The following is a 55,746-nucleotide window of genomic DNA, read 5'->3' as shown; positions in this document are numbered from 1 at the left end:
GCGACCGACAGCACCCGCCTGAAGGTCGAGGTCGCGCAGTTCCTGGAATCGGTCCGCGCGGCGTAGAGGCACCCGCTCGATCGTTGTTGACCTCTCCCCGCTGGGGAGAGGTGGAGTGCCCGCCCGACGATCCAGTCTAGCTGCCCGTCTGCGGCGCAGCCGGCGGCGGTGCGATCTGCCGCCGGAACAGGATACGCTGGTAGAGCCAGCCGATCGCGACCAGCACGACGCCGAGGCACATGAACGAGAGCGCCCGATAGACGCCGGTCAGCGTCCACACGTCGACGGCGAAGGCCTTGAAGATCGTCAGCGCGATGACGGCGGCGGACGCCAGCCGCGCACGCTCCGAATTGACCAGGATGCCGACGCCGAGCAGCACCACGCCAAAAGCGAGCCAGCCGATCGAATAGGTATATTGCTCGGCGCTCGTGGTGCCGCCGTAGAGCAGGACCGGGCCGTGATAGAAGCGGCGGATCTCCAGCGTCACATAGGTGAGCGCGAACACCAGGGCACCACCCGCAATCGTGTTTGCATATGCGACACTGCGGTGTCCTGCCACCGCGTAGGAGAGCAGCAGCATCAGCACGGCCGGCAACGCATAGCCGAGCAGCAGCAGATTGAACACGAGGCTGCCGACATTGACGCTGGAGAGCAGCATCGGGTTCTCCAGGATCAGGAGGCCGAACACGCTGATAAAGCCGGCGATCGCCGTCAGCACGACCGCGCCGACATTGTGCACGATGCTGCGGCTGCGCAGCCGCAGGCGCTCCAGGCCGATTGCCATGGCAAGCGTGACACAGACTTGCAGCGCGAACTCGAGCAGCGAGGGCGGCGAGGTCATGCGGCCGCCGGTCGCAAAGTGCCGGATCTCCATGAAGGCGAGCAGCGCGGTGAACAGGATCGCCGCCGTCTCGACCACGCGCAGCGGCGGATCGTCGGCGCGGCGGCGCAGGAAGATGCTCGCGCCCCAGAACGAGGCGGCCGGCAGGCCATAGCCCCACAACAGCCAGTTGAAGATCGGCGTGGTCCCGACGGCATCGCCGACGATGCTCGGATCATAGACGATGCGCGCGGTGACGATCGCAGCGAAGACCGCAGCCAGCCGGCGCAGCACCGGAATCGGCCGCTGCAACGAGATCCAGGCGGTGCCGAGTGACATCAGCGCGAGCGCGATGGTGAGCCAGCCCTTCTCCAGGGCGAAGGTCAGCGCCAGCGCCAGCGCGCCGAGCGTACCGGTCGCGAACAGCGCGACCGAGGTTGCAACGCCGGGCCGTTCTTCGCGGCGCATCAGCGCTTCGGTCGCAGCGCCAAAGGCCGCAGCGAGCAGCACGGCGAGGATCGCAAACGGGATCGAGCGGTCGAGATGGGCAATGCGCGCATAGAGCGCAACCAGGATGCCGATCGGCGTCGCGACGCCCGCCGCCGACCACACCACGGGAATGATCACCGAGTTCGAGCGGCCTTGCGCGAAAAAGCCCGTGACGCCGAAACCGGCGGCGAAGATCGCGGCCGTCACCAGATGCAGCGTCACCGCGCTATCAATCGCGACCGGGCCGACGCCGGGCATCGGGCCGCCCGGCAGCACCAGCATATCGGGGTTGGCGCGCACCGCCCATTCGGCGAACACGATGAACACGGCCGCCGCGGCCGCGCCCAGCGCGCCGGTCGCCGCCGGTGCGCGCCAGGCGACGAACAGCGTGCCGCCGACGAGGAGCGTGAAGGCGATCAGCGCGAGATCCGCATGCGCGCTCGACAGCACGACCAGCATCGCGCCGAACAAATAGGCGCCAAGCGCGCCCGATGAGACCGGCTCGATCTCGCCGTCTTCCATGCTGGGCCCGAACATGAAGCCGCAGACGACGAGCAGTGCGGCGAGCACGAAGCCGGCGATGGCATGGAAGGCGTGCGGCGCGACCTGCACCTGTTCGGTATCGAGACCCGGGAAGATCCAGAGCACCGCGAAGGCAATGGTCGTGACCGCAAGCCAGCGCCATAGCCTGATGCGGGCGAGCCCGAAACTCGCGGCCGTCACGACCGCAAGATAGATGTAGAGCGCCCAATAATCCGGCTTGCCGGAGGAGACGAGGATCGGCGTCACGAAGGCGCCGACGACGCCGAGCCCGGCGAGCGCAGGGCCGTGCAGGAGCGCTGCGGCCAGCGTGCCCATCGCAACGATGCCGAGCAGCACGAAGGCCGTCGCAGGCACGAGGAAGTCGTAGAGTGCGTACGCCGCGTAGATGGTCGCGAACGCCACCGCCGTGCCGGCCGCGGTGAGGATCGCGGGAATGTTGGCGATAGGCAGCGCCGCGATGCTCGAGATGCTCTCCTTGCGCCGCGTCCATTCGCCGGCGCCAAGCAGCGCAGCGGCGAACAGGCCGCCGAGGAACACGCGCACGCCGGGGCCGAGCAGACCGGCCTCGATCGAATAGCGCACCATGAAGAAGCCGCCGAGCGCGAGCGCAAGCCCGCCGATCCACACCACCCAGCGGGTGCCGAGCCGCTCCTCGAAGCCGGGTGCGGCCTCCGGCACCGGAGGGGGCGCGGTGGCGCCCGTGCTCGGCTCAATCGGGGGCGGCGAAATCTCTTCCGTGACGAGCGGAGGCGGCGTCGTTTCGGTTGCCGGCGCCAGCGGCGGCGGCTCGGCGGCTGCAGTCGTGGCGGGGGCTTCGGCCTGCGCCGGCATCAGCGGGGGCGGCTGCACCGGCCGCTGCGCGTAAAGCATCTCTTCGAGCGAACTGATCCGGCGGCGCAACTCGGTCGCCTGGCTGGACGCCTTGATCGCGATCAGGAAGGCGATGATCGCAATGATCAGCGCAAAGACGTCAAACGGGCCGTCGAACATGAAGCCTCCAGGCAATCGGCGGGCAGGGGCCGATACCACTGATATCAGGATCTTAATTTCTTGAGCATGATCTTACCGGAAAACCGCAACGCACTTTTCCGGATCATGCTCTAGCGCCGGGAGCGAACGCGCAAGCCCGGCGCGGGCCGCTCCTGGAGCACCTCGCGGCGGAAGCGGTAGAGCGCTGCCGGCCGTCCGCCCGTCTGTGTCGACATCACCCCGGTCGGTTCGACCAGGGCTTCCATCTCGACCAGGCGGCGGAAATTCTGCTTGTGCAGGTGCCGGCCGGAGATCGCCTCCACCGTGTGCTGCAGTTCAGTGAGTGTGAATTCGGTCGGCAAAAGTTCAAAGACCACAGGACGATACTTCAGCTTTGCGCGCAGCCGCGCGATTGCCGTGGCGAGAATCCGGCGGTGGTCGAACCGCATCGAGGTCCCGAGCGGGGGAAGCGTCTTGCGCGCCAATGCCGCAGGACGGCCATCGCGGCGGGCTTCCTCGATCAGCCCGGCCTCGTAGAGCAACTCGTAGCGGTCGAGCACGCGCTCCTCGTCCCAGGGTGCGCCGTCGAGACCGAAATAGAACCGCACGCGATCCTTCCGCGGCAGTGCGCGAATCGTCTCCGCCGTCTCCTCCTCGGCCCATTCGGTCAGCGCAGGGATGATGTCGCGGGCGATGATCGCCGGCGGCTGGTCGCGCCAGTCTTCCCAGGGGAAGAAGCGATACCAGGGCGCGAAGCTCGCCGCGTTTGTCGCGAGCTCGCCGCCCGCCGGGCGCGTCAGCGCGAGATAGCCGATCGACACGATGTGGGCTCCGGTGTCGCCGGCCTCGGCATGACGGCCACGGTCGCCGAACGTGTAGAGCTGCTCGACATAGCCGAGCCGCAGCCCCGCCTGTTGCTCGACCCAGGCGCGCAGGCCGATCTCGAACGTGCGATGGCTCACCGCGTCGAACGGACCGAACGGCAGCCCGGCAAGCCGGTCAGCACCGGGTGCGGTCAGGATCAGCGGCTCGTGGTTCTCGATCGCGACGATGGCCGCGGTGAGGCCGATTTCGATTGGCGTCAGCAGCGTCTCGCTCATGCGGCTGCCGTGTCGTTGAATTGAACAGAATGCCGCTTGGTTAAGACGGCCCATCCGCGGACTCGGTGCACCTCTCCCGCTTGCGGGAGAGGTCGCGTCGCATCGACAGATGCGAGGCGGGAGAGGGCTCTATCCTCTGGGGGAGTCTTCGTCGCCGAGATACCCTCTCCCCAACCCTCTCCCGCAGGCGGGAGAGGGGGCGCACCTCCATCGTGACAACCAGCTGTCATTCGAGCTCGATCGCGAAGGGGCGGCCTTCCACCATCATCGCGCCGGGGCCCATTTCGTCGAGCGCGCGCAGCATGCGGCCGTTGCGTCCGAGTGCACGATCGGCGAGGCCGACGATGCGCCGATTGGGCGAGGCGATCGGCGAGGCCGCGCGAATCTTCCTGGCGATCTCGATCTCGTCGCGATTTGGATTAAGCGCGCAAACGGCCGCGAACGCGCTGGCGGTGGAGCGGCTGATCCCGGCGTAGCAATGCACCACCAGCGGGGCGCTGCGGTCCCAGCCGCGCACGAAGTTGAGCACCTGCTCGATATGCGTCTCCGACGGCGCGACGAAGCCGTCCATTTCCTCGGTGATGTCGTCCATCGACACTTTGAGATGGTTGGCCGGGAGCACCGACACCGGACGCGCCACCTGCTCGACATTGGCCATCACGGTTAGCACGTGACTGGCCTTGGTGAGGCGGACGGTCTCGGGAAGCGCGGCGAGGGAACAGACGTGGATCATGGCGAACCTTTTTGCGCCCGATTATAGCGAGCGCTCGTAGGTGGGCAAAGGCGCATCGCGCCGTGCCCACCATTTCGCAATTGCGCGCATGTCGCTTGGTTCGGTGGGCACGCTTCGCTTTGCCCACCCTACGAAGGAATAATGCTACGCAAACACGGCGCCAAACCGCTCCAGAAACTGCTTCTCGGCCCGCGCCGCGGTCCAGGGCGTCAGATAGTCGCGTCGGACGCTGTCGGAGAGACCCGGATCCTTGCCGAACAGGCGCCGCGCTTCGCTTGCGCTGAAGCCGGCGAGTTCGGTCGCCTCGAGATAGGCCGCGCCGCGATCGGCGGCCTTGATGGCCTGCGTGATGTCATCTGGCAATACCGGCGGCAAACCGAAGCGGATATGGATGGCACCGAGCAGCCGCTTCTCGACGGCCTTGTAATGACCGTCGAGCACGGCCTTGAACGGCGAGATCATGTCGCCGATCACATATTCCGGCGCATCATGCAGCAGGGCCGCGAGCCGCACGCGCTGGTCGACGCGGGGTATCTCATGCCGCAGCACGGTCTCTACCAGCAGCGTATGCTGCGCGACCGAAAAGATGTGCGCGCCGAGGGTCTGTCCGTTCCAGCGCGCCACCCGCGCCAGCCCGTGCGCGATGTCGCCGATTTCGATGTCGAGCGGGGAAGGATCGAGCAGGTCGAGCCGCCGGCCCGACAGCATGCGCTGCCAGGCGCGGACCTCTTCGTTGCGCGCTGCCTTCTTCGCCGTCATTTGGCCTTGAGGCGCAGCTTGCGCTGGGTCTTGCTGCAGGTCGCATGACAGTGGCAGTCGACCAGGTGGTCGTTGACCATGCCGGTCGCCTGCATGAAGGCATAGACGATGGTCGGGCCGACGAATTTGAAGCCGCGCGAGGACAGCTCCTTGGAGATCTGCACCGAGAGCGGCGTCGAAGCCGGCACGCTTCCCGTGGTCTTGAACTGGTTGACCTTGGGCCGTCCGTCCATGAAGTCCCACAGCAGCTTCGAGAAGCCCGGGCCCTTCTCCATGATGTCGAGATATGACTTTGCACTCAGGATCGCGCCTTCGATCTTGGCCTTGTTGCGCACGATACCCGCATCGTTCATCAGCGCGTGAACCTTCTTGGGCGTGTAACGCGCGATCTTCTCCGGCTGGAAATCGTCGAAGGCTTTGCGGAAATTGTCGCGCTTGCGCAGGATCGTGATCCAGGACAGGCCGGCCTGGAAGCCGTCCAGCATCAGCTTCTCGTACAGCGCGCGGTCGTCGTATTCCGGCACGCCCCATTCGGTGTCGTGATAGGCGACATAAAGCGGATCTTCGCCCGGCCAGGGGCAGCGGGTCAGACCATCGGGATGCAAGCGGGCAGCGCGGCTCATGCGGTCGGCTGCTTGGCTGGAATGCGAACGACGTCTGGTTCAGCGAGTGTCAAAGCCAGCCCCCCAGCGGTGAGCGGCTGGCCTGCATCGAGTGCATCGGCGACACGATCGATGCGCACCAGCGCGATGCCCTTGCCGCCGGCCGTCGAGCCGATGGTGCCGACCGGCTTGTCGCCGGCGAGAATGGTTGTGCCAGGCTCGGGCGAGGCGTCCTCGAGCAGCACCTTCACGCTGCGCGTGCGCGCGGTGCCGCGATGCTGCATGCGCGAGACGACCTCCTGGCCGACATAGCAGCCCTTGTCGAAATCGACGCCGGCGAGGCGGTCCATGTTGGTCTCATGCGGGAACGCATCGCTGTACATGAAATCGAGCCCGCCGCGCGGCACGCCGAGCGCAATGCGATGCGCCTCGTACTCGGCTGCATCGACCAGCTCGGCGCCAATGAGATCGGACAGTTTCTGCTTGAGATCTTCCTGGACCAGGATGCGGTAGCCGAGCCCCTCAGCCCGCGGATCGGCAAAGGCAAGGTCGGGCTGCGCCGCCGGCTCGCCGTCCCAGGCCGCGAGCACGCCGAGGTCGAGCTTGTCCACGGTGACCTTGGCGCGCAGCTTGTAGAATTTCAGCTTGGTGGCGAGGGTGTCCGCCAGCGCCTTGGGGCAGTCGATCAGGAACCCGCCGCCGTGGCCCGCGGACGCTTCCGTGATCAGGAAATCCACGATGATCTTGCCCTGCGGCGTCAGCAATGCGCCGAATCGCCCCAGACCAGGTTTCAGCCTGTCCAGGTCGGTGGTGATGAGGCCATTGAGGAAGTTGCGCGCATCCTCACCCGCGACTTTGATCACGCCCCGGTCGGGAAGAAACGCCGATTTCATGCGAAAATCTCTTGCGACATGTTGCTCCGGAACGTAAGCCCGCAACGCATAAACGACAAGACCTCGAGCCCTGCGCCCTGAGGATGAGAGAGGCCCAATGACCCAGCGTTTCGATGTGATCCTGAAGGGTGGCACCGTCTTCAACCAGGACGGCGAGGGCGTGCGGGATATCGGCATCACGGGCGGCCGCATCGCCGAGCTCGGTCCGCTGTCGCAAGGCTCGGCCGCCGAGGTGATCGACTGCAAGGGCCTGCACATCCTGCCCGGCGTGATGGACACGCAGGTGCATTTCCGCGAGCCCGGGCTGACGCACAAGGAAGACCTCGAGACCGGCTCGCGCAGCGCCGTGATGGGCGGCGTCACCGCCGTGTTCGAGATGCCGAACACCTCGCCGCTGACCGTGACGGAGGCCGAATTCACCGACAAGGTGAAGCGCGCCCATCACCGCATGCATTGCGATTTCGCCTTCTTCATCGGCGGCACCCGCGAGAACGTGCAGGACCTGCCTGTGCTGGAGCGCGCACCCGGCTGCGCCGGCGTCAAGGTGTTTATCGGCTCGTCCACCGGCGCGCTCTTGGTGGAGGACGACGAGAGCCTGCGCCGCATTTTCCAGGTGATCCGCCGCCGCGCCGCCTTCCACGCCGAGGACGAATACCGCCTCAACGAGCGCAAATCGCTGCGCATCGAGGGCGATGCGCGCTCGCATCCGGTCTGGCGCGACGAGACCGCGGCGCTGATGGCGACGCAGCGCCTCGTCAAGCTCGCGCACGAGACCGGCAAGCGTATTCACGTGCTGCACATCTCGACCAAGGAGGAGATCGAGTTCCTGCGCGACCACAAGGATGTCGCCTCCTGCGAGGCGACGCCGCACCATCTCACCCTGGTCGCGCCGGAATGCTACGAGCGGCTCGGCACGCTGGCGCAGATGAACCCGCCGGTGCGCGGCGCCGATCATCGTGCCGGCATTTGGCGCGGCATCGAACAGGGCATCATCGACGTGCTCGGCTCCGACCACGCCCCGCATACGCTGGAGGAGAAGCAGAAGACCTATCCCGCTTCGCCTTCCGGCATGACCGGCGTGCAGACGCTGGTGCCTGTGATGCTCGATCACGTCAATGCGGGCCGGCTCTCGCTGGCACGTTTCGTCGACCTCACTAGTGCCGGTCCCGCGCGCCTCTACAACATGGCCTGCAAGGGCCGGATCGCCGCCGGCTACGATGCCGACTTCACCATCGTGGATTTGAAGCGCAGCGAGACCATCACCAACAAATGGGTGGCGTCCAAGGCCGGCTGGACGCCCTATGATGGCGTTCGCGTCACCGGCTGGCCGGTCGGCACCTTTATCCGCGGCCGTCGCGTGATGTGGCAGGGCGAGCTGGTGACGGCCGCGCAGGGCGAGCCGGTGCGGTTCCTGGAGACGCTGAAGCAGTAGAGTGATGTGGGGGACGCACGGGGCTTCCACCGTCATTGCGAGCGCAGCGAAGCAATCCAGTCTGTCGCCGCGGAAAGACTCTGGATTGCTTCGCTGCGCTCGCAATGACGAGAGGAGCGGTCTACACTTCCTCTCGAACGGGAGTGCAGCCTGATGTCCCAACCCGCCGCCCTCATCACCACCGAGCAGCTCGCCGCCATGCTCGGCGATCCCAACCTTCGCCTCTACGACTGCACGACCTATCTTGAGCCCGCGCCGGAAGGCAGCGACGTGCCGTATCGCGCGGTGCCCGGCGACAAGACGTTCGCGGCCGGCCACATCCCCGGCGCCGATTTCCTCAACCTGCAAGGCGAGTTCTCCGACGCCTCGTCGCAACACTTCTTCATGATGCCCGATCTCGCCCAGCTGGAGGCCGCCTTCGGCCGCCACGGCCTCGATGCGGGCAAGACCATCGTGCTCTACAGCATAGGGACGATAATGTGGGCGACGCGGTTCTGGTGGATGTTGCGCGCGCTCGGCGTCGATGCCCACGTGCTCGACGGCGGCTTCGACAAATGGCAGCAGGAGGGACGGCCGACCGAGACGGGCGCACCGAAAGGCTATCCGGTGACGGCCTTCAAGGCGGCGCCGCGCCCAGGCTGCTTCGTCGACAAGGAAGCCGTGCTGGCGAAGATCGGCGATCCCGCAACCATCATCGTCAACGCGCTCGGGCCGCAGTTTCACCGCGGCCTCGAGCCGAGCCGCTATGGCCGGCCGGGCCGCGTTCCCGGCAGCGTCAACGTTCCCGCAGCCACACTCGTGAATGCCGACAAGACGCTGGCGGATCTTGCGGATGCGCAAGCGAAGTTCGCCTCCCAGGGCGTCACACGCGACAAGAATGTGATTCTTTATTGCGGCGGCGGCATCTCGGCGACGATCGACCTCCTGCTGCTGACGCAGCTTGGCTACGACAAGCTGACGCTCTACGACGCTTCGATGGGCGAATGGGCGAGGGATCCGGCGCTGCCGATCGAGACGGACTGAGGCGCGCGTTCCCGGGTCTGTCGGGAACATCTCCCGGTCATCGCGAGACTAATGCTTGTCCGCCGGCAACGCCTTCCGTGCGATAAGAGCGGCAGACTTCGCGACGCCTTTCGCAGAGTCATTCATCCGTCAACTGGCCCCGCCCGCGTGGCGGGGTCATTTTCAGGACGGCTTACTGCTTCAGGACGGCTTACTGCCTGCAGATGCCGACCGAGAATTCGCCGTTGCGAATGCGGCCGGGAAAGCCCTCGACGAACTTTGCCACTGCGTCCTCGCCATAGGTGCCGACGAGCTCGGCGAGGGCCGCGAACAGGCTCGCCTGCGCCAGGCAGTCGCCGTCGACGCCGTCATGACGCGCCTCGGCCCAGGCCTCGTTGAGATAGCTCAGTGCGGCCTGTTTCTGCTCGTGATCGGGCAGCGGCGCGCGGGCGGGGGCGTAGGAAATCGGCTGGCTCATGAAACTCGGTCAGGCTGGGGCGCGATCCACGGCGATGCGCTGTGCGAGAGGTGTAGCACGGGCGTTAACGACCGCTAGGCCACATCTTTAAGAACGGTTAACGGCTGTGAACAAAGTCGATGACAGGGTTCCAGGCCCGCACATGCGTCGACCGCGCCGTCATTCCGGGGCGCGCCTCGCGCGAGCCCGGAATCCATCGGGCATCAGAGACGGTGGATGAATGGATTCCGGGCTCTCGCGCGCGAGCCCCGGAATGACGGGGTAGCTAGTTCGCGTAGCGCGCCGTGAGATCGCGCGAGATCTTCGAGCCTTCCTCGATGTAGCGGCGGATCGCCACCATCGCGGCCGGCGTGCAGCTGCGATAGGTCTGCTGAAAACCGTTATAGCCGCGGTTGAAGCCGGCGATCATGCGGGTGCGGCGCTCGCCGGAGGGGGTCTCGGCATCGATCAGCGCCTGCATCTCATTGCGCCATTTGTTACCCTCGTTGGCCCCGCAGATGCCGCGCAGATAGTGCAGGCCGCCGAGGATCTCGGCCAGCCGCTGCAGTTCGCCGTCAAACGGCGCCGCCACGTCCTGGGCCCTCGCAGGCACGGAGGCGCAGGCGAGAATCAGGACAAAAATGGCCAGAAATCGCGACGACATCGGCGGCTGTATGCCCCCTCGGGACGGCTGGCGCAAGGCGGGCGGTCAGGCTCCAAGCAGCCGGTGAGCGGACAGGATGACCTCCTCCAGCCCCCCGGTCAGCTTGAGGTCGCCGAGGCTTGCCAGGGCGCCAGGGGCGATCCAGCGGTGATCGTCGAGCTCGTCGTTCAGCGCCGGCTCCCGGGCCGTCCAGCGCGCGGCAAAGGACATGATCAGGTAATGGCCGGCGCCGGCCGCGGCCGGCAGCACCTCGCGCCAGCCGGCGAGGCCAATGATCTCGATGCAAAGGCCGGTTTCCTCGTCGACCTCGCGGCTCAGGGCCTGATGCAGCGATTCGCCGAACTCGACCCGGCCACCCGGCAGCGAATAGAAGCCCTTGGCCGGCGAGCGGGCGCGGCGGACCAGTAGCACCTTGCCGTCGCGGAAGATCGCCGCGCTGACCGCAAGCTGGGGATGGGCAGGATGGACGATTGCGGCCAATCGCGTCACCTATCCGGATGAGTTCGCCATGATGGTGTCGACGTCGGCTTCCGCCCCGCCATTGATGATGCCGCCGCAGGCTGCGATCAGGGGCTTGACCCAAAGCGTGGCCTGCTCGGCGAGGCGGACCCGCGTCGTGTCCTTCTCGACCTCGCGCATGGCCGAGCCGACCGCGGTCAGGATCGAGGTCATGGTATCCGTCAAGTGGTCGAACTGGGCACGCACGTTGGGATCGGCTTTCTCATAGGATTCGATCGCCAAATCCCGCGCCTTGAAATTCGAAGCCGTGAAATGCTCGGCATAAGACAGCGGCGTCCAGGTCAGGAAGTCTTCGGCGCATTCCGGCATATCCGGCACCATTTCGAGCAGCATCACGGCTTCATTGAAATGGTTGAGATAGTCGGTGGCAAGCCCGGTCCGCGGATTGATGTTGGCCACGCGCAGCCGTTCGGCCCAGGCGGTCGCCTCAGGGCCCGTCTGTACATGCGTCCGCGCGGGTTGGGAGGCCGTTGAGCTCATCTGCCGCAGTGTTAACGTTCGGGGTTAAAAGGACCTGAACGGACCCTATATAGGCCTCCAAGGATGTGTGGACGCTTCGTCATAACTTCGGCCCCCGCGGCTTTGCGGCAACTGTTCGGCTATGTCGAGCAGCCGAATTTCCCGCCCCGGTACAATGTCGCCCCGACGCAACCGATTCCGGTGGTGCTGCTCGAGAACGGCGCGCGCCATTTCCGCCTGATGCGCTGGGGTCTTCTGCCCGGCTGGGTCAAGGACCCCCGCGGGTTCACGCTCCTGATCAACGCCCGTTCCGAGACGGTGCTGGAGAAGCCTGCGTTCAAGAACGCGATTCGCCGCCGGCGCGGCCTGATTCCGGCCGATGGTTATTACGAGTGGAAGACGCAAACCGGCCGCAAGCAGCCCTTTTTCATCCACCGTGCCGACGGTGAGCCGCTCGGCTTTGCCGCTGTGTTCGAGACCTGGGTCGGTCCGAACGGCGAGGAACTCGACACGGTCGCGATCGTCACCGCCGCGGCGGGCGAGGATCTCGCCGCGCTGCACGACCGCGTGCCCGTCACCATCAGCCCACACGACTTCGAGCGCTGGCTCGACAGCAAGGGCGACGAGATCGACGCGATCCTGCCCTTGATAAGGCCCCCGCGCGTCGGCGAATTCGCCTGGCACCCGGTCTCCACTCGCGTCAACCGTGTCGCCAATGACGACGAGCAGCTCGTGCTGCCGATCAGTGCGGAGGAGATCGAGGCGGAAGCCGAGGCGGCGAAGCCGAAGAAGGCGGTGCGGAAGGTTGCCGCTAGTCCGGCGGATGACGGGCAGGGGTCGTTGTTCTAGGCGCGATGCCGCCACTCACTCCGCTGTCGTCCCCGACAAGCGCGCCCAAAGCGCGCGCCGATCCGGGACCCATAGCCACAGGATGAGGTTATGGCGCAAACTGTTCACCACGAGTCTTCGTCAAACGCGATCCTGTGGTTATGGGTCCCGGGTTCGCGCTACGCGCGCCCCGGGACGACGACTGAGTGTGAGGCGCTGCCGTCACACAATCTCCCGCGCTCTCAGCCCCGCGATCTCTGCCGCATCGAATCCCAGCTCGCCCAGCACCGCGTCCGTATCCGCGCCCAGCTCCGGCGCCATGCGATCCAGCCGGCCGCCGCCATGAGCGAGCTTGAAGCCGCTGCCGGCAAAGCGCAGGCGGCCGTATTGCGTGTCTAGCTCCTGGATCGCACCGCGCGCCTTGATTTGCGGATGGTCGATGACCTCCTCGACCTTCCAGATGCTGGCGCAGGGCGCGCCGGCGTCCTCCAAGATCGTCTCCCATTCGCGTGCCGGCCGTTTCGCTAGCGCCTGCTCGATGATGGCGCGCAGCGCGCCCTCGTTCTCGTTGCGCGAGAACCAGTCGGCAAAGCGCGGATCTGACAGCGTATCCTCGCGCCCGAGCGCAGCCATCAGCGCGCGGTACTGCTTCTCGTTGTTGACGGCGAGCAGGATATGGCCGTCGCCGCACTTGAACAAATTCGCCGTGGTCCGGCGGCTCACCGCCTGATTGCCCGATAGCTGCTGTCGATGTCCGGCGACCGACCAGTCGGCGATCTGGCCCGAGAGAAACGCCAGCGTCGCCTCCAGCATGGAGACGTCGATCAGCTGCCCCTTGCCGGTGCGGTCGCGCTGGTACAGCGCGCTGGACACGCCGAACGCAGCGGTGGCGCCCGAGAGCACGTCGCACACGGCAAAGCCCGCGCGCGTCGGCCCCGTCTCGGGGTGGCCGGTGATCGCCATGATGCCCGACAGCGCCTGCATCTTGCCGTCATAGCCGGGCCGCAGGCGATTCGGGCCGGTCTGGCCGAAACCCGACACCGCACAATAGATCAGCTTCGGGTTGACGGCCGACAGCGCCTCATAGCCGATGCCGAGCTTGTCCATCACGCCGGGGCGGAAATTCTCCATGACCACGTCGACGCGGCCTGCGAGCTTCTTCACGATCGCGATCGCCTCCGGCTTCTGCAGATCGAGCGTCAGGCTGCGCTTGTTGCCGTTGACCGCCTGGAATGCCGGCGCCAGACCGCGCTCGGCCCATTCGCGGCTGAGCGGCGTGCGGCGCATGTCCTCGCCCTCGCGCCGCTCGACCTTGATGACGTCGGCGCCGAGCAGCGCGAGCTGGTAGCTCGCATAGGGGCCGGCCAGCACTTGCGTAAAATCCAGGATCTTCACGCCCTCGAACGGTCGCGTCACCTCGCTCTCCCTCGGCTTATTGTTGTTGGAGGGCGTCAGGCGGCGCGGTTGCCGCGCGCGATCTCCTTCTGCTTGTCGAACTCGGCGCGGCGGCGAGCCAGCTCTTCGGGCGAGAGCTGCGCAACGTTGTTGTAGTCGAGCTTCCAGGAGGCGTCCTCGCTCCAGCGCAGCGGCGATTGCATCGTGGTCTGCGGACCGCTCGCGCTCTCCAGCAGCCGGAGCGCGAGCTCGAGCGTCTGGGCCTGCGAGGCGATGTCGTGCGGCTTGCCGGCGGAATTGCCGAGCGGGAAGTCGGAGAACAGGAAGCGCGGCACGGCCGCGTGCTCGACGATGTCCTTGGCGCAGCCCATGACCACGGTGGCAATGCCGTTGCGCTCCAGGTGCCGCGCCAGCAGCGCCGTGGTCTGGTGGCAGACCGGGCAGTTTGGCACCAGCACCGCGACGTCGACCTTGTCCGCGAGGCAGCGCGCCAGGATCTCCGGCGCGTCGGTGTCGAGCGTCACGCGATGGCTGCGGTTGGTCGGCGCGCCGAAGAAGCGCTGGCTCACTTCGCCGATGCGGCCGGCGGCGCTCGCCTTCAACAGCTGCGGCAGCGGAAACCAGGTGCCGCTGTCGGTGGCCGAGGTGTGCTTGCGGTCGTAGCCGATGTGCGAGATGCGCAGATCGTGCTGTTTCGACGTGTCGCCGTCATAGACCTGATAAAACTTCGCGTTGCCATTATACGCCGCGCCCGGCCCCTGGTCGCCCTTGGCCGGATCGTAGGGCGCCGCGGTGGTGATGATGGTGACGCGCGATTGCGACAACGGCTTCTTCAGCGGCTGGAACGGCGCCTCGGTGTAATGCGCCCAGCGGTACGGCGTGGTGTAGCCGATCGCCGCGTAATAATCCCGGGTGCGCTGCATGTAGGGGACGGGGGAATCGTAGTCGGGCGCAAAGCCGAATTCATCGTCGCGCGGAGCGGACATGGCGCGTCTCCTGGTTCTTGGTTGACGACAGACTAGAGATAGTTTTGCGGTTGCTCAACCGGGGGGAGCGGCGGCGCAGGTCTGAATTGCAGGCTTGATAGAGCGAGCTGCGCTCCTCCCCTCTCCCCTTGTGGGAGAGGGTGGATCGCCGCATAGCGGCGAGACGGGTGAGGGGTATCCATCCTCACGAACGATCTCACAAGTGGAGAGAACCCCTCATCCGGCGCTTCGCGCCACCTTCTCCCACAAGGGGAGAAGGAAGGACAGCCGCAAGGTCACCTGAACACATGCAGCGCCACATACTGCAGCAGCATGATCGCCTTGGCGTCGATGATGCGGCCGTCGGCGATCATCGCCAGCGCCTCGTCGATGGACAGCTCCAGCACCTCGATGTCCTCGCCCTCGTGCTCCAGGCCGCCGCCGTCGCTCACCCGCATCTCGGGCTCGTATTCGGCGACGAAGAAATGCAGCTTCTCGGTGATGGCGCCGGGGCTCATGAAGGCCTCGAACACCTTGTGGACATGGTGCAGGCGATAGCCGGTCTCTTCCTCCGCCTCGGCGCGGATGCGCTCCTCGGGCCCGGCGTTGTCGAGCACGCCGGCGGCGGCCTCGATCAAGAGGTCGTCGTAACCGCGGATGAAGGCCGGAAGGCGGAACTGGCGCACCAGGATCACGGTCCGCCGCGCGAGATTATATGGCAGCACGGCGGCGGCGTTGTCGCGCTCATAGGTCTCGCGATGCTGGGTCTGCCACTCGCCACTGGCGCGCCGGTATTCGAAGGTCGTGGTCTTCAGCGTGGTCCAACCGTCCGAGAGCACGCGGACGTCCTTGATGCGGACGCGGTCGGAAAGGGTCATGGCTGGATCTCAATTGCTTGGCGTGGTCGCACGGCCGTCGAGCCACTTCTGGAACATCAGGGATGTCGATAGCTCGAAGCCGAGCGAGCCGTAGAACGCGTTGGCCTGCGCGTTCTCGCGCCTGACCAGGAGCTGTAGCTTCGAAATCCCGGCGCTTCGCAGCCAGTCCTCGGCCGCCGCCATGATGATGCGGCCATAGCCGCGCTTCTGACAGCTGGGATCCACGGCGACGTAATAGACCCAGCCGCGATGGCCGTCATGGCCGACCATCACGGTGGCGACGATCGCGCCGTTGTCGCGGCCGACCAGCACGGTGGAATTGTCGCGCCGCCGCGCCAGTGCGATGTCGGCATGCGGATCGTTCCAAGGGCGCGTCAGGCCGCAGCGCTGCCACAGTGCGACGAGCGGCTCGACATCGGCATCGGCGATCGCATCGATCGCAAGGGAAGCGCTCACAGCACCTTCCCCGGGTTCATGATGCCGAGCGGATCGAGCATCGCCTTGATGGAGCGCATCAGCTCGATGGCGGTCTTGTCCTTTACTTGCGGAAGCTCGTCGCGCTTGAGCACGCCGATGCCGTGCTCGGCCGAGATCGAGCCGCCCATGCGCAGCACGATCTCGAACACCACCGCGTTCACATCATGCCAGCGCGCGAGGAAATCGGCGGTGTCGGCGCCGATCGGCTGGCTGACGTTGTAATGCAGATTGCCGTCGCCGAGATGGCCGAACGGCACCGGCCGCGCGCCGGGGATCAGCTTCACCACGGCCGCATCGGCTTCCGCGATGAAGTCGGGCACGGCCGCAACCGGGACCGAGATGTCGTGCTTGATCGAGCCGCCTTCCGGCTTCTGCGCCGCCGACATCTCGTCGCGCAGCTTCCAGAACGCGCCGCGCTGGGCGAGGCTCGCCGCGATCACGGCGTCGTCGACGATCTCCTCCTCCATGGCACGGGCGAGGATCGTCTCCAGCGGCGTGCGGGCATCCTCGCTCGGCGATGACAATTCCATCAGCACGTACCAGGGATGCTTATCTGCGAGCGGATCGCGCACGTCGATGCCGTGGCGGACGGAGAAATCCACCGCCAGCTCCGACAGCAGCTCGAAGCTCGTCAGCGCATTGGCGGCTTCGCCTTGCGCGATGGTCAGCAGCTTTAGCGCTGCCGCCGGCGATTTCAGCCCGACGAAGGCGGTCTCGATCGCCCGCGGCTTCGGAAACAGCTTCAGCGTCGCCGCCGTGATGATGCCGAGCGTGCCTTCGGCGCCGATAAAGAGGTTGTGCAGATTGTAGCCAGTGTTGTCTTTCTTCAGCTTCGACAACGAATTGAGCACGCGGCCGTCGGCGAGCACCACTTCCAGGCCCAGCGCCATCTCGCGCGCGACGCCATAGGCGAGCGCCGCGGTGCCGCCGGCGTTGGTCGAGAGATTGCCGCCGATGGTGCAGCTGCCTTCGGCCCCTAACGACAGCGGAAACAGCCGGTCGACCTCGGAGGCCTTGGCTTGCGCGATCTGCAGCACCACGCCGGCCTCACACGTCATGGTGTTGGAGGCGGTATCGACCTCGCGGATCTTGTCGAGCCGGCGCAGCGACACCACCACCTCGCCATTGTGCGGCGTCTGGCCGCCGACGAGCCCGGTGTTGCCGCCCTGCGGCACCAGCGCGATGTTGTGCGCGGAGGCGAGCTTGCAGATCGCGGAAACCTCCGCCGTCGAGCCCGGGCGCAGCACCAGCGGCGAGCGGCCGTGGAACAGATTGCGCTCCTCGGTGACGTAAGGCTCGATGTCAGTCGGGTCGGTGATGGCGTGGCGGTCGCCGACGATCTTGCGGAATTGCTCGATCAATTCGGGCGCAAGCGGCGGGGTGGCAGGCTTGTTGATGTTCATGTCCTCGTCTCTTGCTTCAACGCGCCACCGCGGCGCGGCGCAGCCGGTCGTTGATCGCCTCGCCCAGACCATCTTCGGGAATCGGCATCACCGCAATCGCCCGCGGCGCTTTCGCATCGAGGCTGCGAAGATAGCCGAACAGATTGGCCGCGGCTTTATCGAGATCGGCGGTGGGCGACAAATTCATGACGGCCGAGGCGGCGTCAAGGCCGGGCAGGCGCTCCGGGCCGAACGCCAGCAGCGCTTCGCCCGGCGCGACCTCACGTGCATTGAGCCGCACATGGGCGCGCGGTGCGTAGTGCGAGGCCAGCATGCCCGGGGCCAGCGGCTGGCTGTCGTCGCTGCCAGCCTCCGCCGGCGGCCGCGTCAGCTTCGCGCCCAGCACCGCCTCGATCCGCTCGCGCGAGAGCCCACCGGGACGAAGCAGCATCGGCGCGTCGAAGCAGCCGACAATCGTGGATTCAACGCCGACCGTAACAGGCCCGCCGTCGATGATCAGGTCGATCCGCCCGGCAAGGTCGCTCTCGACATGCGCGGCCAGCGTCGGCGAGACGTGGCCGGAGATGTTGGCCGAGGGCGCCACCACGGCGCCGCCGAAGGCGCGCAGGATCGCCTGCGCGACGGGATGGGCGGGGATGCGGATCGCCACCGTGTCGAGGCCAGCCGTGGCGAGATCCGCCACCGGGCAGTCCTCGGTCTTGGGCACCACCAGCGTAAGCGGCCCCGGCCAGAACGCCTCCGCAAGCGCCAGCGCGCGCGCATCGAACAGCCCGATCCGCCGCGCGGCTTTGAGATCCGCAACATGCGCGATCAGCGGATTGAACGCCGGCCGGCCCTTGGCGGCGTAGAGATGGGCGATCGCGACCGCATTGGCAGCATCCGCCCCGAGCCCGTAGACCGTCTCGGTCGGAAACGCGACCAGCCCGCCGGCCGCAAGTCGCCGGGCGGCGGCTTCCGCGCCGGCTTCGCCGGCCGGCAATATCAGCGTTTCGACACCCGTCTTCACAGGGATAAAATTCCTCATCTCGGCCGCTTGCAGTGCGTCAAGCCCGACGCTATAAGCCGCCTTCTTGTCGGAGTGTGGCTCAGCCCGGTAGAGCACTGCGTTCGGGACGCAGGGGTCGCAGGTTCGAATCCTGCCACTCCGACCAAGATTTCAACTACTTATAGTTTCCGGGGCGTCGTTCCGCAATGAAATGCGCAATGAAAAGCCTCTTGCCTCCGGGGATAACGCGCTCACGACCTCTTCCTCAAGCGTGGGTTGTGACATTATCAGCTTCCGCAGGGAGGGCTGAGTGTCGAGTCCATTTCAGAGGATTGTTCTTTTAAATGGATTGGTTGCTCGGTCGATTTCAAAGGCTCCGAGCCACGCCAAAGTTCCGATCGTCTCCGGCAAGAGCATGTTCGACGCTCTCGAGGAGCGACGAAAAGCAGCGTGGGCTATTGAGTTTTTCGGAAAGTCAGAGACCGAGAGAGAGTCCGAAGAGACGGACGATGAGCGGAAAATCCGGTGCGCCGGATTGAACTTCATCTGGCTCCGAGATCTCAAGTCTCATACACGCGACGGTTTTCGATACTATCAGCTTCTGCTGGAATACGTTGATCAGCAAAAGACAACATTCTCCGTCGTCGACACAGCAAACTTGAACGGACGGGATATCTCCGGCCACGAAAATGAACGCGGGTGCGTGTCAGCCCATGTGGTCGTTCGCACCCCGGTCGTGGCCGTTGATAGCGGCGACTACCGATGTGTGATCGAAGTTGCACACTCAATAAACCGAAAAATGATTGAGGATTTCCTGTGTCGGCAGCTTCGCCGATGGGCAACGCAGGACGAACTCTCATTTGACGTACCGGTGCCAGATCCGAAACGAGGAAATGTGCTCAAGCCCTACCGATTCAATCCCCGCCTGGAACTCCACGCCGATGTTGGACGGAACGTCGGGTCTGCCACTGGTCCAGGTGCTGAAATTTCCTATCTAATCTTTACCAAGAGCAAAGAAAAACAATCGATTGCCGGTAAAACCCATGTGATCAATGAGGAATTTGACGCCCAAGTTCAATTGAAGGTGTCCGCCAAGCAGGGACCAAACGACCCTAAAGCACGTTTCGAATGGATGAACGCCCTGCGAACCTACTACACACAGCGCGGGTACAAGATTAAGGTGTCATTCCGGCACGTAAACGGTGCGATGATCACCGGGTCGTTGCCGGATGCACTTGCCGGCGCTTCGGATCTGATGATCTGCACAAAAGATGTAATATCTCTCCAGGCAGCCAGAGAGTGGTACACGACAGTCAACCGCGATGTCGTGAAGCAGATGGAAGCCTTGCTGGACAAAGACTCGCTATGGAAAGGTCACGGATAGAGTATCTGGACGTGGAACAGGGCGGGACGCATTCGCGACTGCGCCTGCTTGCTCCTATCCGCTACCTTTCTATCCGTCATCCAGAGAAGCGCCGGTATGACGTGATCGTTCCATTATCCGTCGCACTGGTGGCATGGATCGTTTACGTAGGCGTCCAACCACGCGCCCCACTGTTCGGCGATGCTGGGTTATTGCGGTTTGCCAGAGACCTATTGATCATGGCTGTACCGTTTATGGTGGGGGCGCTGGCGGCAGTATCGATGGGCGCGCCAGGTAACAACATTGATCGAAGGCCAATGGGAGCTGAGCTTTGGCTGGACAATGACGCCCTGACTATGCGCCAATCCCTTTGCTTTCTGCTAGGTTATCTGAGCTTCTTGGGCCTTGTGACGCTATTCGCTGTCGTGGGCGCTGGCTTGATGAGGGACGCGGTTATCAGCTGGACAGCAAGTGCTCCGTTGGCTCGAACAGCGGTCTGGGCAATCGGTAGCTTGATCCTGTCTATGCTTTTGTCGTTCTTGTCGGTGACTGTATTTTGGTCGCTCTATTTTCTGACAGACGTTGCTAACCGCAAGGGGAATTAGCGTCGTCCCCCAAACGCTTCGGCCGCCTCTTCCTGGAAATCTGGATGGTGATGGCCATAGTTGGCTTCCAGCTGCTCCACGGTCATCCCAAGCCAGCCAGCGGCTTCCCACATATCGACGCCAGCTTGCATGAGCCAAGTCGCGGCGGTGTGGCGCAAGGAGTGGCGAACCACATGATCGCCCAGTCCCGCATCCTCCAGAATTCCTTCCCAAGCCGACCTGATCTTGCCGGCAAGCGGCTGGCCATCGTGGATGCGGTTGACGATGAATCGTATCTGCTCGCCGTTCCTCATGATGCCCGCTGCTCTGAGTTCGGAGGAACGCTTCTCGTCGATCTTACGCCAGCGGACTAGGTGAGGGCGCAGCCGGCTGGCGATCTTCGCGGGCGGGCGTCGCTTCTTGGTGGACCGCTCCAAGGCTCCCTTGCCTTGGTACACCATCGCGTCCAGATTCATCCAAGGATGAGTCGTTGTCGATAGCCACTGTGTGCGGCGGATCGTCTCTTCGCGGCGCGCGCTGTAAATGCCGACCAACATGAAACGCGCCGCCGGATAGCGACGGCGGATGATCCACCGCTCACGTCTCAAAAGCTTGCCATCTTCACCACGCTTCCAGGTCTCTCGCTCATTGTCCCACACGTAACCAATCGCTGCTGCGAGTAAGCGAGCGGCTTCATTGCGTGTTAGCCACCGGTGACGCCCCTCCGCCTTTGGAGGCAGGGTGATCTTTGGGACCACGCTAAGTGTGTGTTCTGCGTGATAGACGTTGACCGCAGCCCGCAAATCCTCAAGTCGGCGTCGCGCGGTCTGATCTGAGACCGAGCTGTTGCGGGGCTTGATGCCTGCCTTTCTGTTGTTCTCGTTCGGCGTGCCAGTAGACCAGTCTACGAAATCACGACAGAGTTGGGCTTTGAGCTCGCTGACCGTCTTGTCGCCAAAGAAGGTGTTGAGGTCGAGCAAGCGAATGAGCAGCAGATCGTGTTGTGCCCACGCGCGTTGGTCGCTCTTATCCTTGGGGCGCTTTGCAATCTCGTAAGCAGTGAGAACATCAGCTATGGCGAGGGCGCCCGGGTCAGTGGCGCCGATTGTACTAGTATGTCGCCCGCCGATGTAGGTTTCGAGTGCCTTCGCAGCGCCATCAATGTCGTCGCGGCCGAAGCCTGTGCGGATCTGCCGGCCGCGGTCGAGGATGATCCAGGTCTCATCGTCGTCTCGGAACCAGAGTCGTGGTGGCTTGGCTTTGCGGCCCGGCATGACGGCTTGACCAGTTTGCGGATGGCGCGAGGTGTGGTCAAATCTTTGCCTGCCACTTTGGCAATTTCAAGAGTCCCAGTCGCTGCGGCCCTGCGCAACGATGATAAGGTCAATGGACCGTGCGGAAAAAATACGGTAACGGCCTCGATCAGCGTCATCACTTCGTCCTCCCCCCACTGTGCAGGATCGGGCCGGGCTTTGGCGCGAGCGAGTCTATCGATCTTACGCTTCGGCATATCTTGAACGCGGTACTTGTGAGTGCGCGAGGCCCTTCGGATCGGCCACCCGTCCAAGGTGTATGCGAAATCTGCTCTTCGAGAAGCGCGCCTCTCATTACATGCGGCAATTGGCGGTTCCCGAGTGCAAAACGGACAATTCGAGACTCTTAATCAGCGGGTCCCAGGTTCGAGCCCTGGTGCGCCCACCAAGCAAATCAAGCACTTACAGCAGTGCACGTCAGAACGGACCATTCGGTTTGACGTCCGGTTTGAGAAATCTGTTCATTGTCCGTACGCCGATGGCGGGATGGCTGCGCGTTACCGCAGCGGCTAGCTCGTTTCCGCGGCGGCGTGGAGCACTCTCTCACGCAGAAGCCTTGGCGACCGAGGACGCTTTCACCTGGAATCGTTCCACATCCCAATCCGTGGTTCCTACCCGTACACTTCGCTCAGCTTTTTGATCGCTGACTCCGCGAGTTCGAGCCGGCCACCCAGGTAGTGCGCGTCCAGAATCTCCTGCACGATCTTCATCGAGTGGCCGGTGATCGAGGCGATCTCCGGCACCGAGCAGTTGGATAGCGCGAGGCGCGTAACAGCAGTGCCGCGCAAATCATGAAAGTGCAGGTCCTTCAAGGACGTTTTCTTAAAGGCCTTGTCCCAGCTTGTCCTGAAGCCGTCCTCCGTCCACGGCCGTCCGAACGAATTGACCAAAATGGTCACTGCAGAGCGCCTTTCCTTGAGCGCAGCATCAAGCGCCGCCTTTAGCGTCGGCCCCACCGGTATGGTTACACGGCGCCTGCCCTTGCTGCCGCGTCCCTTAGACTGACGCATCCGGATGTACGTGCCATCGTAGTCCTTCCAAGTTAGGCGCAGCAGGTCCCCTTGGCGCTGGCCCGTCCACAGTGCAAGCAGTAGAGCCGCCTGCAGCTCAACGGACGCAACGCTGCAGAAGGCCCGGATGTCCTCGGCGCTCCACACGATCTCCGATCGATCAGAGTCGTAAAGCCGCGCCGCAAACGTTCACTGCGATCTTGCCGCGATCCTTCGCAACCGACAGAACACGCGCGATCGTTGTCCAAACGTAGTCCGCCTTGCGCGGCGTATCGGAGAATGAATCACGAAACTCTTTGAAGTCACCCCTCGCGCGCTTGTCTTCGAGAGCGCCGATTGGCATCGATCCAAACTTGGCCTCGATGAGCTTGAGATATCCGTCGTAAGCGCGCTTACTCTTGTCGCCGAGATCTTTGTACTCGCTACAGTCCTTGAAGTAGTCAATGAGCGAGCTGAACGTCTCGGCAGTCTTCGTTGTGTACGACGACACTGCTTCGTTGTAGAGCCGCATAAACTCCGGTGTGCCGGGTTCCGCGTCAATGCGCGGGCCTCCTTTCCAAGCGTACCAGTAGGTCTTCGATGTACCGTCAGCGAGCTTTTTATGGACCAGTTGATCCCTTTCAGCCGCACTCGCATTCTGGGAAGCCTTCCATGCGTCGTATGGTGTTAGTTGAGCTTCAATCTTAGGCTGTAAACCAGATAGCCGGTCAAGGGCCGCGTCAATAGCTTTTCTATCCCATTTGCGTGGTTCCGGGAATCGGTCTAGGCATGATTCCGCGTCGAACCCATTCGGTGAACGCCGAAAGCGACTCGCAGCCAGCGTAAGCCGCAGCTTGTTTTTTTAGAGATGCCACGCGGCTCGGTCACCCTGTGCTCCACTGCTGTGAATGGCGCCGGATTGCGAGCAAACCCGAAAATACGGCTGAACAAAGAGCGTCGGATCGGCTGTCGTATGTTCAGCCAGCCTGGCGTGGAAATCGGTCAGGGCATGATCACGGACTTGGAGTGGAACATGATGCGGCACGCGGCAAGAGCGAAGGCGCTCGAAATCTGGACAAGCTTCTAAAGATTAAGAAGCACTGCTTTGCGGAGTTTTGTGCCTGCGTCTGATCAGCGCCGCGTGCGGGCGTTCTTGGTGTTGAGCTGCTTTGGTCTCGATCGCTTGTCCTGTGGTGCTGGCGCACAACGGTCTTTAAGTGTTACTAGCTTGGCGATCGCTCGAGCCAAAGCGTCAGGGGTATCGAAGCGAGCGATTCCACGGCGAACGCGAGCCCTCTCAGAAAAGTTTATGGTTTGTTTCGCTTTCCCGTCGGCCGACAGCAGCACGTAATCGAGCACTGACTCGTTATGCTCAGACAGCCTGATGGCGGCGATCCAGCCCTGAGGCAGGCGTGCCCTGCGCTTGATCGACCAATACGGCGCTCGATTTTGCCTTCCGCAGCAGAGGGCTGATCGAATTGAGATGTTGACCGATCCACGCACGCGCAAGTAATCGGTCCGGTTGCTAGAGATGATGCGACCACCAGCTTTCCTGATGGCCATGGCGATGTGAGAGCCGAGCTTGGCCTCTTGCTCTGCCCAGCGCGGGCGCGACTCGAGAAATGCATAGTTTCGCTTGGGAGTGTAGCCGATTAAGCGATACACGTTCATCATGCTGCCGAAGTGAGTTTGATAGGTGGAAGCGCAGGGAAGGCCGACCGTGCTGGCTATGATAGCAGAGCTCAGGCGCCCTTCCTTGAGCAGCGTTTTGCGTAGACGGGCAAGCATCTCCTCTTCAGTGATATCGACACGCCGTTCCTCAATGATCTTGTTTACTTTCAGGAAGACTTCGCGTTCGATGATCGGCTCGATACATCTCTCGCTGGTGATCCAAAGCTCGGGAGGATTGCAGGTGCAGGTCCGCCGCAGCTTGCGTGATCGGCGGTTGAAGGTCAGGTTTCCAATGTAGTTCTCGTTTCTAAGCACCATGTTAACCGCTGCGCGCGTCCACCGAACTCCCGTGCTCGTGAGTATGGCCCTCCGGTTTAGCTCCCGGGCGATAATCGCTTCCGACTTTATCTGCAGAAAGCGCTCGAAGATCCACTTCACCACGGCTACTTCCTCGGGAATGCCGGGGCGCACTCGGACGTGATCAGTCATGAGGTATTTTTGGTCACCGTTCTTCAGCACGCCTCGCGACCGCTGACTCTGATCGACAAGTTCTCGCAAGAGAGCATAACCAGGGCGACCTCCAAGCTTGAAGCCAAGTCGGGCGAACCGGCACTGCGCAGCGTGAACCTTCGCCGAAAGCTCACGACTGTACTCGGCCGCCATTACGCGCTTGATGTTTTTGATGATGCTGGAGAGCACGCTGCCGTCATTATCAAACTGCTCAGCACAATACACGATGTTGATGCCTGCCTGTTTGCACACGAATTCGTAATACGCGCTCTCATCGACGTCCTGAAAGCGGCCCCACCGGCTTACGTCATAGACCAGAATATGACCGAAATCGGCTGCTCCTGTTTGGACATCCTTGATGAGCTGTATAAGACCGGCCCTGTTCTTGATGAGCAGGCCGCTCTCTCCCTCATCGCGATAGGTTCGTACAATGGTCAGGCTATGGGCGTGCGCGTATGCTGCAATCACAGCAGCCTGATTCTGAATCGAGTATTGCTGCCGTTGTGTCGACATGCGGACATATTGTGCCGCTCTCATGCCGAGCTGCGATCGTACCGGATGAGCCTAGATCTCGAGCGCGTTGGCCATCATTCTCGCTCCCGAAAGTTACACCGGAGCAAATCAAACATCTATGCGACGCTTGCAGCAATAATTACATCAATTGAAGAAAATAGTCCCGCCATCGCCGCCGGTATCGACGCAGTTGGGCGACCACCTCTCTTCGCAGCTCGCGTGCTAAGGAGCTCGTTCAAGGAGCATCTACAACGCCCAGCGGCGGAGGGCGCGATCCGGGAAAAGTATGTCTTCGGTGCGCCGTATAGTTAGCGCATTGGCGGTCTTATACTATGGCTGTATCAATCCTTCTCTGTAATCCGGAATAGATGGGAAGTGCATGTCTCGATCACTGCTCGGATAGGGTTTGAAAAAGCTGGTGCCAATGCCTGCTTTCTTCCAGCTCTGCTAGCAGATCACCGGCGGCTCCTCTGATCAGCCTCGTCTATTCTGGATGGCGCTTACGAGATAGACGCCTCACACCGCGCGTTGTAGGTGCGAGTGTTGGTATTATTCGGTCGCGCTAGCTCGGGTCCAAGCGTGGATCATCGAGGGCGCGACCAAGTAAGGCAAGCATTTCGACTCACGCCTCACTACATTGAGACTGAGATTGAGGGCGCGCCTGGACGACAAACCATGGCATTGGTTTCTTAGCGGTGAGAAGGCCGAAACCAGACATTCCGTCGCGTCATCGCGATAGAGGCGGGCCGTCTGCTCAACCAAATGCCGATGGTGTCGTCAGGCAAACGACTCTTCTTTTCGGCAGAGCCTCCCATGTTTTAACGCGCTGAATTCGAGTGCGGAACCTGGCCTTTCGAGCAGCCTGCAGCCTCCTACCATGAGTGGCCGAATGGGAAAGACCCATTCCCACCGGAGCAGGTAATCGATGCTTGGAGCGCTTACCATCCAACGCGACTCTCGCTGATCCCGTCCAGGTACTTGCGCGATTGCACGATTAGCATGCCCGATCGTTCGATGAGCGAAGTGATGGCTTCATTTCGAGGCAGTCGTTTGCAAGGCTCGCCACACCGCACACGGTTACAGGTCCGAAAGGATCGAGCGCAACCTGAAATTACACCTGGTACTTCTGTTCGCCTTGCTGATGCCGTGAAGATCGCATTTCATTTAGGGGAATGACGGTCGCGGGTTTGCGTCGCGAGCGCGATCGGAGTCAATTGATTATTGAGAAGATTGCCGGCAAAGATTTACAACGCTGGCTCATATAGAACGGATGAGAGAGCTATGCCGCGAAGAAGCAAGGGCGCCCGACTTCAGCTCAAGGCTGCCCGCCGAAACAAGAGCGGAAAGATCACTCACCAGGCAACCTGGATCATCAGAGACAACGGCCGGGATGTCAGCACAGGCTGCGCTGCAGATGAGATTGCGGCCGCGGAGGAAAAGCTAAGAGACTACATAAGCTCTAAACATACCCCGAAGCGACGAATTCGCCACATAGACGATATCCCTATCGCGGATGTCCTCTCGATTTATATGGACGCGCAGCTGGACAAGCTTCGCGGTCGTTTCAAGGTCGATAGCGAGAGCGAAGATACGATTCCCGATATCCGCAAGTTGAAGAAGCGGATCGAACGGTTGAACGAGTGGTGGGGAGCAAAAATGCTGGGCGAGGTAAATGGGGAGGCATGTCGCTCGTACGCCAAGAAGCGCGGCAAGAGGGGAGGCGCGCGCCGAGACCTTGAAGACCTCCGCGCTGCCATTGGTCACCATACAGCAGAAGGATATCATCGGGAAATCGTGAAGGTGTCCCTGCCGGAGAAGGGCCAACCGCGAGACAAGTGGCTGACGCGCAGCGATGCGGCCAAATTGGTTTGGACCTGCTGGCGCTATAACGAAATGCAAAAAGGCTCGCGCCGTCCGATGGACGACGTGAAGGTCCCGACAAGCAAGCGTCCCCTTCGCCATCTTGCTCGGTTCATTTTGTTGGGCATCTACAGCGGAACCCGTGCGGGAGCCATTGCAGCCGCGTCTCCCATTCCGGCGATCGGTCGCTCCTATGTCGACCTGGAGCGCGGCCGCTACTACCGTCTGAAACAGGGCAGCTCCAAAACCAACAAGCGGCAACCGACAGTACCGATCCCCGTCCGCTTGCTTGCTCATCTACGGCGCTGGCACCGGATTGATCCAGAAGCGAAGCATTTCGTCGAGTACAACGGAAGGCCCATCACCTCGGTCAAAACGGCGTTCAAGAGTGCTGTGAGGCTTGCAGGGCTTGGTCCGGGCATCTCGCCTCACACTCTGCGACACACCGCGGCTACTTGGCTGATGCAGAGAGGGGCAGATCCTTGGCAGGCGGCAGGCTATCTCGGAATGTCGCTTGAGGTTCTGCTCAACACGTATGGCCATCACCATCCCGACTATTTGTCCGACGCCGTCGAGAAAATCGCCAAGCGCGATCCCGCCGGCGAACCAAAAGCGGTCGTATCTGGTGCGGTTTCTGGTGCGGTGATTCCGATCAGACGAAACGGGGCCTGATAAGTGGCTGATTCTATTGGTGGGCCCGGCAGGACTCGAACCTGCAACCAGACCGTTATGAGCGGCCGGCTCTAACCATTGAGCTACAGGCCCCGCCGCGAGGCGGCCGCAGGTAGCGCGGCCGGCAACGGTGCGCGGTTCGTTTACAGGGCCTGAGGCGGGGGTGCAATGCTGGCGCTGGTGGATGGGAACGCCGGCACGGCATCATTGATAAATTTCGAATAACCGAAATTGGCGATGATGCCTGTATAACCCTGTTTTGCCCGACGAAGCAAACCGCGTTTTCGCAGGTTTTTTCGACGTGGGCGGTAACCCATTGAAAACACTGGTCTCGTCTACTGTGCATGGGGTTGTTTTCGCAATTGTTTGAGGGGGCCTGTTGGCCCCCTCGAACATGTGCGGCTGCGCTCGGCGGCACGGCCGCTGCCTAGTCCACCGAGACCCCGGCGAACTCGACCACCTTGCGCCACTTCGCGGTCTCGTCCGCGACCAGCTTGCCGAACTCGGCCGGCGTCATCGGCTTGGGGATGCCGCCAGTCTCGGCGAGCTTTGCCACCAGCTTCGGGTCCTTCAGCGCTTCGCCGACGGCTTTGTTGAGGATCTCGATCACCTCAGGCGGAGTGCCCTTCGGCGCGGAGATGCCGTAGAAGCCAACCGATTCGAAGCCCGGCACGGTCTCGGCGATCGCGGGCACGTCGGGCACGCTCGGCCAGCGCTGCGGCGAGGTCACGCCCAGCGCGCGGACGTTGCCGCCCTTCACCTGCTCCATCGCCGAGGGCAGATTGTCGAAGATCAGCTGCACCTTGTTGGAGATGATGTCGGGGAAGGCGATGGCCGAGCCGCGATAGGGCACGTGCACCATGTCGCACTTGGTCATTACCTTGAACAGCTCGGCCGACATGTGCACCGAGGTGCCGTTGCCGGAGGAGGCATAGGAGATCTTGCCGGGATTGGCCTTGCAATAATCGATGAACTCCTGAACCGATTTCGGCGGAAACGCGTTGGAGACGACCAGCATGTTGGTGAGCTGCATGATGCTCGCAACCGGGGTGGTGTCGCGCAAAAAGTCGAACGGCAGCTTCTTGTAGAGCGAGGTCGAGATCGCGTTGTTGGGCGCGACGAACAGCAGCGTGTAGCCGTCCGGCGGGGCGTTGATCGCAGCGGCAGCGGCGATGTTGCCGCCTGAGCCGGTGCGGTTCTCGACGATGAATTGCTGGCCGAGCCGCTCCGACAGCCACTGCGCCATGATCCGCGCCACGATGTCGACCGGGCCGCCGGGGGAAAAGCCGATCAGCCAGTGTACGGGACGATCGGGATAGGCTGCGGCGGCGGGAGGGGTGGCGCTGAAAAGACCCAACAGGACTGCGAGCCCGAAAACACCGTGACGCAAAATTCGCAACATGACACCTCCCATTGTTCTATTGTCGTTGCGCGGCATGCTTTCATAAAAACCGGCGGCTGCCTACATCGCCGCAAGTCGGTGTTGACGCAGGCCCGTCAGGGGCGACCATGAGATTCGCGATGATCCTTCTCGGTGCGGCGCTGCTCGCCAGCCCCGCCGCCGCCCAGACCGGAGGCGCGGCCATTCCGACCGCGACGATCAGCTTGGGAACAGCGACGCCCGGCGGCGGCTTCCCGCTCTATGGCAACGCCTTCGCGGAGGTGATGAACGCGGCCGATCCGCATCTCACCATCGCCCCGCGCAACACCAAGGGCAGCAACGAGAACATCCCGCTCTTGGAAAAGGGCGAGCTCGATCTCGCACTGGTTGCGGGCGAGCCGGCCTATGAAGCCTTCGCCGGCATCGGCCATGCGAAGGTAGCGCTGAAGATCCTCACCGCGATCTATTCCAACCCCGGCATGTTCGTGGTGCGCGCCGACAGCCCGTACACGACCATCCGCGATCTCGTCGGTCAGCCCGTCGCGTTCGGTGCCAGGGGCTCCGGCCTGCCGATCCTGGCGCGCTATGTGCTCGATGGTCTCGGCCTCAAGCAGGACGAGGACTTCAAGGCTGTTTATCTCGACCGCGCCGGCGACGGCCCCGCGATGGTGGAGGACGGCCGCGTCGCTGCGCTCTGGGGCGCCGGCATCGGCTGGCCCGGCTTTGCCGCGGTCGCTTCGAGCGCATCCGGCGCACGCTTCATCGCGCCAAGTGCGGACGAGATCGCGCGCATCCGCGCCAGGCATGCCTTCCTGAAGCCGCTGACCGTGCCGGCCGGCTCCTACCCGAAGCAGACCGAGCCGATCGCCTCGCTCGGTTCCTGGAGCTTCATCCTCACGCGCGAGGATCTGCCCGACGACGTCGCCTACCGCCTCGCCAAGACGCTGCACGGCAATGAGGCGACGTTCTGCAATAAGCTCGCCCAGGCCTGCGAGACCACCGCCGCGAACACGGTCGCGGCCGCGCCGAGGCCGGAGCTGATTCATCCGGGCGTGATGAAGTATTTTCGCGAGATAGGGGTGGTGAAGTAGCTCTCTTACTTGCCTTCTCCCCTTGTGGGAGAAGGTGGCGCGAAGCGCCGGATGAGGGGTTGTCTCCGCGCATTCAAATGAGACTTGGGCTCGCGGTGAGAACCCCTCACCTGGCTTCGCTTCGCGAATCCACCCTCTCCCACAAGGGGAGAGGGTACACCGTCATCGCGGCCTCATATTCGCCAATCTCACTTCTTCACCAGCGGGCAGGCCGGGTCCGGCGGGCCGAACGCCTTGTCGCCGGAAATGGTCGTGAGGATCTTGTAATAGTCCCACGGATATTTGCTCTCCTCCGGCGTCTTCACCTGCACCAGCCAGAGGTCGTGCACCATCAGATTGTCCTCGCGAAGCTTGCCGTTGCGGGCGAAGAAATCCTCGATCGGCTTCTCGCGCATCTTGGCCGCCACTTTCAGCGGATCGTCGCTGCCGGTCTCCTTGATGGCGTTGAGATAGTGCATCACGCTGGAATAGACGCCGGCCTGCCACATCGACGGCATCCGGTTCATCTTGGCGAAATAGCGCTTCGACCATTCGCGCGTCTTGTCGTCCATGTCCCAGTAGAACGAGGTGGTCAGCAGCAGGCCTTGCGCCGCCTGTAGGCCGATGCCGTGGATGTCGGTGATCAGCGCCAGCAGCGCCGCCATCTGCTGGCCGCCCTTGAACACGCCGAACTCGGCGCCGGTCTTGATCTCATTCATGTTGTTGGGGGGACCGGCGGTAATGCCGATGATCTTGGCCTTGGAGGCCTGCGCCTGCAGCACGAAGGAGGAGAGATCGGGCGTCGCCAGCGGCGGCCGCACCGAGCCCAGCACCTTGCCGCCATTGGCGGTGACGACGGCGGAAGCGTCGCGCTCCAGCGAATGGCCGAAGGCGTAATCGTCGGTGATGAAGAACCAGCTGTCGCCGCCGCGCTTGACCACCGCATCCGCAGTGCCGACCGCGAGCGCGCGGGTGTCGAACACCCATTGGATGGCATAAGCCGAGCAGAACTTGCCGTGGAAGTCCGCGGTGCCGGTGGAGTGGGTGATGAACAGCCGCTTCTTCTCGTTGGCGATGGTCTGCACCGCGAGCCCGACCGCCGAGACGGGCACGTCCACGATCAGATCGACCTGCTCGACGTCGAACCAGCGCCGCGCCAGCGAAGCGCCGATGTCGGCCTTGAGTTGGTGGTCGCCGATCACGACGCTGATCGGCTTGCCGAGCACCTTGCCGCCGAAATCGTCGATCGCCATTTGCGCCGCGGTCACCGAGCCCTGGCCGGTCGGCGCCGAGGCCGGGCCGTTCATGTCGGTGAGCACGCCGATCTTGACGACGTCGTCGGAAACCTGCGCCGACGCCGCGCCGGACAGCAGGGTCGCCAGCAAGGCGGCCGCGACCGGCACTCCAAATCTGATTGGGTTCACGCTCGTCCTCCCTGATCCGGCTCATTGGCCGGTGTTGCTTGTCCGGGTATGGCCCGGTCGAATTGGTTTCTTTTGCAACTATTGGGGGGCTGGCGTCAATGTCAGGCTGCGAAGCGGATCTGTCCTGCGGGGGAGGGATCGTAGCCGGTCAGCTCCTCCGCGCGCTGGCGCAGCCGCCGCTCGTTCAGGAAGCGAAGCAAGGCCTGCATCGCGGGGCGGAAATAGCTGCGCTGCCGCATCGCGAGGTCGAAATTCTCCCAGACCAGCGGCACGAAATCGAGACCGGCCGAGCGCGCCGCGGCGCGCGTCGCGATGCCGCAATCGGCCTGGCCGGCGCGAACCAGGTCGGCCAGATCCGGGCCGGTCAGCGCCGGCGTCTCGATCCGGCGCAAGTCCCGCATCGAGGCGCCGGCGCGCTTGAGCAGCACGTCGAGCAGCATCTGCGCGCCCGTGCCCTGTTGCCGCATCGCCATCCGGGCCCCGGCTGCGAGCACGTCGGTCAGGCTGTGCAGGTGCTTGGGATTGCCGTGCGGCAGCAGGAGACCCTCTTCGCGGCGCACGAACGCGATCAGCACCGCATCATGCAGGTCCGGCGTGGTCCGCAGCGCTTCGATGCTGGCATCGCTAGAGAAATTGTCGCCGGCGTCGAGCGCGTGGAAGTGCACCGCCGCAGCCATCACCTCATTGCGCTGCAAGCGCTCGAGCCCGCGCGCGCTGCCCTCGCTCATCGATCCGAGCCCGGAGCCGGACTCGCGCAGGCTCCAATCGAGCAGTTCGTCGTGGCTGCCGCCCACGACCGGCGGCGGCTCGGCGATCAACATGCCGGCCGGGCGCGCGAGGCCCGACAGGACCCAGAGGTCGAGCTCGTGCCGTGGGAACAGCCATTTCCCCGTCACCTTGCTGCAGGGGATCGCACCGGTGGTGACGAGCTCGTAAAGCTTGCGTTCGCCGAGCCGAAGGTAATCGGCGGCTTCGCTGGTGGTCAGGAATTCCATCCTGCATTCCTATGCAAATTCTTGCTTCTTTTTGACGTCCGACGCAGGTGGAATTCTGCATTTCAGATATTTGTCGCAGGGAACCATGCCCGATCATCTCGCTGCTTTGCAACACATCCGCACGCGCGATCTCTGCTTTGGTGAAGGATCCTAAAGAGATCGCGCGCCCGGTGCGCCGCGATGAAGTTGCCGAAATTTCCCGGCCGGCAGCGCGAAAACGCGTCACGAGTGCGGCGCAATCGATCATCATCATGACGGCGTCAAACCTGAGGGAACCCGATCATGGGCCGCCTGTCCGTTGCACTTGCGCTTCTCTGCGGCCTTGCCGCAGGCGTTGCGGCTTCGGCCGCGGAGGACCGCAGCATTGTCCTCGCTTCGACGACGGCGACGCAGGAATCCGGGCTGCTCGACTATCTGCTGCCGATCTTCCGCGACAAGACCGGCATCGACGTCACCGTGATCGCGCGGCGCGCCGACGAAGTGCTCGATGGGGCGCGGCGGGGTGAGGTCGACGTCGTGCTGATGCACGCGCGGCCTCAGGAGGAGAAGTTCGTCGCCGACGGCTTTGGCGTGAAGCGATACGACGTGATGTACAGCGACTATGTGCTGATCGGGCCGAAGAGCGATCCCGCGGGCGTAAAGGGCAAGGACATCGCGACGGCGCTGAAGGCGATCGAAGCCAAAGGCGCGCCGTTCGTGACGCGTGGCGATCGGTCGGGCACTCATGCCGCGGAGCTCGCGCTTTGGATCGTTGCCGGCATCGACATCGCGAGCGCCAAGGGCGCCTGGTATCGCGAGGCCGGGCCCGGCATGGCCGCATCGCTCGGGGCCGCGCGCGCGGCCAATGCCTATGTGCTTGCGGATCGCGGCAGCTGGATCGCGTTCAGCGATCGCGGCGATCTCGACATCGTCGTCGAAGGCGACCGGCGGCTGCTCAACCAATATGGTGTGATGCTGGTGAACCCTGCGAAGTTCCCGAACGTGAAGAAGGACCTCGCGCAGACCTTCGTCGATTGGCTGACATCGCCGGAGGGGCAGACGGCGATTGCCGGCTACAAGGTGGACGGGCAGCAATTGTTCTTCCCCAATTCGGACAGGTCGGGCGGCTGAGGGGTGAGGCCGGCACCGCCGGCGGTTGCCAAACCGGACGATGCATGGTCCTCATGGCGCATGACCCAGCGCCTGCCGCCTTCGCTCACGCCGCTCGACACCGCGCTCGCCGCGCTGCTGCGGGGCGTTGATCCCGTCGCGCCGATGGAGGTGCCGCTGGCGGACGCAATCGGCTGCATCGCGGCGGGTGCGCCGCTGCTTGCCGCCTATCCTTCCCGGGATGTTGCGGCCGTAGATGGTTGGGCGCTATCTGCCAACGATCTCGTCGGGGCGTCCGCTTACTCGCCCGTGCCGCTGGCAATGGCTCCTGCATGGGTCGAGGCGGGCGAGGCGATGCCGGCGGGATGCGACTGCGTGCTCGATGCCGACGCCGTGGAGACGTCGGGGCCGCTTGCCCAGGTGCTCGCAGAGGGCGCGCCGGGGCAGGGTGTCAGGCGCGCAGGCAGCGACATCACCGCGCGTAGGGCCGTGGGGGACGCCGGCCATCCCATCCGTGCGGCGGACCTGTTGCTGGCGCGTGCGGCGGGCGGGGACAAACTCGCCGTGAGGCGGCCGCGGCTGCGCATAGTCAATGTGCCGGGTGGGACGGTCGCGGCGCAGACGATTGCCGGGATCGCGCACACAGCGGGACTGGATGTGGAAACGCGTCCAGCGCGTGCGCGCGATGCAGCGTCGATTGCCGATGCGCTCGATGCGTCCTCCTGCGATGTCCTGCTGACCATCGGCGGCAGCGGCGTCGGCCGCCAGGACGCCGCCATCGCCGCCCTCGCCCGGCGCGGCGAGGTGATGGCGCACGGCCTTGCGCTGCAGCCGGGACGCACCGCTGCGGTCGGACGGCTGGGACGAGTTCCCGTCGTCGCCTTGCCCGGCTCGCCCGATTCCGCGCTTGCAGCTTGGCTTGCACTCGCGCTGCCGCTCGCGGACCGTTTGTCGGCGCGTCGGCCGCGTCGAAAAGTGTCGCTGCCGCTTGCGCGAAAGATCGCCTCCAGCGTCGGCATCACGGAGATCGCTTTGCTGGCTGAGGAACATCGTGCCTGGATGCCGCTTGCCGTGGGCGAATGGCCGCTTCAGGCCATCGCCCGTGCGGACGCATGGCTGCTCATTTCCGCCAGCGACGAGGGATTTGCGGCAGGTACGCCGATCGATGCGTATCTGATGCGGGCGTGATAAGGGTTCTGGCATGACGATGATCCCGAAATCACCGGACCGCAGCGCGCTCGAGCAGGAGCAGTTCCTCAAGATCCTGTCGCGCGAAGAGGCCTTGGCGCGCTTCGAGGCGGCCTTGTTCCCGCGCGCGCTTCGAACTGAAACGCGCAAGCTCGCAGCCGCGCTGGGCGCTGCCCTCGCCGAAGATATCACGGCAACGATCGACGTGCCGCCGTTCGACCGCTCCAATGTCGACGGCTTTGCCGTGCGCTCCGCCGACCTTGCGGCGGCCGGCGAGGGCGCGCCCGTGCGCCTCGCGCTGAATGGCGAGACCGTTCATTGCGGGACCGCGCCGACGCTGCAGGTGGCGGCCGGAACCGCAACGGCGATCGCCACCGGCGGTCCGTTGCCGCGCGGCGCCGATGCCGTGGTGATGGTCGAGCACACCCAGCCGGCCGGCCAGGATGCGATCGATGTCCGTCGCGCCGTCTCGCCGGGGCAATTCGTCTCGTATGCCGGCTCCGACATCGCGCGGGGCGAGGCGCTGCTGCGCGCCGGCACCATCATCGGCTCGCGCGAGATCGGCATGCTGGCGGCTTGCGGCATCGCCGAGGTGGGTGTCGCGCGCAGGCCGCGGGTTGCCGTGATCTCCACCGGCGATGAGCTGGTTCAGCCCGGCGAGGTGCTCGGGCCCGCCGAGATCTACGATACCAATGGCGCCATCGTCGCGGCCGCGGTCGACGAAAACGGTGGCGAGGCCGTCTTCCTCGGCGCTGTTCCGGACGACGAAGCCAGGCTCGAAGCCGCCATGCGCAACGCGCTTGCGGAAGCCGACATGCTGGTGCTCTCGGGCGGCACGTCGAAAGGCGCGGGCGACCTCTCTCATCGCATCATCAGCCGGCTCGGCGCACCCGGCATCATCGCCCATGGCGTCGCGCTCAAGCCCGGCAAGCCGTTGTGTCTTGCGGTGTGCGACGGCAAGCCTGTCGTGATCCTGCCGGGTTTTCCGACTTCGGCGATGTTCACCTTCCACGACATGATCGTGCCGGTGCTGCGCAGGATGGCCGGACTGCCGCCGCGCTCTGATGCCAAGGTGAACGCGACCGTGCCGGTACGCATCGCTTCCGAGCTCGGCCGCACCGAATTCGTCATGGTCTCGCTGGTTGAGGGCAGGGAGGGCCTCATCGCCTATCCCTCCGGCAAGGGGTCTGGTGCGATCACGTCCTTTGCTCAGGCGGACGGCTTTCTGCGCATCGACGCACTTGCCGACCAGATGCCGGCCGGCACCGAGACCGAGGTGACGCTGTTCACGCCGCATGTGCGCGTGCCGGATCTCGTCATCGTCGGCAGCCATTGCACCGGCCTCGATCTCGTCACCGCACAGCTCGCGCATGCTGGTCTCACCGTGCGCTCGATCGCGGTCGGCAGCCTCGGCGGGCTTGCAGCAGCCAAACGTGGCGAATGCGATCTCGCGCCGATCCACCTGTTCGACGATAGAAGCGAGACCTACAACACGCCCTATCTCGTCGAAGGTCTCGAGCTCGTGCCAGGCTGGCGGCGGATGCAGGGCATCGTCTTCCGCAAGGACGACAAACGTTTCGAGGGCCTGAGCGCAAGGGATGCTGTTGCCGCAGCGCTCGCCGATCCCGCCTGCATCATGGTCAACCGCAACCAGGGCGCCGGCACCCGCATCCTGATCGACCGGCTGCTCGGCGGCGCGCGGCCGGAAGGCTACTGGAACCAACCGCGTTCGCACAATGCGGTGGCGGCGGCCGTCGCGCAGCACCGCGCCGACTGGGGCATGACCATTGCGCCGGTCGCCCACGCGGTCGGCCTCGGTTTCATTCCGCTCGCGGAAGAGCATTATGACTTCGCGGTGGTGAGTGCGCGAAAGCAACGGCCGGCAGTGCAGGCTTTTCTCGACGCACTCGGCTCGAACGCAGTGCGCGCCGCACTCGAGGGCGCGGGTTTCCGGCCCGCGTAGATATCAGCCAGGTCTACGGCTGGGGCGCTTGGTCGCTGGCGCTGGCGGCTTGATCGGATTGCTCGCGCCTGCGCTCCCGTTCCTCCGCCTCGGCCAGCGCACGACGCGCGGCAGGCGACAGCGGCTTCGGGTCGGGCGGAACCTGCACGATATCAGGCTTGCTCAGCTGCCTCGTGCGATCGATCGTCTCGGAGAGATCGAAGACGAAATCGACGAATTCGAAGATCGTATTCAAGAGAGGGGCGGCCATGGCTTCGTCCGGGGAATGTCCAGACCTGTGGTCGCTCCCGCTCCAGGTCCGGTTCAAGACGTCATGAACTTGGCGGGGCGCCGCAGCGACCAAGGAACATGAGCCAGGTCATGACTGCATCGACGCCCCTCAATTTCCGCAAGATCGCTGCTCTCGTCGCGGCGGCCGGAACGCTGTTCTGGCTCTACACCTTCCATTACATCGCGAATGTCCCGCCCGGAGACGGCAGCGGCTTTCAATGGCTCGCGGTGTTTCCGCTGGGCATGGTTTTCGGGGCGTTCTTCGTGCCGGCCTGGGTGCTGGTTGCGATCGGCCGTTTGCCGCGCTTCACCACTGCCGTCGGCATTTGCGGCCTGATCGCCTTCGCGATCATCTGGGCGCAGCTCCTCAACGAGTTTCCGAAATCATAGAGTCGCTAAGACGCGTCATCCAGCGCCGCCAGCCGCTCGGCCTCGGCGATGTCCTCGACCGTGTTGGCATTGAAGAACGGATCGAGCGGCTCGTTCGGCCAGGTCACCGTTGCGAGCGGATAGCGCGCGGTCCAGCGGTCGATCTTGCGGAGGTCTTCGTCCACGAGCGCGTGGCGCAGCTCCTCGCGCAAGGCGACGCGCCACAGGCCGATCACCGGATGCGACTGCTCGCCTGAGGCTGCGACCGCAAGCTGCGCATTCTCACGCGCGCGCGCCTCATGCAGGCGCGCGACGAGGTCGCGCGGCAGGAACGGGCAGTCGCCGGCGGCGCTGAGCACCCATTCGATCTGCGGCCGGTTCGCCGCGGCCCAGTCGAGCGCCGCGAGGATGCCGGCGAGGGGACCCGGGAAGCCGGGCACGTCGTCGGCGACGACCTGCAAGCGGAACGCCGCAAAGCGGGCGGGATCGCCGTTGGCGTTGAGGATCAGTCCGCTGCACTGGGGCGAAAGGCGCGCGATCACGCGTTCCAGAATGGTGCGGCCGCCGATGGTGCGCATCGGCTTGTCGCCGCCGCCCATGCGCCGCGCGAGCCCACCGGCGAGCAGCACGCCGAGAGTCGGCGGAACACGCGCCGCGGAAATGTCAGTCGTCACCGCCTTCACCCTTGCGCTTGTGCTTGGCCGATTCCTCTTCGACATAAGCGAGGTTCTGGTCGTAGACGATACGCTCTTCGCCTGCGAGCGCGATGAAGCGCTTGCCGCGGGTGCGCCCGACCAGCGTCAGGCCGACCTGCCTTGCCAGATCGACGCCCCAGGCGGTGAAGCCGGAGCGCGACACCAGGATCGGAATGCCCATGCGCACCGTCTTGATCACCATCTCCGAGGTGAGGCGCCCCGTTGTGTAGAGGATCTTGTCGGACGCGTCGACGCCGTGGCGGTACATCCAGCCCGCGATCTTATCGACGGCGTTGTGGCGGCCGACATCCTCGGTGTAGCAGAGCGGGGTGCCCTCCTTGCACAGCACACAGCCGTGGATCGCGCCGGCCTCGAGGTACAGAGAGGGCATGGTGTTGATGGTCTGCGTCATCTGGTAGAGCCAGGAGGTGCGCAGCTCCGCCTTCGGCAGCGCGACGCTTTCGACCGCTTCCAAGAGGTCACCGAAGGCGGTGCCCTGCGCGCAGCCGGAGGTCTGCGTGCGCTTCTTCAGCTTGGCTTCGAAATTGGTGTGGTGTGAGGTGCGCACGACAACCACCTGGAGGTCGTCGTCGTACTCGACCTCAGTGACCACGTCGTTATATTTCAGCATGTTCTGGTTCAGCAGGTAGCCGAGCGCCAGATACTCTGGATAGTCGCCGATCGTCATCATGGTGACGATCTCCTGGGCGTTCAGATAGAGCGTCAGCGGCCGCTCCATCGGCACCTTGATCTCGACCCTGGCGCCGGTCTGGTCGGTGCCGGTCACGCTCTGGGTCAGGCGCGGGTCGTCCGGATTGGGGACGATCAGGGGCACCGGGGCTTTGTCGATCTTCATCATGGCGGCGAGGTTAGCATGACATTCGGGTCAAGCCGATATAAGCATGGCGGGGAGAGAGCGAAATGCCTCGGCTCGTCATTGCGAGCGCAGCGAAGCAATCCAGAGTCTTTCCGCGGCGGCAGTCTGGATTGCTTCGCTGCGCTCGCAATGACGCGGAGGGGCCGCGGTTCCACAAGGGACCTGATCGTCACGGACACGGAGCTGGAATGAAAGTCATCGGCCTTGCAGGCTGGAGCGGTGCGGGCAAGACAACGCTATTGACGCGGCTGATCCCGCATTTCGACGCGCAGGGCCTGCGCGTCTCCGTGATCAAGCATGCGCATCACCAGTTCGACGTCGACGTGCCCGGCAAGGATTCCTGGCGCCATCGCGAGGCCGGCGCGGCGGAGGTTCTGGTGGCCTCGTCGAAACGCTGGGCGCTGATGCATGAGCTGCGCGGGGCGGCGGAGCCGCGGCTGCCGGAGCTGCTCGACAAGCTCTCCGCGGTCGATCTCGTCGTGGTCGAGGGATTCAAGCGCGAGCCGCACCGCAAGATCGAGGTGCATCGTGCCGCCAACGGCAAGCCGCTGCTGTTTCCGGACGATCCCGGAATTGCCGGGATTGCGACCGACGTCGCGATTGACACGAGGCTGCCGACTGTCCATCTCGACGATATCGAAGGCGCGGCGGCATTGATGATACGGGCGGCGATGCCGGTCGAGGAAGCGGTAGCAAGAAGCGCAGCGACACGCTGACGAGGCACCATGGCGCAACTGTCGGACGATTGCTTTGCCTTCGGCGGCCCGATGATGTCGGTCGACGAAGCCGTCGGCCTCATCACGACGCGCGTCAACGCCATCGTCGATCTCGAGACGGTGGCGCTGGTCGATGCCGACGGGCGCGTGCTCGCGCGCGATCTGGCCGCGCCTTTGCCGCTGCCGCCGTTCACCAACTCCGCCGTCGACGGTTACGCCGTGCGCAACGCCGACCTTCCGGCAAGCGCAGAGCAGGCCTTCCCGCTTGACGGCCGCATCCAGGCCGGCGGCCTTGCGCAAGCGCCGATCAAGCCCGGCCACACCGCGCGCATCTTCACCGGCGCCCCGATGCCGCCGGATGCGGAGACGGTCTTCATGCAGGAGGACGTCCGCATCGATGCTTCAGGCAGGATCGTGCTGCCGCCGGGGCTGAAGCCCGGCGCAAATGTGCGGCCCGCAGGCGAGGACATTCCCCAAGGTCAGGTCGCGCTGCGCGCCGGCCAGCGCCTGCGGCCGCAGCACGTCGCCCTTGCCGCCGCGTTCGGCCTGACAAGGCTCGACGTCGTCAGGCGCATCCGTGTCGCCGTGTTTTCGACCGGCGACGAGCTCGCCTCGCCCGGCGAGCCGCGCGCCGCCTCGCAATTGTTCGATTCCAATCGCTTCATGCTGATGGCGATGCTGCGGCGGCTCGGCTGCGAGGTCAGCGATCTCGGCATTCTGCGCGATGAGCGAGCGTCGCTGGCGCGCGGCCTGAAGCAGGTCGCAGGCGGCCATGACCTGATCCTCACCACCGGCGGCGTCTCGACCGGCGAGGAGGATCACGTCAAGGCGGCGGTGGAGAGCATCGGCTCGCTGGTGCTGTGGCGGATGGCGATCAAGCCCGGTCGTCCCGTGGCGATGGGCATCATCGACGGCACGCCGTTGATCGGACTGCCCGGAAATCCCGTCGCGAGCTTCGTGACATTCGTCCACGTGGTGCGCCCGACGGTGTTGGCGCTGGCGGGCGCCTTGCCGGAGCCGCTCTTGGCGATCCCGCTGCGCGCGGCGTTCACCTACAGGAAGAAGTCCGGCCGGCGTGAATATGTGCGCGCCTCGCTGCGGCGCGCGCAGGACGGCGGGCTTGAGGCGATCAAGTTCCCGCGCGAAGGCGCCGGGCTCCTATCCTCGCTGGTCGAGACCGATGGCCTCGTCGAGCTCGGCGAGGACATTACGAATGTCGAGCCGGGGCAGGACGTGGGCTTCCTGCCCTACGCCAGCCTGATCTGATGCCTCCTAACGTTGACGCAGCCGCTCCGCCTCGCCATGGTGCGGCCATGACCAGGACGACACTCGATCTCACCGGGTTGAAATGCCCGTTGCCGGCCCTCAAGACGCGGAAGGCGCTCAAGCCGCTCAAGGCAGGGGACCAGCTCGAAGTTCACTGCACCGATCCGCTCTCTGTGATCGATATTCCCAATCTGATCCGCGAGACCGGCGACAAGGTCGAGATCACCGAGCGCAACGAGGCGCGCATCGTGTTCCTGGTCGAAAAGAGCGACGCCCCGTAGAAAGGCGAATGTTCACGGCGGCGGCCTTTGCGCTCCGCCGCGCCTCAAGCGAAGTCGATAGGACTTCGCTATCGCAGCATGAGACGCCTTTATTGATCTCCCGGCCAATTCGGGCTTGGCTCGGCCTTGCTCAAGAACGCAGGGCCGGTGCTGGGCTCTGTTGAGCCGTGCAGCGTAACCACTTCCGCGAGCGTGATAATTTTCTTGGCATCTGGCATGCCAGAGGATAGAAGTGGAGTTCTGATAAGGATGAGATCGAGACGAAGCGATGAGCCACGAGGACGTGCACAAGGTCCGCTCCTTCGAGCATCCCGGTGAGGGACGCCGACGCGCCAAGGCGACCCCCAAGGGGCGGCAGGTCGATCCCACGGCCGCGCACGAGATCGAGCTGTTGCTCGGCGACAGGCCGCGGCGGCGCGATCTGTTGATCGAATATCTGCACCTGATCCAGGACAAGTATCACCAGATCTCGGCGGCGCATCTGGCTGCGCTCGCCGACGAGATGAAGCTCGCCTTCGCCGAGGTGTTCGAGACGGCGACCTTCTACGCGCATTTCGACGTGGTGAAGGAAGGCGAGCCCGACATTCCCCCGCTGACGATCCGCGTCTGCGATTCGCTCACCTGCGCGATGCTTGGCGGCGAGAACCTGCTCGAAGATCTGCAGAGCGCGTCAGGTCCTGGCATCCGCGTCGTGCGCGCGCCGTGCGTCGGCCGCTGCGACACGGCGCCGGCCGCCGAGGTCGGGCACAATTTCGTCGACCACGCGACCGTCGCCGATGTGATGGCGGCGGCAAAGGCCGGCGATACTCATACGCATCTGCCCAAATATACCGAGTACGATGCCTACGTCGCGGGTGGCGGCTACAAGCTGCTCAATCGTCTGCGCTCCGGCGAGTTGTCGAAGGACGATCTCCTGAAGGCGCTCGACGACGCTTCGCTGCGCGGCCTTGGCGGCGCCGGCTTCCCGACCGGGCGCAAATGGCGCGCCGTGCTCGGCGAGCCCGGGCCGCGGCTGATGGCGATCAACGGCGACGAGGGCGAGCCCGGCACGTTCAAGGACCGCTATTATCTCGAAACCGATCCGCATCGCTTCATCGAGGGCATGTTGATCGGCGCCCACGTGGTGCAGGCGAGCGACGTCTACATCTATCTGCGCGACGAATATCCGGCCTCGCGCGAGATCCTCCAGCGCGAGATCGCAAAGCTTCCGTCGAGCGGCCCGACGCTGCATCTGCGGCGCGGCGCCGGCGCCTACATCTGCGGCGAGGAATCCTCGCTGCTGGAGAGCATCGAGGGCAAGCGCGGCCTGCCCCGGCACAAGCCGCCTTACCCGTTCCAGGTGGGCCTGTTCGGCCTGCCGACGCTGATCAACAATATCGAGACGCTGTGGTGGGTGCGCGACATCGTCGAGAAGGGCGCCGATTGGTGGAAGGGCCATGGCCGCCACGAGCGTCACGGCCTGCGCAGCTTCTCGGTCTCGGGCCGCGTCAAGAATCCCGGCATGAAGCTCGCGCCCGCGGGCATCACCGTGCGCGAGCTGATCGAGGAATATTGCGGCGGCATGGCCGACGGCCACCAGTTCTACGCCTATCTGCCGGGCGGTGCGTCCGGCGGCATTTTGCCTGCAGCGATGGACGACATCCCGCTCGATTTCGGCACGCTGGAGAAATACGGCTGCTTCATCGGCTCGGCTGCGATCGTGATCCTGTCGCACAAGGACAGCGTGCGGTCGGCCGCACTGAACCTGATGAAGTTCTTCGAGGACGAGAGCTGCGGCCAGTGCACGCCGTGCCGCGTCGGTACCCAGAAGGCGGCGCTGCTGATGCAAAGGCCGGTCTGGAACCGTGCCTTGCTGGAAGAATTGAGCCAGGCGATGCGCGATGCCTCGATCTGCGGGCTCGGACAGGCGGCATCGAATCCGCTGTCTTCCGTGATCAAATATTTCCCTGACGAGTTCAAGGAAGCCGCCGAATGACCAAGATCACGTTCGAACTCGACGGCAAGCAGGTCGAGGCCAAGCCCGGCGAGACCATCTGGCAGGTCGCAAAGCGCCAGGGCCGCGACATTCCGCACCTCTGCTATTCGCCGGCGCCGGACTATCGCCCCGACGGCAATTGCCGCGCCTGCATGGTCGAGATCGAGGGCGAGCGCGTGCTGGCTGCGTCCTGCAAGCGCACGCCGTCGGTCGGCATGAAGGTGAAGACCGAGAGCGCCCGCGCGACTGCTGCGCAGAAGATGGTGATGGAGCTGCTGGTCGCAGACCAGCCGGCGCGCGAAACCAGCCACGACCCGGAGTCGAAGTTCTGGCACTGGGCCGAGACGACAGGCGTCACCGAGAGCCGCTTTCCCGCCGCCGAGCGCTGGGCCACTGATGCCAGCCATCCGGCGATGCGCGTCAATCTCGATGCCTGCATCCAGTGCGGCCTGTGCGTGCGCGCCTGCCGCGAGGTCCAGGTCAACGACGTCATCGGCATGGCCTACCGCAATGCCGGCGCCAAGATCGTGTTCGACTTCGACGACCCCATGGGCGAGTCCACCTGCGTTGCCTGCGGCGAATGCGTGCAGGCCTGCCCGACCGGCGCCTTGATGCCGGCCGTGATGCTCGACGACAAGCAGACGCGCGTCACCTATGCCGACAAGAAGGTCGATTCGCTCTGCCCGTTCTGCGGCGTCGGCTGCCAGGTCACCTATGAGGTCAAGGACGAGAAGGTGATCTATGCGGAAGGCCGCGACGGCCCCGCCAATCACAATCGTCTCTGCGTGAAGGGCCGCTTCGGCTTCGACTACATCCACCATCCGCATCGCCTGACGAAGCCGCTGGTGCGGTTGCCGAACGCGAAAAAGGATGCGAACGATCAGGTCGATCCGGCCAATCCGTTCACGCATTTCCGCGAGGCGAGCTGGGAGGAAGCGCTCGACATCGCCGCCAAGGGCCTCGTCAAGATCCGCGACGAGAAGGGCGTGAAGGCGCTGGCCGGCTTCGGCTCGGCCAAGGGCTCGAACGAAGAGGCCTATCTGTTCCAGAAGCTGGTGCGCACCGGCTTCGGCTCCAACAACGTCGATCACTGCACGCGCCTCTGCCACGCTTCGTCGGTCGCGGCGCTGTTCGAAGGCCTCAGCTCGGGCGCGGTGTCGGCACCGTTCTCTGCCGCCATGGACGCCGAGGTCATCATCGTGATCGGCGCCAATCCGACTGTGAACCATCCGGTTGCGGCGACCTTCATCAAGAACGCGGTCAAGCAGAACGGCGCAAAACTGTTCGTTATGGATCCGCGCCGGCAGTCGCTGTCGCGTCACGCGACCAAGCATCTGCAGTTCAAGCCCGGCTCCGACGTCGCCATGCTGAACGCGATGATCAACACGATCATCACTGAGGGCCTGACCGACGACCAGTACATCGCCGGCTACACCGAGGGTTTCGAGGACCTCAAGGAGAAGATCAAGGAGTTCACGCCGGAGAAGATGGAGCCGATCTGCGGCGTCCCGGCGCAGACCTTGCGCGAGGTGGCGCGCACCTATGCGCGCGCGAAATCGTCGATCATCTTCTGGGGTATGGGCATCAGCCAGCACGTCCACGGCACCGACAATGCGCGCTGCCTGATCGCGCTCGCGCTGATCACCGGCCAGGTCGGCCGTCCCGGCACCGGCCTGCATCCGCTGCGCGGCCAGAACAACGTGCAAGGCGCCTCCGATGCCGGCCTGATCCCGATGTTCCTGCCGGACTACCAGCCGGTCGGCCGCGACGATCTGCGCGGCAGTTTCGAAAAGCTCTGGCAGCAGGATCTCGATCCCGTCCGCGGCCTGACCGTGGTCGAGATCATGAACGCGATCCATGCCGGCGAGATCACGGGCATGTATATCGAGGGCGAGAATCCCGCGATGTCCGATCCCGATCTGCAGCACGCGCGCCATGCGCTGGCGATGCTCGATCATCTCGTGGTGCAGGACCTCTTCGTCACCGAGACCGCCTTCCATGCCGACGTGATCCTGCCGGCCTCGGCTTTCGCCGAGAAGGACGGCTCCTTCACCAACACCGACCGCCGCGTGCAGCTGGCGCGTCAGGTGATCAAGCCGCCCGGCGATGCGCGCCAGGATCTCTGGATCATCCAGGAGATCGGCAAGCGCATGGGCCTGCCGTGGAACTATGCCGGACCCGGCGACGTCTTCACCGAGATGGCAGAGCTGATGCCGTCGCTGAAGAACATCACCTGGGAGCGGCTGGTGCGCGAAGGCGCGGTGACCTATCCGGTCGACGCTCCGGACAAGCCGGGCAACGAGATCATCTTCACCACGGGCTTCCCGACCGCGAGCGGCCGCGGCAAGATCGTGCCGGCCAAGGTCATCCCGCCGGACGAGATTCCCGACGACGAATATCCGATGGTGCTCTCGACCGGCCGCGTGCTGGAGCACTGGCACACCGGCTCGATGACGCGCCGCGCCCAGGTGCTCGACCAGATCGAGCCCGAGGCGGTCGCGTTCATGTCGCCAAAGGACATGCGCAAGAAGAAGCTGGTGCCCGGCGATTTCATTCGCCTGGAGACCCGCCGTGGCGCCGTCGAGGTCAAGGTCCGCTCCGACCGCGACGTGCCGGAGAACATGGTGTTCATGCCGTTCTGCTACGCCGAGGCGGCGGCGAACCTGCTCACCAACCCGGCGCTGGACCCGTTCGGCAAGATCCCGGAGTTCAAGTTCTGCGCAGCGCGGGCCGAACGCGCCGTGATGCAGGACGCGGCGGAGTAGGGGAATGCCCCGTCATCGCGCACGAGGCTTGCCACAAAACCGGTGTCATGCCCCGGCCTGACCGGGGCATCCAGTACGCCGCGGCCCATCGATTCAATCGCAAAGTCTCGGAGTACTGGATCGCCCGGTCAAGCCGGGCGATGACAGTGAATGCGTGGTGCCAGCTTTCCCACTCCGCTTCGCTCCTCGCCATGACGGTGGTAAATACCGGTCATGTCCAAAGTCACCCCCGCCACACGCGCACTCACGGCCGCCGGTGTTGCTTTCACGGTTCACACCTACGACTATGACCCCGACGCCGAGAGCATCGGGCTCCAGGCGGCGGCCGCGCTCGGCGAGGAGCCGGCGCGCGTCCTGAAGACGCTGATGGCGCTGGTCGACGGCAAGCCGGTGTGCGTGGTCGTGCCGTCCGACCAGGAGGTCTCGATGAAGAAGCTGGCGGCGGCGGCGAGCGGCAAGTCGGCGCAGATGATGAAGCCGCCCGAGGCCGAGCGCGTCACCGGCTACAAGGTCGGCGGCATCAGCCCGTTCGGGCAGCGCAAGCCTGTGCGCACCGTGATCGAGCAGAGCGCGCTTGCGCATGATCTCGTCTATCTCAATGGAGGCCAGCGCGGCTTGCAGGTCCGGCTGAAGCCGGCCGATGCGCGGGACGTCCTGAACGCCGTGGTGGCGGATGTGCTGGCGTGAGCGCGATGGAGCGGGATCATGAGGCGGCTGCTTCTGGCGGGGTTCTGGGTGCTGCTCGGCATCGCTTTTCCGGCAGAGGCACATGAGGTCAATCTCGTCACCGCGCGCGTGGGGCTGAGCCCTGATCGCTCGGTGAGCGTCGAGCTCGGGTTGAAGGGCAGCGATGTCGATCGCCTGATCGGTACGAAGATCTATGATCCGAGACGGGACGCGGTCGATCCTGTCGCGGTCGAAGCGGCCAAGCCCGCGATCCTTGCCTATATGGGCACGCACCTGGCTGTCACAGGTGGTGCCAAGGCCTGTGTTGCCGGAGATGCCGCGATCTTGGCCGACGGCGACGGCGTCGTCTATCGCAACAGCTTTGCCTGCGCCGACGCCGCCGGCGATCTCATCTATCGTTCCACCGTGCTGACCGAGAAGGACAAGGCTGCTCGACAAGTCGTGCTGATTGCGCAGGGGCGGTCGGAAACGCAGGCCTTGCTCGACGCCGGCAACACGACGGTCACGCTTTCAACCGCGCCGCCGTCGCTGTGGTCGACGATGCAGCGCTATGTCATCACCGGCATCGAGCACATCTTCCTCGGTTACGATCACATCGCATTCCTGATCGCGGTGGTGCTGTGGGCGCGACGGCTCATGCCCGTCGTCAAAATCGTGACGGCCTTCACCATTGCCCATTCAATCACCTTGTCGCTGGCCGCGCTCGATGTTCTCGTGATTCCGAGCAGCATCGTGGAGCCTGCAATTGCGGCCTCGATCGTCTTCGTGGCTGTGGAGAACTTCTTCTCGCGCGACGTCGACAGGCGCTGGCGCGTGGCTTTTCTGTTCGGCTTGATCCACGGCTTCGGCTTCGCGGGGGTGCTGCGTGACATCGGGTTACCGCCAAACACAGCCGTGCCGGCGCTTGCCGCTTTCAACATCGGCGTCGAGATCGGGCAGGTCGCGATCGTTGCGGTCGCGTTGCCGACCCTCCGTCTCGCCGATCGATGGAGCGGAGGGGACCGGTCCGAACCGGTGAGGGCGGCGGGGCTGGTTTACACGTTCTCTGCCATGATCGGCCTGCTCGGCGGCTATTGGCTGGTCGCGCGCGTCTTCGAAGCTTGAAATCAAGCGGTCTCTCTCGCGCGGTCGGCCTGCTTCCGCCACGGCGCGCGGCCCCACGGCTCCTGCGCACTTGAGTTCGCTCACAAGCCCTGTATAGAAACTGGAATAGAAATAGAATATCGTTCTGTACAATAGAACGAACGCAATTGAGGGACGAGACAATGGAATTCGAACGCGTCCGGCAGGACGACGGCTCACCGGTGCCATTCACGCCCGATGCCGTCATCGAAGCCTTCAAGGCGATTCCCGATTTGCTGATCCGCGACGAGGCCCTCACTGCCCGTGGTCGCTGGCTCGATGTGGATTGCCTGCTCGGGCCGAGCACGCAGCCATTCCACCTCGCCATTCGGGCCGGTCGGATCGTCGACATGGCGCCGGCGCCAGTGCTGATGCGTTCCTGGCGCTTCTCCTATCGCGCGACGCCCGCCGCGTTCGCCGCATATTGGCAACGAATGCCGCCGGCGGGATGGCACGATCTGCTGGCGTTGACCAAGCGCGGGCAGGCGACGCTCGAAGGCGATCTGCATCCGTTCATGGCGTACCTTCAGTATTTCAAGGATCTTCTGGCGCTACCGCGGCGCAGCGGGTTCGGAGGCGCGTCATGAACGGCTTCATCGAGCCGATTGTCGGGCGCTACGTGCACGTCGAGATCGATGGCGAGGTCAACAGGATCTATTTCGAGGAGAACGGCAGCGGCATTCCCCTGGTTTGCCTCCACACCGCCGGCTCCGACGCGCGGCAGTGGCGTCATCTGCTCGTGGACGACGAGTTCACGAGGCATTTCCGAGTCATCACCTTCGACATGCCCTGGCATGGTAAGTCCAATCCCCCGGACAGCCGATATGGCAGCGAATACCGGCTGACCACCGCGAGCTACACGGCGACGATCCGCGCCTTCTGCAGCGCGCTTGGGCTGGAGCGGCCGGTGGTGATGGGTTGCTCGATCGGTGGCCGCATCGTGCTCAATCTCGCCATTGCGCATGCTCACGAGTTTCGCGCTCTGATCGGCCTTGAGGCCGCCGACTTCCAGCAGCCCTGGTACGAAACGACCTGGCTGAACCGGCCCGATGTTCATGGCGGCGAGGTCTGCGCCGCGCTGGTATCGGGATTGATCGCGCCTGGCGGTCCTGAGGGTGCGCGCAACGAGACATTGTGGGGCTACAAGCAGGGCGGACCCGGCATCTTCAAGGGCGATCTTTATTTCTATCGCGTCGATGGCGATCTGCGTGGTCGCACCGGCAACATCGACGTCAACCAGTGCCCGCTCTATCTGCTGACCGGCGAGTACGATTTCTCCTGCACGCCGGAGGACACGCTGCGGACCGCCGCCGGGATTCCCGGTGCGAAGGCGGTCGTCATGGAGCGGCTCGGCCACTTTCCGATGAGTGAGAACCCGGATCAGTTCCGCCGCTACATCGCGCCGGTGCTGCAAGACATTCTCGACAAGCAAAGTTCGTAAACGGGAGGCGTATGTTATGAAGTTGCATTGGATGATGGCGGCCGTTCTGGCCGCGCAGACGGGTGCCGCGGTCGCGGCCGACAATGTCATCAGGATCGGCGTTCTCAACGACCAGTCCGGTGTGTTCGCCGACAACGGCGGGCGGGGCTCGGTCGCGGCGGCAAAGCTCGCCGCCGAGGACTTCGGCAACGAGCTGCTCGGCAAGAAGATCGAAATCATTTCCGCCGACCACCAGAACAAGCCGGACATCGCATCGGCCACCGCCCGCAAATGGTTCGACAATGAGGGTGTCGACATGATCGCGGACGGCGCGGCCTCGTCGGCCGGCTTTGCCATCCTCGAAGTCGCCAAGCAGAAGAACAAGATCTTCGTGGTTTCCGGCCCTGGCTCGTCCGATTTCACCGGAAAATCCTGCTCGCCCGTCAGTTTCCACTTCAACTACGACACCTATGCGCTGTCGAAGCTGACCAGCGACGCGATCACGCGGGCTGGTGGCAAGACCTGGTACTTCGTGACGGCCGACTACGCCTTTGGTCACGCGCTGCAGCGCGATGCCACCAAATTCATCGAGGCGGCCGGCGGCAAGGTGATCGGTTCGGCCGCGCATCCGCTCGGCACCGCTGATTTCGCGTCCTTCCTGTTGCAAGCACAGGGCTCGAAGGCCGATGTCGTCGGTCTTGCGACGTCGGGCGCGGACGTACAGACCGCGATCAAGCAGGCGGGTGAATTCGGCATCGTCGAGGGAGGCCAGAAGCTCGCCGGCCTGCTCGTCTTCATCACGGACGTGAACTCGCTCGGTCTGAAGGTCACCCAGGGCCTGCAGGTGACGACATCGTTCTACTGGGATCTCAACGAGGAAACCCGGGCCTGGTCGAAGCGCTACGCCGCGCAGATGGACGGCAAGGTCGCGAGCATGGTGCAGGCCGGCGTCTATAGTGGCGTGCGCCACTACCTCGCCGCCGTGAAGGCAGCCGGCACCACCGAAGGGACGGCGGTCGCCGCCAAGATGCACGAGCTGAAAGTCAACGACATGTACAATAAGGACGTTGCGATCCGCCCCGACGGGCGCGTGCTGCACACGATGCATCTGGTGCAGGTGAAGAAGCCGGAAGAATCCAGGTACAAATTCGACTATTACCGGGTTGTCAGCTCGAAGCCCGGCGAAGAGGTGTTCCGGCCGATGAGCGAAGGCGGTTGCCCGCTGGTGAAGTGACTGCGTCGGCCGGACAGGGGTTATACCTGCCCAGCCGCCCGATTTCGAGGAGAGTTGAAGGAATGTCTGGTTCGATTGGGTTCATCGGTCTCGGCGTCATGGGCGAGCCGATCTGCCGCAACCTGTTGCGCAAGAGCGGCCGGCCGGTGCTTGCGTTCGACCTTTCCGTGGAGCCGTTGGCGCGTATCGTGGCTGACGGAGCGACGGCGACGACGTCGATCGGGGATGTTGTCGCCGGCGCACAGACGGTCTTCCTGTGCCTGCCCAGCGCCAAGCACGTCATGTCGGTCTTCGAGAGCATCCTGCCGGCGGTCAAGCGCGACCAGACTGTGATCGATCTCGGCACGTCCGACGTCGGCCTGACCCGTTCATTCGCGAAGCAGCTCGCGGAGAAGGGCGCGCTCTGGATCGATGCGCCGATCGCGCGCACCCGCCAGGCAGCCCAGGACGGCACGCTCAGCGTTATGGTCGGCGCGACAGCCGAGCAGTTCGCCGTGGTCGAGCCGCTGATCCGGCATTTTGCGACCGACGTCACTCTCTGTGGCGGAACCGGCGCAGGCCAAGTGACGAAGATCCTCAACAACATGGTGCTGTTCGAGACGGTGAATGCGCTGGCGGAGGCCGTCGCGCTTGCCAAGCACAGCGGCGTCGAGCCGAAGCTGCTGCTGGAGACGTTGTCCAAGGGGTCGGCGGACAGTTTTGCCCTGCGCAATCACGGCATGAAGGCGATCGTCGCCGGGGAGTTTCCGCTGCGGGCGTTCTCCACTGAATATGCAATGAAGGACCTCTCCTATGCGCTGGAGCTCGGCGCGCAGGCTGGGCTCAACCTGCGCGGTGCCGCGCTTATGCGCACCATCTTCCAGGAGACGATCGACAAGGGGATGGGGGATGCTTACTTTCCCGTCATCGCTAAGCTCATCGATCCCTCCGGATTCCCCCAATAGGAAACGCCATGCCTTCGCCCGGTGTCGCCGCCGTCGACCGCGCTCTGACGATCCTTGCCGCGTTCGAGGATGCCCCGGAGCCGATGACGCTGGCGGAGCTTGCCAAGCGCACCAAGATGTACAAAAGCACGCTGTTGCGGCTGATGGCCTCGCTTCAGGAATTCGGCTACCTCGTGCAACTCGCCGACGGCCGCTACCATCTCGGGCCGACGCCGTTCCGGCTGGGTGCGGTGTACCAGCGCAACAACAATCTGCATGATCGGGTGATGCCGCTGCTGCGCCAGCTCGTGGCCGACGGCACCGAAAGTCCGTCGTACCACGTGCGGCATGATGCCAAGCGCCGGCTCTGCGTGTTCCGCGTCGATTCCCAACACTCGACGCTCGACCGCGTCGAGGCCGGCATGCTGCTGCCGCTGGAGCGCGGGGCGGCGGGCCGGGTTATTCTCGCCTTTGACGGTGAGAAAGGCGCGACCTATGACGCGATTCGCGAGGGCTGCATCGCAGTGTCGTTCGGGGAGCGCGATCCGGATTGTGCCGGGCTGGCCTGCCCCGTGTTCGGGTCCGGCGGCAAGTGCGTCGGCGCCTTGTCGCTCTCGGGGCCGAAGCCGCGCTTCACGAGAGACAATATCAAGACGATGGCGTCGCTGTTGCTGAAGGCAGCCATCCGCCTGACGCGCACGCTGGGCGGTCCGACCGAGATCCTCGACAATGCCTTATCGGCTTTGGCTGAAGACGCGCGTCCAGCGCGCAGGGCGAGGCGCTAGTTGTCGACAAAATGCGCAACGCTGGAAGGTCGAGCATGCCACTGACGGACAGAATTTCTCCAATCTCGCGTGCCGTCGGGCGGACGGTATGAGCAGCAAATACGACGTGCTGGTGATCGGCGGCGGCAACGCCGCCCTGTGCGCTGCGATCAGCGCGCGGCGCGGCGGCGCCTCGGTGCTCGTGCTCGAAGGCGCGCCGAAATTCTATCGCGGCGGCAACACCCGCCACACCCGCAACATGCGCTGCGCCCATGACGCGGCGACCGAAATCCTGACCGGCCCCTACACCGAGGAGGAATTCTGGGAGGATCTGCTGCGCGTCACCGGCGGGCAGACCGACGAGGTGCTCGCCCGACATATGATCCGCGAATCCAAGGACATCCTGAACTGGATCGTGGAGCAGGGCGTGCGCTGGCAGCCCTCGCTCGGCGGCACGCTGAGCCTCGGCCGCACCAACTCCTTTTTCCTCGGCGGCGGGCGGGCGATGCTGAACGCGCTTTATCTCACCGCGGAGCGGCTCGGCGTCGCCGTCGAATACGACGCCGAGGTGATCGATCTCGTGATCGAGGACGGCATGTTCCTCGCCGCGCGCCTCAAGCGGCCGGTCAAGGGCGAGAGCGAGATCCGCGCGACTTCATTGGTCGCCGCTGCGGGCGGGTTCGAGGCCAACATCGAATGGCTGAAGCAATACTGGGGCGAGGCGGCCGACAACTTCCTGATCCGCGGCACGCCCTATAACCGCGGCTCGATCCTGAAGATGCTGCTCGACAAGGGCGTGCAGGAGGTCGGCGATCCCACGCAGTGTCATGCGGTCGCGATCGATGCCCGCGCGCCGAAATTCGACGGCGGCATCATCACGCGACACGACTCGGTCGTGTTCGGCATCGTCGTCAACAAGCACGCGCAGCGATTCTACGACGAGGGCGAGGACATCTGGCCGAAGCGCTACGCGATCTGGGGCCGGCTGGTCGCGGCGCAGCCCGACCAGATCGCCTACATCATCTTCGATTCCACCGTCGTGACCAGCTTCATGCCGACGTTGTTTCCGCCGATCGCCGGGCAGACGATCGCGGAGCTCGCCGGCAAGCTCGCGCTCGATCCGGCCGCGCTGGAACAGACCATCACCGAGTTCAACGCCGCGGTGCGGCCCGGGACCTTCGACCACACCATTCTGGATGATTGCGTGACGGAGGGCATCACGCCGCCCAAGACGCATTGGGCGCGCCGGATCGAGACGCCGCCTTTTCTCGCTTATCCGGTGCGGCCCGGCATCACCTTCACCTACCTCGGCACGCGCGTGAACAAGGAGGCGCGAATGCTGATGAAGGACGGCAAGCCGTCCGCCAACATGTTCGCGGCCGGCGAGATCATGGCCGGCAATGTGCTCGGCAAGGGCTATGCGGCCGGCATGGGCATGACGATCGGCAGCGTGTTCGGGCGGATCGCAGGACGGGAAGCGGCGAAACATGCACGGAACTAGGACTCTCGACGAAGCCGACCGTCTGATGACGGTCTGCAATTCCTGCCGCTATTGCGAGGGCCTGTGCGCGGTGTTTCCGGCCATGGAGATGCGGCGCGCCTTCTCCGACGGCGATCTCAACTATCTCGCCAATCTCTGCCATTCCTGCGGCGCCTGCTACGTCGACTGCCAGTTCTCGCCGCCGCACGAATTCAACGTCAACGTCCCGAAGACGTTGGCGGTTGCGCGCGCGGAGTCCTATGCGGCCTATGCCTGGCCGCGGCCGCTATCCGGCGCCTTCGCGCGCAACGGCCTCGTCATCAGCATCACCGCCGCGCTCAGCATGGCGATCTTCATTCTCGGCTTTGCCGCCTTGAATGACCGCGGCGTGTTGTTCGGCGTGCACACCGGGCCCGGCGCCTTCTACAAGCTGATGCCGCACAACGCGATGGTCGCGCTGTTTGGCGCCGCATTCCTCTACGCGATCCTCGCACTCGTCATGAGCGTGCGTGCCTTCTGGCGCGACATCGGCACACCGATCGGCGGCCGCGCCAATGGCGGCTCGATCTTTCAGGCGATCCGCGACGCCGGCGAGCTGCGCTATCTCCATGGCGGTGGCGTCGGCTGCTACAACGAGGACGACAAGCCGACCGACCGGCGCAAGCTCTATCATCACCTGACCTTCTACGGCTTCATCCTGTGCTTCGCAGCGACGTCGGTCGCGACGCTCTATCACTATCTGCTCGGCCGCGAGGCGCCGTATCCGTGGTGGGACCTGCCCGTGGTGCTCGGCACGCTCGGCGGCATCGGCCTGATCGTCGGGCCCATCGGCCTGTTCGCCGCCAAGATGCGGCGCGATCCCGCGCTGCTCGACGAATACAGCTACGGCATGGACGTCGGCTTCATCGCCATGCTGTTCCTGACCGGCCTCACCGGAATGCTGCTGCTGGTGCTGCGCGAGACCGCCGCGATGGGACCGCTGCTCGCGCTGCATCTCGGCGCCGTGTTCGCGTTGTTCATCACCATGCCCTACGGCAAGTTCATGCACGGCATCTATCGCTTCGCCGCGCTGGTGCGCTATGCGCAGGAGCGGCGGACGGCGGCGTGACCCCGCGCCGCCCGTCTCGCAACCTCTTACGCCACCTCGCGCTCGGGCGGGGATCCCTGCTCGCGGGCCATCGTCGTGGCCGTGACATAGTCGGTCTTGCCGGTGCCGAGCAGCGGCACCTTGTCGACCACCATGATCGCAGCGGGCACGGTCAGCTCGGAGGCGCCGATCGCCTTGGCCTGGGCCTGCATCGCGCTGCGCTCGGCATTCTTCTCGGTCGTCAGCAGCACGATGCGCTCGCCCTTGCGCTGGTCGGGGATCGACACGGCGACGGATGCCGCCTGCGGCCATAGCGCCGCCGCGATGGCTTCGACCGCCGACAGCGAGACCATTTCGCCCGCGATCTTGGCAAAGCGCTTGGCGCGGCCCTTGATGGTGATGAAGCCGGCCGGGTCGATCGAAACGATGTCGCCGGTGTCGTGCCAGCCGTCGGGGAGCTTTTCGAGCACGCCGGGATTTTCGGCCCTGAGGTAGCCGAGCATCACGTTCGGGCCGCGCACCGAGAGGCGTCCGCCTTCCTCAATGCCGGGGACCGGATCGAGGCGGCTTTCCATCAGCGGCGAGAGACGGCCGACGGTGCCGGGGCGGTTGGCCATCGGCGTGTTCATCGCCAGCACCGGCGCCGTCTCGGTGACGCCATAGCCTTCGAGGATGCGAATGCCGTAGCGCTCCATGAAGACCTGCCGCGTGCGGTCCTTGACCGCCTCGGCGCCGGCGATGACGAGGCGCAGGGTGCGGAAGTCGTAAGCGTGCGCCGAGCGCGCATAGCCGGTCAGGAACGTATCCGTGCCGAACAGGATCGTAGCGCCGGTCTGGTAGATCAGCTCGGGCACGATC

The 55,746-nt window shown here is 64.4% G+C and carries 53 protein-coding genes and 2 tRNA genes (2 of these 55 only partly in view); 27 read left to right on the top strand and 28 right to left on the bottom strand.

What is annotated here, in order from left to right; genetic code table 11:
* Positions 1 to 66: the end of a methyl-accepting chemotaxis protein gene (locus I6F36_RS28750; RefSeq protein ID WP_225172649.1), read on the top strand. 1,623 nt of this gene lie to the left of the window's left edge; 66 of the gene's 1,689 nt are visible here — the last part of the coding sequence; the start codon falls outside the window, past its left edge; the stop codon is at positions 64 to 66.
* Between the two features lie 70 nt (positions 67 to 136).
* Here the strand turns inward: I6F36_RS28750 and I6F36_RS28745 are convergent, their stop codons facing one another.
* The 6 genes from I6F36_RS28745 to I6F36_RS28720 all read right to left on the bottom strand — a co-directional run bounded on the left by I6F36_RS28745 (position 137) and on the right by I6F36_RS28720 (position 6,908).
* A complete protein-coding gene (locus I6F36_RS28745) occupies positions 137 to 2,842 on the bottom strand; it encodes a DUF2339 domain-containing protein (RefSeq protein WP_225128306.1) in 2,706 nt (901 codons plus the stop codon).
* A 110-nt stretch (positions 2,843 to 2,952) separates the two neighbouring features.
* Positions 2,953 to 3,921 carry an NAD regulator gene (locus I6F36_RS28740; RefSeq protein ID WP_225128304.1) on the bottom strand — a complete coding sequence of 323 codons (969 nt, stop codon included), beginning with the start codon at positions 3,919 to 3,921 and terminating at the stop codon, positions 2,953 to 2,955.
* 226 nt (positions 3,922 to 4,147) lie between these two features.
* Positions 4,148 to 4,654 carry a tyrosine phosphatase family protein gene (locus tag I6F36_RS28735; protein ID WP_036028306.1) on the bottom strand — a complete coding sequence of 169 codons (507 nt, stop codon included), beginning with the start codon at positions 4,652 to 4,654 and terminating at the stop codon, positions 4,148 to 4,150.
* A gap of 144 nt (positions 4,655 to 4,798) precedes the next feature.
* Positions 4,799 to 5,413 carry a YfbR-like 5'-deoxynucleotidase gene (locus tag I6F36_RS28730; protein ID WP_036028303.1) on the bottom strand — a complete coding sequence of 205 codons (615 nt, stop codon included), beginning with the start codon at positions 5,411 to 5,413 and terminating at the stop codon, positions 4,799 to 4,801.
* Entirely contained in the window at positions 5,410 to 6,036 is a 627-nt protein-coding gene (locus tag I6F36_RS28725) for a DNA-3-methyladenine glycosylase I (protein WP_225112592.1), read from the bottom strand. The genes I6F36_RS28730 and I6F36_RS28725 overlap by 4 nt, the downstream gene beginning before the upstream one ends.
* Positions 6,033 to 6,908, bottom strand: a complete 876-nt coding sequence (locus I6F36_RS28720; protein ID WP_225172648.1) for a folate-binding protein YgfZ — start codon at positions 6,906 to 6,908, stop codon at positions 6,033 to 6,035. The genes I6F36_RS28725 and I6F36_RS28720 overlap by 4 nt, the downstream gene beginning before the upstream one ends.
* A 97-nt stretch (positions 6,909 to 7,005) precedes the next feature.
* Here I6F36_RS28720 and I6F36_RS28715 point away from each other — a divergent pair, with 97 nt between their 5' ends.
* Positions 7,006 to 8,340: a dihydroorotase gene (locus I6F36_RS28715; protein WP_225139069.1), complete on the top strand. Its 1,335-nt coding sequence runs from the start codon at positions 7,006 to 7,008 to the stop codon at positions 8,338 to 8,340.
* A gap of 153 nt (positions 8,341 to 8,493) precedes the next feature.
* On the top strand, positions 8,494 to 9,363 hold the full coding sequence (locus I6F36_RS28710) for a sulfurtransferase (protein ID WP_225128294.1): 870 nt from the start codon (positions 8,494 to 8,496) through the stop codon (positions 9,361 to 9,363).
* 190 nt (positions 9,364 to 9,553) lie between these two features.
* Here I6F36_RS28710 and I6F36_RS28705 read toward each other — a convergent pair whose 3' ends face one another.
* From I6F36_RS28705 to I6F36_RS28690, 4 genes are all read right to left on the bottom strand, one after another.
* Complete coding sequence (locus I6F36_RS28705; RefSeq protein ID WP_036003643.1) at positions 9,554 to 9,820, bottom strand: hypothetical protein; 267 nt, start codon at positions 9,818 to 9,820, stop codon at positions 9,554 to 9,556.
* 265 nt (positions 9,821 to 10,085) lie between these two features.
* On the bottom strand, positions 10,086 to 10,463 hold the full coding sequence (locus tag I6F36_RS28700) for a TIGR02301 family protein (protein WP_036003646.1): 378 nt from the start codon (positions 10,461 to 10,463) through the stop codon (positions 10,086 to 10,088).
* A 45-nt stretch (positions 10,464 to 10,508) separates the two neighbouring features.
* The gene (locus I6F36_RS28695; protein ID WP_036003648.1) at positions 10,509 to 10,943 is read right to left on the bottom strand and encodes an NUDIX hydrolase; all 435 of its coding nucleotides are present in this window, start codon (positions 10,941 to 10,943) and stop codon (positions 10,509 to 10,511) included.
* A 9-nt stretch (positions 10,944 to 10,952) separates the two neighbouring features.
* The gene (locus tag I6F36_RS28690) at positions 10,953 to 11,462 is read right to left on the bottom strand and encodes a hypothetical protein (RefSeq protein WP_225172647.1); all 510 of its coding nucleotides are present in this window, start codon (positions 11,460 to 11,462) and stop codon (positions 10,953 to 10,955) included.
* 63 nt (positions 11,463 to 11,525) lie between these two features.
* Here I6F36_RS28690 and I6F36_RS28685 point away from each other — a divergent pair, with 63 nt between their 5' ends.
* Complete coding sequence (locus tag I6F36_RS28685) at positions 11,526 to 12,290, top strand: SOS response-associated peptidase (RefSeq protein ID WP_225172646.1); 765 nt, start codon at positions 11,526 to 11,528, stop codon at positions 12,288 to 12,290.
* 201 nt (positions 12,291 to 12,491) lie between these two features.
* On the opposite strand, the gene I6F36_RS28680 is transcribed toward I6F36_RS28685, so the two are convergent.
* The 6 genes from I6F36_RS28680 to I6F36_RS28655 form a co-directional block, all read right to left on the bottom strand.
* On the bottom strand, positions 12,492 to 13,685 hold the full coding sequence (locus I6F36_RS28680; RefSeq protein ID WP_225172645.1) for a CoA transferase: 1,194 nt from the start codon (positions 13,683 to 13,685) through the stop codon (positions 12,492 to 12,494).
* Positions 13,686 to 13,720: 35 nt separating this feature from the next.
* Positions 13,721 to 14,650 carry a glycine/sarcosine/betaine reductase selenoprotein B family protein gene (locus I6F36_RS28675; protein ID WP_225146957.1) on the bottom strand — a complete coding sequence of 310 codons (930 nt, stop codon included), beginning with the start codon at positions 14,648 to 14,650 and terminating at the stop codon, positions 13,721 to 13,723.
* Between the two features lie 275 nt (positions 14,651 to 14,925).
* Positions 14,926 to 15,507: a GDP-mannose pyrophosphatase gene (locus tag I6F36_RS28670; protein ID WP_225172644.1), complete on the bottom strand. Its 582-nt coding sequence runs from the start codon at positions 15,505 to 15,507 to the stop codon at positions 14,926 to 14,928.
* A 9-nt stretch (positions 15,508 to 15,516) separates the two neighbouring features.
* Positions 15,517 to 15,963, bottom strand: coding sequence for a GNAT family acetyltransferase (locus I6F36_RS28665; protein ID WP_225138296.1), 447 nt, complete (start codon positions 15,961 to 15,963; stop codon positions 15,517 to 15,519).
* On the bottom strand, positions 15,960 to 17,387 hold the full coding sequence (locus tag I6F36_RS28660; RefSeq protein ID WP_036003672.1) for an FAD-binding oxidoreductase: 1,428 nt from the start codon (positions 17,385 to 17,387) through the stop codon (positions 15,960 to 15,962). The genes I6F36_RS28665 and I6F36_RS28660 overlap by 4 nt, the downstream gene beginning before the upstream one ends.
* A gap of 16 nt (positions 17,388 to 17,403) precedes the next feature.
* The gene (locus I6F36_RS28655; RefSeq protein WP_225138298.1) at positions 17,404 to 18,411 is read right to left on the bottom strand and encodes an L-threonylcarbamoyladenylate synthase; all 1,008 of its coding nucleotides are present in this window, start codon (positions 18,409 to 18,411) and stop codon (positions 17,404 to 17,406) included.
* Positions 18,412 to 18,461: 50 nt separating this feature from the next.
* Between I6F36_RS28655 and I6F36_RS28650 the strand changes: the two genes are divergently transcribed.
* From I6F36_RS28650 to I6F36_RS28640, 3 genes are all read left to right on the top strand, one after another.
* A tRNA-Pro gene (locus I6F36_RS28650) sits at positions 18,462 to 18,538 on the top strand.
* A 144-nt stretch (positions 18,539 to 18,682) separates the two neighbouring features.
* On the top strand, positions 18,683 to 19,756 hold the full coding sequence (locus I6F36_RS28645) for a hypothetical protein (RefSeq protein WP_225172643.1): 1,074 nt from the start codon (positions 18,683 to 18,685) through the stop codon (positions 19,754 to 19,756).
* An 11-nt stretch (positions 19,757 to 19,767) separates the two neighbouring features.
* Complete coding sequence (locus I6F36_RS28640) at positions 19,768 to 20,340, top strand: hypothetical protein (RefSeq protein WP_225142377.1); 573 nt, start codon at positions 19,768 to 19,770, stop codon at positions 20,338 to 20,340.
* On the opposite strand, the gene I6F36_RS28635 is transcribed toward I6F36_RS28640, so the two are convergent.
* From I6F36_RS28635 to I6F36_RS28620, 4 genes are all read right to left on the bottom strand, one after another.
* Entirely contained in the window at positions 20,337 to 21,593 is a 1,257-nt protein-coding gene (locus I6F36_RS28635) for a tyrosine-type recombinase/integrase (protein ID WP_225172642.1), read from the bottom strand. The two genes, I6F36_RS28640 and I6F36_RS28635, sit on opposite strands and share 4 nt — an antisense overlap.
* 650 nt (positions 21,594 to 22,243) lie before the next feature.
* The gene (locus I6F36_RS28630; protein ID WP_225142379.1) at positions 22,244 to 22,789 is read right to left on the bottom strand and encodes a tyrosine-type recombinase/integrase; all 546 of its coding nucleotides are present in this window, start codon (positions 22,787 to 22,789) and stop codon (positions 22,244 to 22,246) included.
* Positions 22,790 to 22,802: 13 nt separating this feature from the next.
* Positions 22,803 to 23,153, bottom strand: a complete 351-nt coding sequence (locus tag I6F36_RS28625; protein ID WP_225142380.1) for a hypothetical protein — start codon at positions 23,151 to 23,153, stop codon at positions 22,803 to 22,805.
* A gap of 599 nt (positions 23,154 to 23,752) precedes the next feature.
* Entirely contained in the window at positions 23,753 to 25,339 is a 1,587-nt protein-coding gene (locus tag I6F36_RS28620) for a recombinase family protein (RefSeq protein ID WP_276573738.1), read from the bottom strand.
* A 1,257-nt stretch (positions 25,340 to 26,596) separates the two neighbouring features.
* On the opposite strand from I6F36_RS28620, the gene I6F36_RS28615 reads away from it, so the two are divergent.
* A complete protein-coding gene (locus I6F36_RS28615; protein ID WP_225142382.1) occupies positions 26,597 to 27,847 on the top strand; it encodes a site-specific integrase in 1,251 nt (416 codons plus the stop codon).
* 17 nt (positions 27,848 to 27,864) lie between these two features.
* On the opposite strand, the gene I6F36_RS28610 is transcribed toward I6F36_RS28615, so the two are convergent.
* Positions 27,865 to 27,940: transfer RNA gene (locus I6F36_RS28610), tRNA-Ile, on the bottom strand.
* Positions 27,941 to 28,274: 334 nt separating this feature from the next.
* Positions 28,275 to 29,249: a tripartite tricarboxylate transporter substrate binding protein gene (locus tag I6F36_RS28605; RefSeq protein WP_225124547.1), complete on the bottom strand. Its 975-nt coding sequence runs from the start codon at positions 29,247 to 29,249 to the stop codon at positions 28,275 to 28,277.
* A gap of 107 nt (positions 29,250 to 29,356) precedes the next feature.
* On the opposite strand from I6F36_RS28605, the gene I6F36_RS28600 reads away from it, so the two are divergent.
* Positions 29,357 to 30,319, top strand: coding sequence for a TAXI family TRAP transporter solute-binding subunit (locus I6F36_RS28600; RefSeq protein ID WP_225172640.1), 963 nt, complete (start codon positions 29,357 to 29,359; stop codon positions 30,317 to 30,319).
* A gap of 188 nt (positions 30,320 to 30,507) precedes the next feature.
* Here I6F36_RS28600 and I6F36_RS28595 read toward each other — a convergent pair whose 3' ends face one another.
* Together I6F36_RS28595 and I6F36_RS28590 are read right to left on the bottom strand one after the other, a co-directional pair.
* Complete coding sequence (locus tag I6F36_RS28595) at positions 30,508 to 31,722, bottom strand: ABC transporter substrate-binding protein (protein WP_225172639.1); 1,215 nt, start codon at positions 31,720 to 31,722, stop codon at positions 30,508 to 30,510.
* 101 nt (positions 31,723 to 31,823) lie between these two features.
* A complete protein-coding gene (locus tag I6F36_RS28590; RefSeq protein ID WP_225172638.1) occupies positions 31,824 to 32,717 on the bottom strand; it encodes a helix-turn-helix transcriptional regulator in 894 nt (297 codons plus the stop codon).
* A 282-nt stretch (positions 32,718 to 32,999) separates the two neighbouring features.
* On the opposite strand from I6F36_RS28590, the gene I6F36_RS28585 reads away from it, so the two are divergent.
* Genes I6F36_RS28585 through I6F36_RS28575 form a run of 3 tightly spaced genes read left to right on the top strand, consistent with a single transcriptional unit; the run spans position 33,000 to position 36,957 of the window.
* A complete protein-coding gene (locus tag I6F36_RS28585) occupies positions 33,000 to 33,827 on the top strand; it encodes a substrate-binding domain-containing protein (RefSeq protein WP_036026620.1) in 828 nt (275 codons plus the stop codon).
* A 60-nt stretch (positions 33,828 to 33,887) separates the two neighbouring features.
* A complete protein-coding gene (locus I6F36_RS28580; protein ID WP_036026618.1) occupies positions 33,888 to 34,994 on the top strand; it encodes a molybdopterin-binding protein in 1,107 nt (368 codons plus the stop codon).
* Positions 34,995 to 35,007: 13 nt separating this feature from the next.
* Positions 35,008 to 36,957, top strand: coding sequence for a molybdopterin biosynthesis protein (locus I6F36_RS28575; RefSeq protein ID WP_225172637.1), 1,950 nt, complete (start codon positions 35,008 to 35,010; stop codon positions 36,955 to 36,957).
* Between the two features lie 13 nt (positions 36,958 to 36,970).
* On the opposite strand, the gene I6F36_RS28570 is transcribed toward I6F36_RS28575, so the two are convergent.
* Positions 36,971 to 37,207, bottom strand: coding sequence for a hypothetical protein (locus I6F36_RS28570; protein ID WP_057026158.1), 237 nt, complete (start codon positions 37,205 to 37,207; stop codon positions 36,971 to 36,973).
* 110 nt (positions 37,208 to 37,317) lie between these two features.
* On the opposite strand from I6F36_RS28570, the gene I6F36_RS28565 reads away from it, so the two are divergent.
* Positions 37,318 to 37,617 (top strand): hypothetical protein, encoded by a 300-nt coding sequence (locus tag I6F36_RS28565; RefSeq protein WP_225172636.1) that lies wholly within the window; start codon positions 37,318 to 37,320, stop codon positions 37,615 to 37,617.
* A 5-nt stretch (positions 37,618 to 37,622) separates the two neighbouring features.
* On the opposite strand, the gene mobA is transcribed toward I6F36_RS28565, so the two are convergent.
* Together mobA and fdhD are read right to left on the bottom strand one after the other, a co-directional pair.
* On the bottom strand, positions 37,623 to 38,279 hold the full coding sequence (mobA, locus tag I6F36_RS28560; RefSeq protein WP_192893329.1) for a molybdenum cofactor guanylyltransferase MobA: 657 nt from the start codon (positions 38,277 to 38,279) through the stop codon (positions 37,623 to 37,625).
* Positions 38,260 to 39,150: a formate dehydrogenase accessory sulfurtransferase FdhD gene (gene fdhD / locus I6F36_RS28555; protein ID WP_036011418.1), complete on the bottom strand. Its 891-nt coding sequence runs from the start codon at positions 39,148 to 39,150 to the stop codon at positions 38,260 to 38,262. The genes mobA and fdhD overlap by 20 nt, the downstream gene beginning before the upstream one ends.
* A gap of 206 nt (positions 39,151 to 39,356) precedes the next feature.
* Between fdhD and mobB the strand changes: the two genes are divergently transcribed.
* From mobB to tcuB, 14 genes are all read left to right on the top strand, one after another.
* Entirely contained in the window at positions 39,357 to 39,884 is a 528-nt protein-coding gene (gene mobB, locus I6F36_RS28550; RefSeq protein ID WP_225139053.1) for a molybdopterin-guanine dinucleotide biosynthesis protein B, read from the top strand.
* A 9-nt stretch (positions 39,885 to 39,893) separates the two neighbouring features.
* Positions 39,894 to 41,150, top strand: coding sequence for a gephyrin-like molybdotransferase Glp (gene glp / locus I6F36_RS28545; RefSeq protein ID WP_225172635.1), 1,257 nt, complete (start codon positions 39,894 to 39,896; stop codon positions 41,148 to 41,150).
* A gap of 47 nt (positions 41,151 to 41,197) precedes the next feature.
* On the top strand, positions 41,198 to 41,431 hold the full coding sequence (locus tag I6F36_RS28540; RefSeq protein WP_036011410.1) for a sulfurtransferase TusA family protein: 234 nt from the start codon (positions 41,198 to 41,200) through the stop codon (positions 41,429 to 41,431).
* Positions 41,432 to 41,699: 268 nt separating this feature from the next.
* Positions 41,700 to 43,406: an NADH-ubiquinone oxidoreductase-F iron-sulfur binding region domain-containing protein gene (locus tag I6F36_RS28535; protein ID WP_225142397.1), complete on the top strand. Its 1,707-nt coding sequence runs from the start codon at positions 41,700 to 41,702 to the stop codon at positions 43,404 to 43,406.
* The gene (fdhF, locus tag I6F36_RS28530; RefSeq protein ID WP_225172634.1) at positions 43,403 to 46,171 is read left to right on the top strand and encodes a formate dehydrogenase subunit alpha; all 2,769 of its coding nucleotides are present in this window, start codon (positions 43,403 to 43,405) and stop codon (positions 46,169 to 46,171) included. The genes I6F36_RS28535 and fdhF overlap by 4 nt, the downstream gene beginning before the upstream one ends.
* Before the next feature lie 213 nt (positions 46,172 to 46,384).
* On the top strand, positions 46,385 to 46,858 hold the full coding sequence (ybaK, locus tag I6F36_RS28525) for a Cys-tRNA(Pro) deacylase (RefSeq protein ID WP_225172633.1): 474 nt from the start codon (positions 46,385 to 46,387) through the stop codon (positions 46,856 to 46,858).
* Positions 46,859 to 46,876: 18 nt separating this feature from the next.
* A complete protein-coding gene (locus I6F36_RS28520; RefSeq protein WP_036011399.1) occupies positions 46,877 to 47,962 on the top strand; it encodes a HupE/UreJ family protein in 1,086 nt (361 codons plus the stop codon).
* Positions 47,963 to 48,123: 161 nt separating this feature from the next.
* A complete protein-coding gene (locus I6F36_RS28515; RefSeq protein ID WP_036011397.1) occupies positions 48,124 to 48,567 on the top strand; it encodes a hypothetical protein in 444 nt (147 codons plus the stop codon).
* Positions 48,564 to 49,421, top strand: a complete 858-nt coding sequence (locus tag I6F36_RS28510; RefSeq protein WP_225172632.1) for an alpha/beta fold hydrolase — start codon at positions 48,564 to 48,566, stop codon at positions 49,419 to 49,421. Before I6F36_RS28515 ends, I6F36_RS28510 begins: the two co-directional genes overlap by 4 nt.
* Positions 49,422 to 49,437: 16 nt before the next feature.
* Complete coding sequence (locus tag I6F36_RS28505; protein ID WP_225172631.1) at positions 49,438 to 50,634, top strand: ABC transporter substrate-binding protein; 1,197 nt, start codon at positions 49,438 to 49,440, stop codon at positions 50,632 to 50,634.
* 62 nt (positions 50,635 to 50,696) lie between these two features.
* Complete coding sequence (locus tag I6F36_RS28500; protein ID WP_225142406.1) at positions 50,697 to 51,578, top strand: NAD(P)-dependent oxidoreductase; 882 nt, start codon at positions 50,697 to 50,699, stop codon at positions 51,576 to 51,578.
* An 8-nt stretch (positions 51,579 to 51,586) separates the two neighbouring features.
* On the top strand, positions 51,587 to 52,342 hold the full coding sequence (locus I6F36_RS28495; protein WP_036011383.1) for an IclR family transcriptional regulator: 756 nt from the start codon (positions 51,587 to 51,589) through the stop codon (positions 52,340 to 52,342).
* 88 nt (positions 52,343 to 52,430) lie between these two features.
* Positions 52,431 to 53,822, top strand: coding sequence for an FAD-dependent tricarballylate dehydrogenase TcuA (gene tcuA / locus I6F36_RS28490; protein WP_225142408.1), 1,392 nt, complete (start codon positions 52,431 to 52,433; stop codon positions 53,820 to 53,822).
* Positions 53,809 to 54,909, top strand: coding sequence for a tricarballylate utilization 4Fe-4S protein TcuB (gene tcuB, locus I6F36_RS28485; RefSeq protein ID WP_225142411.1), 1,101 nt, complete (start codon positions 53,809 to 53,811; stop codon positions 54,907 to 54,909). The genes tcuA and tcuB overlap by 14 nt, the downstream gene beginning before the upstream one ends.
* A 26-nt stretch (positions 54,910 to 54,935) precedes the next feature.
* Here the strand turns inward: tcuB and I6F36_RS28480 are convergent, their stop codons facing one another.
* Positions 54,936 to 55,746, bottom strand: the final stretch of a protein-coding gene (locus I6F36_RS28480) for an acyl-[ACP]--phospholipid O-acyltransferase (protein ID WP_225172630.1). 2,594 nt of this gene lie beyond the right edge of the window; only the last 811 of its 3,405 coding nucleotides appear in the window; the start codon falls outside the window, past its right edge — the gene reads right to left on this strand; its stop codon occupies positions 54,936 to 54,938.

This window comes from Bradyrhizobium sp. BRP19, from assembly GCF_020194195.1.
GTDB classification, from domain to species: Bacteria; Pseudomonadota; Alphaproteobacteria; order Rhizobiales; family Xanthobacteraceae; genus Bradyrhizobium; species Bradyrhizobium yuanmingense.
This window is presented reverse-complemented; position numbering and strand designations above follow the sequence as displayed.

Excerpts from the sequence above, each read along its gene's own strand:
- I6F36_RS28745 (WP_225128306.1), bottom strand. The coding sequence starts at position 2,842 with ATGTTCGACGGCCCGTTTGACGTCTTTGCGCTGATCATTGCGATCATC.
- I6F36_RS28740 (WP_225128304.1), bottom strand. The coding sequence starts at position 3,921 with ATGAGCGAGACGCTGCTGACGCCAATCGAAATCGGCCTCACCGCGGCC.
- I6F36_RS28735 (WP_036028306.1), bottom strand. The coding sequence starts at position 4,654 with ATGATCCACGTCTGTTCCCTCGCCGCGCTTCCCGAGACCGTCCGCCTC.
- I6F36_RS28730 (WP_036028303.1), bottom strand. The coding sequence starts at position 5,413 with ATGACGGCGAAGAAGGCAGCGCGCAACGAAGAGGTCCGCGCCTGGCAG.
- I6F36_RS28725 (WP_225112592.1), bottom strand. The coding sequence starts at position 6,036 with ATGAGCCGCGCTGCCCGCTTGCATCCCGATGGTCTGACCCGCTGCCCC.
- I6F36_RS28720 (WP_225172648.1), bottom strand. The coding sequence starts at position 6,908 with ATGAAATCGGCGTTTCTTCCCGACCGGGGCGTGATCAAAGTCGCGGGT.
- I6F36_RS28715 (WP_225139069.1), top strand. The coding sequence starts at position 7,006 with ATGACCCAGCGTTTCGATGTGATCCTGAAGGGTGGCACCGTCTTCAAC.
- I6F36_RS28710 (WP_225128294.1), top strand. The coding sequence starts at position 8,494 with ATGTCCCAACCCGCCGCCCTCATCACCACCGAGCAGCTCGCCGCCATG.
- I6F36_RS28705 (WP_036003643.1), bottom strand. The coding sequence starts at position 9,820 with ATGAGCCAGCCGATTTCCTACGCCCCCGCCCGCGCGCCGCTGCCCGAT.
- I6F36_RS28700 (WP_036003646.1), bottom strand. The coding sequence starts at position 10,463 with ATGTCGTCGCGATTTCTGGCCATTTTTGTCCTGATTCTCGCCTGCGCC.
- I6F36_RS28690 (WP_225172647.1), bottom strand. The coding sequence starts at position 11,462 with ATGAGCTCAACGGCCTCCCAACCCGCGCGGACGCATGTACAGACGGGC.
- I6F36_RS28685 (WP_225172646.1), top strand. The coding sequence starts at position 11,526 with ATGTGTGGACGCTTCGTCATAACTTCGGCCCCCGCGGCTTTGCGGCAA.
- I6F36_RS28675 (WP_225146957.1), bottom strand. The coding sequence starts at position 14,650 with ATGTCCGCTCCGCGCGACGATGAATTCGGCTTTGCGCCCGACTACGAT.
- I6F36_RS28670 (WP_225172644.1), bottom strand. The coding sequence starts at position 15,507 with ATGACCCTTTCCGACCGCGTCCGCATCAAGGACGTCCGCGTGCTCTCG.
- I6F36_RS28660 (WP_036003672.1), bottom strand. The coding sequence starts at position 17,387 with ATGAACATCAACAAGCCTGCCACCCCGCCGCTTGCGCCCGAATTGATC.
- I6F36_RS28655 (WP_225138298.1), bottom strand. The coding sequence starts at position 18,411 with ATGAGGAATTTTATCCCTGTGAAGACGGGTGTCGAAACGCTGATATTG.
- I6F36_RS28635 (WP_225172642.1), bottom strand. The coding sequence starts at position 21,593 with ATGCCGGGCCGCAAAGCCAAGCCACCACGACTCTGGTTCCGAGACGAC.
- I6F36_RS28625 (WP_225142380.1), bottom strand. The coding sequence starts at position 23,153 with ATGCGGCTCTACAACGAAGCAGTGTCGTCGTACACAACGAAGACTGCC.
- I6F36_RS28620 (WP_276573738.1), bottom strand. The coding sequence starts at position 25,339 with ATGAGAGCGGCACAATATGTCCGCATGTCGACACAACGGCAGCAATAC.
- I6F36_RS28615 (WP_225142382.1), top strand. The coding sequence starts at position 26,597 with ATGCCGCGAAGAAGCAAGGGCGCCCGACTTCAGCTCAAGGCTGCCCGC.
- I6F36_RS28605 (WP_225124547.1), bottom strand. The coding sequence starts at position 29,249 with ATGTTGCGAATTTTGCGTCACGGTGTTTTCGGGCTCGCAGTCCTGTTG.
- I6F36_RS28600 (WP_225172640.1), top strand. The coding sequence starts at position 29,357 with ATGAGATTCGCGATGATCCTTCTCGGTGCGGCGCTGCTCGCCAGCCCC.
- I6F36_RS28590 (WP_225172638.1), bottom strand. The coding sequence starts at position 32,717 with ATGGAATTCCTGACCACCAGCGAAGCCGCCGATTACCTTCGGCTCGGC.
- I6F36_RS28585 (WP_036026620.1), top strand. The coding sequence starts at position 33,000 with ATGGGCCGCCTGTCCGTTGCACTTGCGCTTCTCTGCGGCCTTGCCGCA.
- I6F36_RS28580 (WP_036026618.1), top strand. The coding sequence starts at position 33,888 with ATGACCCAGCGCCTGCCGCCTTCGCTCACGCCGCTCGACACCGCGCTC.
- I6F36_RS28575 (WP_225172637.1), top strand. The coding sequence starts at position 35,008 with ATGACGATGATCCCGAAATCACCGGACCGCAGCGCGCTCGAGCAGGAG.
- I6F36_RS28570 (WP_057026158.1), bottom strand. The coding sequence starts at position 37,207 with ATGGCCGCCCCTCTCTTGAATACGATCTTCGAATTCGTCGATTTCGTC.
- I6F36_RS28565 (WP_225172636.1), top strand. The coding sequence starts at position 37,318 with ATGACTGCATCGACGCCCCTCAATTTCCGCAAGATCGCTGCTCTCGTC.
- fdhD (WP_036011418.1), bottom strand. The coding sequence starts at position 39,150 with ATGATGAAGATCGACAAAGCCCCGGTGCCCCTGATCGTCCCCAATCCG.
- mobB (WP_225139053.1), top strand. The coding sequence starts at position 39,357 with ATGAAAGTCATCGGCCTTGCAGGCTGGAGCGGTGCGGGCAAGACAACG.
- glp (WP_225172635.1), top strand. The coding sequence starts at position 39,894 with ATGGCGCAACTGTCGGACGATTGCTTTGCCTTCGGCGGCCCGATGATG.
- I6F36_RS28540 (WP_036011410.1), top strand. The coding sequence starts at position 41,198 with ATGACCAGGACGACACTCGATCTCACCGGGTTGAAATGCCCGTTGCCG.
- I6F36_RS28535 (WP_225142397.1), top strand. The coding sequence starts at position 41,700 with ATGAGCCACGAGGACGTGCACAAGGTCCGCTCCTTCGAGCATCCCGGT.
- fdhF (WP_225172634.1), top strand. The coding sequence starts at position 43,403 with ATGACCAAGATCACGTTCGAACTCGACGGCAAGCAGGTCGAGGCCAAG.
- ybaK (WP_225172633.1), top strand. The coding sequence starts at position 46,385 with ATGTCCAAAGTCACCCCCGCCACACGCGCACTCACGGCCGCCGGTGTT.
- I6F36_RS28520 (WP_036011399.1), top strand. The coding sequence starts at position 46,877 with ATGAGGCGGCTGCTTCTGGCGGGGTTCTGGGTGCTGCTCGGCATCGCT.
- I6F36_RS28515 (WP_036011397.1), top strand. The coding sequence starts at position 48,124 with ATGGAATTCGAACGCGTCCGGCAGGACGACGGCTCACCGGTGCCATTC.
- I6F36_RS28510 (WP_225172632.1), top strand. The coding sequence starts at position 48,564 with ATGAACGGCTTCATCGAGCCGATTGTCGGGCGCTACGTGCACGTCGAG.
- I6F36_RS28505 (WP_225172631.1), top strand. The coding sequence starts at position 49,438 with ATGAAGTTGCATTGGATGATGGCGGCCGTTCTGGCCGCGCAGACGGGT.
- I6F36_RS28500 (WP_225142406.1), top strand. The coding sequence starts at position 50,697 with ATGTCTGGTTCGATTGGGTTCATCGGTCTCGGCGTCATGGGCGAGCCG.
- I6F36_RS28495 (WP_036011383.1), top strand. The coding sequence starts at position 51,587 with ATGCCTTCGCCCGGTGTCGCCGCCGTCGACCGCGCTCTGACGATCCTT.
- tcuA (WP_225142408.1), top strand. The coding sequence starts at position 52,431 with ATGAGCAGCAAATACGACGTGCTGGTGATCGGCGGCGGCAACGCCGCC.
- tcuB (WP_225142411.1), top strand. The coding sequence starts at position 53,809 with ATGCACGGAACTAGGACTCTCGACGAAGCCGACCGTCTGATGACGGTC.